Raw genomic sequence first — 57,671 nt, forward strand, 5'->3', positions numbered from 1 at the left:
AAAGGATTCCAACCAGCTGTGAGTTTAAATAATGGCTTAGCTACATCAAATACAAATAATACAAACTCTTTTGTTGAGAACTATAGTTTCTGGTTGACAGGACATAATGGTCAAGATACAACTTTCACAGATGTATATACAGCACAAAATATATCAATTACTAATTGTCTTAAAATAATGGATAGGGTTTGGCATGTACAAGAATCAGGTACAATTGGAAATGTAACGATTACTATTCCACAATTATCTGCAAGTACCGCAACATCTACCTATTTAGTAGTAGGAAACACAGACGCATTTGGAACAGGAACTACTGAAATCTTAATGGTATCTGATGGTAGCGGAAATCTTACTGCGCAACATAATTTTACAACAGGTCAATATTTCTCTTTTGTAGTTCCATATGCAACTATAGATACATCAACTATTAAAGATTCTATTTGTGCTAATACATCTATCACATTTAATAATCAAACATTAACTGGTTCTGGAATTTATTTAGATACATTGACATCAATAAGAACAGGTTGTGATAGTATCGTGAAATTAATACTTACTGTTTTGCCTTTAGATTCTCACACAATAGTAAGATCAATTTGCAAAGGTGATAGCATTAGAATTGGTACAAAAGTTTATAAAATATCAGGTACTTATACAGATACATTAAAAAATGCAAATAGATTTGGCTGCGATAGTATCATTAAACTTAATCTGACTGTAAATGATATTGACACAGGTAATGTAATAACATCAATATGCAAAGGACAATCTTATACATTCAATGGACAATCAATAAAAGGTTCTGGTATTTATTTAGATACGATTACATCATTAGTAACAAGTTGTGATAGTATAATAAAATTAATATTAACAGTAAATGATATTGACACAGGTAATGTAATAGCTACAATATGTCAAGGTCAGTCTTATACATTCAATGGACAATCAATAACAGGTTCAGGAATTTATTTAGATACTATTACATCATTAGTAACAAGTTGTGATAGCATAATAAGATTAACATTAACAGTAAATAATATTGACACAGGTAATGTAATAGCTACAATATGTCAAGGACAATCTTATACATTCAATGGACAATCATTAACAACTGATGGTATTTACTTAGATACGATAACATCATTAGTAACAAGTTGTGATAGTATAATAAGATTAACATTAACAGTAAATGATATTGACACAGGTAATATAACAGCTGCAATATGTCAAGGACAGTCTTATACATTCAATGGACAGAGTTTAACAGTTTCTAATACTTACTTAGATACAATAACATCATTGGTAACAAGCTGTGATAGTATAGTAAGATTAACATTAACAGTAAACACAATTGATACAAGCAATATTTCAGCATCAATTTGCACAGGCAAAACATATACATTTAATGGACAAGCATTAGCAGTTTCAGGTACATACTTAGATACATTAACATCAACAGTAACTTCTTGTGACAGCATTATAAGATTATATTTAACAGTAGATGATGCAATAACTATAAATGATAGTAAATCAATTTGTATTGGTGATAGTGTAAAATCATGTTCAGGAAGAGTTTATAAAATATCAGGTACTTACTTAGATACTTGTAAATCAGCTGACGGTTGTGATAGTATAACTACATTAGTATTAAAAGTAAATGATATTGACACAGGCAATGTAATAGCATCAATATGCAAAGGACAATCTTATACATTCAATGGACAATCGTTAACGGGTTCTGGAATTTATTTAGATACGATTACATCATTAGTAACAAGTTGTGATAGTATAATAAAATTAATATTAACAGTAAATGATATTGACACAGGTAATGTAATAGCTACAATATGTCAAGGTCAGTCTTATACATTCAATGGACAATCATTAATAGGTTCTGGTATTTATTTAGATACAATAACATCATTAGTAACAAGTTGTGATAGCATAGTAAGATTAACATTAACAGTAAATGATATTGATACAGGTAATATAACAGCTGCAATATGTCAAGGACAGTCTTATACATTCAATGGACAGAGTTTAACAGTTTCTAATACTTACTTAGATACAATAACATCATTAGTAACAAGCTGTGATAGTATTGTGAGATTAACATTAACAGTAAACACAATTGATACAAGCAATATTTCAGCATCAATTTGCACAGGCAAAACATATACATTTAATGGACAAGCATTAGCAGTTTCAGGTACATACTTAGATACGATTACATCATTAGTAACAAGCTGTGATAGTATTGTGAGATTATTCTTAACTGTAAACACAATTGATACAAGCAATATTTCAGCATCAATTTGCACAGGCCAAACATATACATTCAATGGACAAGCATTAGCAGCTTCAGGTACATACTTAGATACATTAACATCAACAGTAACTTCTTGTGACAGTATTGTAAGATTATACTTAACAGTAGATGATGCAATAACTATCAATGCTAGTAAATCAATATGTATTGGTGATAGTGTAAAATCATGTTCAGGAAGAGTTTATAAAATATCAGGTACTTACTTAGATACTTGTAAATCAGCAGAAGGTTGTGATAGTATAACTACATTAGTATTAACAGTACATGATATTGACACAGGTAATGTAATAGCTGCAATATGTCAAGGACAGTCTTATACATTCAATGGACAATCATTAACAGGTTCAGGTATTTACTTAGATACGATTACATCATTAGTAACTTCTTGTGATAGCATCATAAGATTAACATTAACAGTAAATGATATTGACACAGGTAATATAACAGCATCAATATGTCAAGGACAGTCTTATACATTTAATGGACAATCGTTAACAGGTTCTGGTATTTATTTAGATACGATTACATCATTAGTAACTTCTTGTGATAGCATCATTAGATTAACATTAACTGTAAATACAATAGACACAGGCAGAGTATCAGCGTCAATATGTCAAGGACAGTCTTATACATTTAATGGACAATCATTAACAGGTTCAGGTATCTATTTAGATACGATTACATCATTAGTAACAAGTTGTGATAGTATTATAAGATTAACATTAACAGTAAATGATGTTGACACAGGTAATATAACAGCATCAATATGTCAAGGACAGTCTTATACATTCAATGGACAGAGTTTAACAGTTTCTAATACTTACTTAGATACGATTACATCATTAGTAACAAGTTGTGATAGCATAGTAAGATTAACATTAACAGTAAATGATATTGACACAGGTAATGTAATAGCTACAATATGTCAAGGTCAGTCTTATACATTCAATGGACAATCAATAACAGGTTCTGGTATTTATTTAGATACGATAACATCATTAGTAACAAGTTGTGATAGTATAATAAGATTAACATTAACAGTAAATGATATTGATACAGGTAATATAACAGCTGCAATATGTCAAGGTCAGTCTTATACATTCAATGGACAGAGTTTAACAGTTTCTAATACTTACTTAGATACAATAACATCATTAGTAACAAGCTGTGATAGTATTGTGAGATTAACATTAACAGTAAACACAATTGATACAAGCAATATTTCAGCATCAATTTGCACAGGCAAAACATATACATTCAATGGACAAGCATTAGCAGTTTCAGGTACATACTTAGATACATTAACATCAACAGTAACTTCTTGTGACAGCATTATAAGATTATACTTAACAGTAGATGATGCAATAACTATAAATGTTAGTAAATCAATTTGTATTGGTGATAGTGTAAAATCATGTTCAGGAAGAGTTTATAAAATATCAGGTACATACTTAGATACTTGTAAATCAGCTGACGGTTGTGATAGTATAACTACATTAGTATTAAAAGTGAATGATATTGACACAGGTAATGTAATAGCATCAATATGCAAAGGACAATCTTATACATTCAATGGACAATCGTTAACAGGTTCTGGTATTTACTTAGATACGATTACATCATTAGTAACAAGTTGTGATAGTATTGTAAGATTAACATTAACAGTAAATGATATTGACACAGGTAATGTAATAGCTACAATATGTCAAGGTCAGTCTTATACATTCAATGGACAATCGTTAACAATTGAAGGTACTTACTTAGATACGATTACATCAACAGTAACAAGTTGTGATAGCATAGTAAGATTAACATTAACAGTAAATGATATTGACACAGGTAATGTAATAGCTACAATATGTCAAGGTCAGTCTTATACATTCAATGGACAATCAATAACAGGTTCTGGTATTTATTTAGATACGATAACATCATTAGTAACAAGTTGTGATAGTATAATAAGATTAACATTAACAGTAAATGATATTGATACAGGTAATATAACAAACGCAATATGTCAAGGTCAGTCTTATACATTCAATGGACAGAGTTTAACAGTTTCTAATACTTACTTAGATACAATAACATCATTAGTAACAAGCTGTGATAGTATTGTGAGATTAACATTAACAGTAAACACAATTGATACAAGCAATATTTCAGCATCAATTTGCACAGGCAAAACATATACATTCAATGGACAAGCATTAGCAGTTTCAGGTACATACTTAGATACATTAACATCAACAGTAACTTCTTGTGACAGCATTATAAGATTATACTTAACAGTAGATGATGTTATTAGAAGAACAATAAATACAACAATATGTTATGGCGATAGTATTATATCATGTTCAGGAAGAGTGTATAAAACAGCTGGTACATATACAGATACATGTATGACATTAGGTGGTTGTGATAGTATAACCACAACAATTATTGTATTAGAAATTTGCAGCAAAGATACTGTGCCAGTTCTTCCAGTATGCGATACTTGCACTGAAACCATTTGTTTAGATACAATATTTGATATAACAAATGGTGTATGGACATTATGTGATGGAACTCAAAATGCAACAACAGGATTCGGTTCATATAGTATTGATAATACAACTGGGTGTATTACATATACAGCATCAGGAACAATAGGTAGAGATACATTATGTATAGTAGTATGTAATGCAACTCAAACAGTATGCGATACACAAACAGTAGTTGTGAAAATTACACCAACAACAGTGATAATTACAGATACGATTCCAATTGGAGCAACTGATAGTATTTGTATCCCATTAGAAACAGGAATGAATCCAGATGATATTATTATATATGAATGTGCAGAAGCATTAGATAATATATCATTGTCATACTATACAATAAATAATGGTTGTGTAATGATAACTTATGTAGGCGAAAATATAGGTTCTGATGAGTTCTGTGTTGTGGTATGTGATAAAATACTTGATGTTTGCGATACTACGAAAGTTATAATTGTAGTAGAACCAAAAGATACAGTTACAGTATTGCCAGTATGTGATACATGTACCGAAACATTATGCTTAGATACAATATTTGATATAACAAATGGTGTATGGACATTATGTGATGGAACTCAAAATGCAACAACAGGATTCGGTTCATATAGTATTGATAATACAACTGGGTGTATTACATATACAGCATCAGGAACAATAGGTAGAGATACATTATGTATAGTAGTATGTAATGCAACTCAAACAGTATGCGATACACAAACAGTAGTTGTAAAAATTACACCAAGTATAGAAGTTATATCAGATACCATAAAAATTGGAGCAACAGATAGTATTTGTGTGCCAATAGAAACGGGAATGAATCCAGATAATATTACTTTGTTAGAATGTAATGGAGAATTAGATAATATATCAATACCATTTAATTCAGTAAATGTACACGATGGCTGTGTAATGGTAACATATATAGGTACTAGTATTGGTTCTGATGAATTCTGTGTTGTAGTATGTGATTCAATTCTTGATATATGTGATACAACTAGAGTAATAATTGTAGTGATACCAGATGATACATTACCAGTATTCCCAGTTTGTGACACATGCACAGAAACATTATGTTTAGATACAATCTATAATATTACAAATGGATATTGGACATTATGCGATGGAAGCCAATCAGCAACATCTGGATTAGGTTCTTACAATATTGATAGTACAACAGGTTGTATTACTTATACAGCAAATGGAATCATTGGTAGAGATACAATATGTATTATAGTTTGCGATTCAACAAAAACAGTATGTGATACAGTTCCAATAATAATTGATGTGGTATGTAGTCAATCAAATGAAATTAATATAGATACTACTATCTGTTCAAACAAACCAATAGTAATAAATGGTCAAACAATTTCAATTTCGGGTACATATACAATACACTATACTGCACATAATACTTGTGATAGTACTGTCATATTAAGAGTAACAGCAGTAGATTGTAATTGTATAATTGCAAAAGGATTTTCTCCAAATGGCGATGGTATTAATGACAATTATGATGTTGATTGTTTGATAAAAGAATCTATTGATGGCAAAATAAACTTCAGTGTGTACAATCGTTGGGGAATTGAGGTTTACAGAAACGACACATATGATGGAAGTTTTAATGGAAACTATAAAGGAGAACCTTTGCCAGATGGTACTTACTATTTTGTATTAGAATATACCAACAAATTAAATGAAGAAATTAAAGTAGCAAGTTATTTAACTATTCAAAGGTAATAAATTAAAGAATTAACAATAATTAATATGAAAAATATATATAATATATTCCTTACAGTTTTGCTATGCATTTTTATAATAAAAGCAAATGCACAACAAGAGCCACAGTACACTCAGTTTATGTATAATAAACTGCCAATTAATGCAGGTTATACTGGAACAAGAGAAGTACTAAGTATTAGAGCATTATACAGAGACCAATGGACTGGCTTTGATGGAGCTCCGAAAACAGTAAGTCTTGGAATTAACAGTCCATTCAAAAAGGAAAGTTCATCTATGGGTTTCTATATGGTACATGATAGATTAGGTGTTACCAATCAGACTTGGTTTGATGTAACTTATGCTTACAAAATAAAATTATCTAAAGACCAAAAATGGAAATTGAGTATTGGTATTAATGCAGGATTATTACTATATAAAAGTGCATTGACCGAAGTTCCAATTAAAAATCAATCTGATATAGTTTTCCAAAATAATGTATCAAAAGTAATGCCTGATGTAGGTGCTGGTTTATATTTATATCATACAAATTTTTATTTTGGAGTAAGTGTTCCAAATTTCATCAAATACAGTTTATTTAATAAAGATGTAGAACAAGAAATTCAAAATAACTATTCTGATAAAATTGCAACTGCACAGAGAACGCCTCACTTGTTTATTATGACTGGTGGTGTTATTCCTGCAGGCAAGATTTTACACATTAGACCACAAATATTGGGTAAATATATTACATCTACGAAACAAAAAATTCCTTTTGAGTTAGACTTAAATTTAAGTTTAATGTTTTTACAAAGATTAAATATTGGTGCAACTTACAGAACAACATTTAAGAATAGATCTGAAGGTTCTGTACTACAGGCAAATGATAGCTTTGCTGCATTGTTGGAAGTTTGGGCAACTAAACAATTAATGATTGGATATTCTTATGATTATAGTCTATCTAAATTGCAAAACTATAATAAAGGAAGTCATGAAGTCATCTTAGGGTATGACTTTGCTTTCAAAAAGGATAAACTAAATACACCAAGATTTTTTTAAGAGATAAAATAATTATTGCATGAATAACTATAAAAACATTTACGTATTAATAATCTTAATGATATTTTCATTATCAACTAATGCGCAACTAATTGATGGAGGAGGAGTCCAGCCAACAACATTTGGTGGACTAAAAAAGGCAGACCAAGCATATAATAATCTAAATTATGCTGATGCAATTCCAATGTATCAACAATACCTCAAAAAAAATAATGTAGATGCTGATGCCTATGCAAAATTAGGAGATTGTTATAGACTAACATTAGACTATGCCAATGCCGCTAATGCTTATGCAAATGCAACAAAGTATAATACTACAAATGCAGATTATATTTTAAAATACGCACAAATGTTACAAGCTACAGGCAATTACGAGAAAGCATTAATACAGTATAATAACTATACAACAATAAAAGGAAACGGAGATCAAATTGTAAACAATCAAATTAATGCATTAGGTCACATAAATGACTATTACTCTAAAAATAGATTTAGTGTAAATAATCTTTCATTCAATTCACCACAGTACGATTTTGCTCCAGTATTTTATAAAGAAGGTTTAGTGTATACTTCATCAAGAAATGCAACAAAACCAATAAGAAACACAAGCTCATGGACAGGCACCGCATTCTTTGATTTATTTTACATAAAAGGAAAAAATCAGAAGTTTGATAAAAAAATAGAAGTATTTTTTAAAGATAAAAATACAAAACTACATGATGGAGTAATTTCATTCTTACCAAACCAAGAACAATTCTACTATACAAGAAATAATTTTTTAGATGGTAAAGTAAAAACAGCTAAAAAATTAAAACCAACACAAAATATGTACTTAACAGATATCGAAGGCAAAAACGAAACGCCATTTGAATATAATAGTGATGATTATAATATTGGTCAACCATCATTAACATCAGATGGAAATACAATGTATTTTGTAAGTGATATGCCTGGTGGTTTTGGTGGAAAAGATTTATACGTATCAATAAATGAAAATGGCAAATGGTCTGCTCCAAAAAATTTAGGCGATAAAATTAATACAGCAGGAGATGAGATGTTTCCATTTATTCATCAAGATAATAAATCATTTTACTTTGCAAGCAACGGACATGGTGGCTTAGGTGGATTAGATATCTATAGAACTACAATAGGCGAAAATGGTAGTATTTCTAAAGTAAGAAATATGGAAGCTCCAATAAATAGTTCATATGATGATTTTGGCTTAGTATATGGAAAAGACAAACAACAAGGATATTTTACTTCTAATAGAAAAGGTGGAAAAGGATTAGATGATATCTATTCTATGAAAGATGCTGGAGTTTATTACGAAGGACTTGTTGTAGATGCAGATACTAAGCAACCAATTTGTGCAAGCAGAATACAATTAGTTACTGAAGAAGTTGCAATAGACAGCCAAACAACAGATTGTAATGGAGATTTTTTATTTGATGTAACAACATCAGGAAAACATTGTTTACATGCATCAGCAGAAGGATATCAGACAAATACAACAACTTGCAAAACATTAGATGGTATGCAAATTGGAGAAACAATGTATGATACAATATACCTAAAAAAAGCAAAACCAGTAGCAATCACTGTTCAAGCTAAAAATTCAGAATCAAATCAAAATATACCAAATGCAAAAGTATTAGTGTACAATACATGCGAACAAAAGTTAGATTCAATGTATACAAATAATAAAGGCGAAATCTGTTTTAATGTAAAATGTGAGTGCGAATACAACCTAACAGTAAGTGCAGATAATTACACTTCAAATCAAATAACATATTCACCAAAAAATGATTGTGGAAGTTTAAAATCATGTGGCGAAATCAACGGAAAAGTAATTGCAGTACAATTAACACCAATTAAAAAAGAAACAATCAAAGTTGAAGATATATTCGATAATATAAGTGAAGATGGCTATATAGAACTAAAAGGAATATATTATGACCTAAACAAATGGAATATCAGAAAAGAAAGTGAAGTAGAATTAAATAAACTACTAACATTCTTAAATGGCAATCCAGAAGCAATTGTAGAAATTGCATCACATACAGATTCTAGAGGTTCTAATACATACAACCAAACACTTAGTCAGAAAAGAGCGCAAAGCGTTGTTAATTGGTTAATAGAACATAATATAAACAAAGACAGATTATATCCAAAAGGATATGGTGAAACTAAACTAAAAAACAAATGCGCTGATAAAGTTGTATGTACAGAAGAAGAACATCAACTCAATAGACGCACAGAATTCAAAGTAATAAGCAATTATAAAGTACTTGAATCCAAACCATAGATATAAAAAAATAAACACACAAATTTTGTCATATACTAAGAAATGGGGTTCTAAAAAATGTCTAGTTAAGTTAAAGTTGAAGAACTGGTGCCCAATTGGGCACCTTTTTTTATGGGGTATAATAGCAAAAAATAGTTGGTAAAATGGCTTAAAGCGTCAATTTTTATTGGTGTTTAGGGTATGGTTATTGAAAATGATTTCAATTTAATTTATTTTACTTAAAAAATGGCTAAAAAAAGTGCTGGTCGTGTGGTTCTAGCAATGTCATAAAATGGGGTTTTCAAAAAGGTAAACAACGTTTTAAATGTAAAGATTGTGGTCTATTATTTATCAGACAAAATAAATCTGTTAGTTTATCTAACAAGTTTATTTGGTTTAAAAAATGGATTTTACAAAGACAAACAATTACTGATTTAGCAATAGAAAGTAATTATAGTGTTCGGAGTTTAAAAAGCTTATTTGATACTTATCTGCAAAAGCACCAACGCATAAATTCTATCCATCTGAACAACTTAATTTACTAATTGATGGCACTTATTTTTCTAATAATATTTGCTTGATTATTTATCGAGATGATACCATAAAACTCACACAACTGTATAGGATTACTGATGGTGAATATTTTGAAGAAATCAAAGAAGATTTACAAAATATCTTATCTCTTGGTATTAGTATAGATAGTATTACATGTGACGGTCACAAATTGATACTAAAAGCAATTAAGGTAGTTTGCAAACAGGTTTATTTACAACGCTGTACAGTTCATATACAGAGAGAATGCAGAGCTTGGCTAACTACTCAACCTAAACATATTGCAGGTGTAGAGCTACTAGCTATTGTGCATCAATTACACACCATTATTACACATGAGCAATCTCATGATTGGATAAAACAAGTGCTAGACTGGCATTTTAAAATACAGCTCATTTATTAATGAAAAATCATACAGCATTACCACAAATAGATATTGGTATAAACATAAAATGGTTCGTAAAGCATTTGTTCATATTAGAAACGCAATTCCTAACTTATTTACGTATCTATTTAATCCAAGAATACCAAAATCAACTAACGGCTTAGAGGCATTCTTCGGGCATCTCAAAAGTCATGTTTTAATGCATCGTGGATTGACCAAGGAACATAGAACCAATTTCATTAAATGGTATTTATACTTTAAAAATCAGAAATGAGTTTTTTTAGCCATAGAACAATTTGGTAATAAAAAATAAGGCAGTCTTAAAGACTGCCCATTACCATATTTGTATCAACCATATTGCTGGTAGGTTGCTCTCCAGCAGAGCCTACTTCCTCTTTTGGTTGACAGTAGAATATTAAGCATTATTTTTAACAAAATCAACAACTATTTTTTGCACCATTACCTTTTATGGCTATTGGAGAAAAAGTGTGTTAAATATTATATATTCTATTAACAATATCTGAATATTTATTTTCAATTATTTTTCTTTTCAATTTCATGGTTGGTGTTAATTCTCCTGTTTCAACTGACCATTCATGAGGAATTAATTCAAATTTTTTAATTTGTTCCCATTTCCCAAAGTTTATATTTATTCTATCAATTTCTTGTTGAATAAGTTCCCATGTTTTGTTGTGTTGAATCAATTCGGAAACAGAATTATATGAAATAGAATTTATTTTTGCCCAATTTTCTAATTGTATAAAAGATGGAACAATTAATGCTGCAATATATTTTTTATCGTCACCTCCAACAACCATAATTTGTTCAATAAATGGACTTTCTTTCATTTTATTTTCAATTACCTGTGGTGCAATATATTTACCACCAGCAGTTTTAAACAGTTCTTTCTTTCTATCCGTAATTTTCAAAAACTGCTTTCCATTTCTTGAAATCCATTGTCCAATATCACCTGTATGAAACCAACCATCAGCACTAATAACTTCAGCAGTTAAATCTGGTCTGTTGTAATAGCCTTTCATTATGTTATCACCTTTGGCTAATATTTCGCCATCATCTGCAAGTTGTATTTCTATATTTGGAATAGGTAATCCAACTGTACCTATGCATCTTTCCTGCTCATCAATTCTATTTGAACACAATACTGGGCTTGTTTCTGTTAATCCATATCCTTCAATAATTTGAATTCCAGCTGCTGTAAAAAGCTGTATCAACCTTGGTTGCATAGCTGCTGCTCCAGTAATGATAAATTCAATTTCATTACCTAAAGCTTCTTTCCACTTTTTAAAAACTAATTTTCTTGCAATATCTAGTCGCAATGTATATCCAAATGACTTATTTCCACCTACATCATATTTCAATCCAAGAGCTATTGACCAATCAAATAGCTGTTTTTTAATTCCAGACAATTCATTTCCTTTAGCTATAATCTTTTCATATACTTTTTCTAATAGTCTTGGCACTGTTGTAAAACAAAATGGTTTTACTTCTTTTAAGTTATCTGCTATTGTTTCTAAATTTTCGGCATAATGGATGTGCATTCCAAATACTCAATATGCATAAAATACCATTCTTTCGAATGAATGACAAAGCGGTAGAAAACTAAGTGTTTTTTTTCCTTCATGAAATGGCGTTACTTCTTTTACACTTAATACATTACTTACAATATTTTTATGTGTAAGCATTACTCCTTTTGGATTGCCAGTTGTACCTGAGGTATAAATTATTGTGGCAATATCATCAATATTTACTTTTGCTTTTCTATTATCAATTTCTTGTATGTCTACTTCATTTGGTAATAAATCAAATAATCTTTGCTGTTGTTCTATGGTATCAAAAGATATTATTCTATTTAGTAAACTTGTGTCATTAAGAATAGGAAAAACTTTCTGATAGATTGAAAAATTGCCAACAAATGCAATTTTAATTGAAGCATCATTAAATATAAAATGATAATCTTTTGATGATATATTTGGATACATTGGTACAACTATTATTCCTAGTTGTATTGCAGCAAAGTCTACAATATTCCATTCAACTCTATTTTCAGAAATAATTGCAATTTTATCATCTTTCTGTAGTCCTTCTTCTATTAGAATTTGGCTAACTTTATTGGCTAATTGCTGTATTTCATTATAGCTGTAATGTCTCCAATTATTTATACCATTTATATATTCCTTATTAGAAATAAAAAAATGGTCTGGATTCTTTTCAACTTGTATAGTTAAAAGTTCATGTAGCTTTCTTGTATTCATCTTATTTTATTTAATAAGTTTACTAATGGCTTTAAATTCATCTGTTCCTGCTTCATTTAATAGCATAAACAAAATCATTTCTGTTGATGTAATGTAAACGCCAGATTGCAACATTCGTTTTATTGCTAATACCTTATTTTCATTAGTTCTAGATGAGATTGCATCAGCAACTACGTGTACAGTAAAACCCATTTCAATAGCTTCTATACAAGAATTTAATACACAAATATGTGCCTCAATTCCACAAATAATTAAATCTTTTATTTTATTCTTCTTAAGTATTTCTAGAAGATTTTTATTCTGCATACAGCTAAATGTATTTTTTTCTACAATAGGGAAGTAGGACGAAAAATATAAATCGTTACATGTTCTACCAAGACCTTTTGGATATTGCTCTGTAATTATTGTTGTTAGAGAAAGTATCTCAGAACTCATTAATAATAAATTTGCATTCTTTAAAACTTCTGAAACATTTTGTACAATAGGAACTAACTTTTCCTGAAAATCTATCACAATAAGTGCTGTATGTTCTTTCTTTGGAATTCCAATCTTATTCATAATTCTATTTTTTTTACATTGATAATGATCCTTTTCTAAAATCTGTTCTGCCTATTATTGCATTAATAATATATGGTATTCCTTGATTACTCATTTGTAATGCTTCATCAACTGATTGACTAAATTCATTTATATTTTCTACTTTTTTTCCAGCAGCACCAAATGATTTCCCTATCATTTCATAGTTCGAATGCGCTAGTCCAATAGCACAGTCACTTTTAAGAAAATCTACCTGATCTCGTGCAATTTGCGACCAACAAGCATCATTACCAATTACTGAAATCACTGGCAAATTATGTCTTACAAATGTATCATACTCCATTAAGCTATAGCCAGCACTACCATCACCATAGATAATCCATATATCTTTTTCTGGAAAAACTAATTTTGCACCCAGTGCAAAACCAGCACCAACTCCAAGTGTGCCAAATACACCTGGATCTAACCAAGACAAAGGTGCTCTGGGCTTCAATGTATATGCAGATGTTGCTACAAAATCACCACCATCAGCAATTAAAATCGTATTGTCATTCAGTTTTGAATCTAATACTTTAAAAAGTTTCAAAGAATTTATTCCATTAACTTCTTCCATAGATTGCTGCTCAATATTCTCTTCTCTATCTACATCTCTATTTTTCAACTCACTAATCCATGTTGAATACTTTCCACTATAATTAGAAGCTAAATCTATTAGAAATTCTTGTGGATCAGCCAAAATACCAATTGTTGGTTTTTTATTTTTATATAAATCTTCTTTACTTCTATTGATAGAAATAAATGCTCTATTTCCAATATGATTGCCATAGTCTAATCTAAAATCATTGGGTACACCTGCTAGAATAATTAAATCTGAGTTTTTAATAGCTTCTTTTCTTTTATGTCGCATTTGGAGAAAATTATCTTTACCTAATAATCCTCTTGCCATTCCACTCAAATACACAGGAATACCAAGATTTTTAACAGCATCAGCAAGTTCTGATACTTTTTTTGGTTGTATCACAGCACCACTTCCTATTATCAATAGTGGTTTTTGGGCTGATTCAATTTTCTTTAATGCATTGTTGATATCACTAGCTTGATGCAGACTGATTTTATTTTTTTCAATCGTATTATTAAAATTTATATCATCCTTACCTTCAAAAATTTTCTTTGCATGTCTATTAATGTACCATTGAATAACACGTTCTTCTAAATTGCGTGGTGGTACTTCTTTACTTTTTGCACCATACCATTCTCTTACCAATTCTTCAGGATATAAAGTATCAATAGGACATTCAACAAAAACAGGACCAGGTACACCTTCTTGTGCAATTCTAAATGCTTTTTCTAAAACAGGTACAATATCTTTTACTTTTGAAATACTTACTGCCCATTTTACATTTGGTTTCATTAAGCTCATTTGGTCAATATCTTGCAATGAACCTCTTCCTTTTAAAATTGTTGCAGCAGCACCACCTAGTAGTATTAATGGAGATTGTGCCAACATTGCATTTTTTACAGCTGTAATTGTATTCGTTAATCCAGGACCAGCTGTAACTGCAGCTACACCAGGTACTCCTGATAATCTAGAAACTGCATCAGCAGCAAATACAGCATTTGCTTCATGTCTAGTATCTATTACTCTTATTCCAATTTTTTCGGCACCTACAAAAATTGGTGATATATGACCACCACATAACGTAAACAAAAATTTTACACCTTGTTTTTGTAATACCTTTGCTATAATTTCTCCACCATTCATAATTTTGAACATTTTTTTGTTATAAATAATGTACAAGTTAATTAATAAAATAATTTAGGACAAATTTATCTTAAATTATTTTCACATACCTTAGAAAATATTATCTTGGTAAAAAGAAAAATGAATAATTTATAAGTAACCACATCCAAACAAGAAAGAAAACAATAAATAACCATTGTAAACTTGATTTCCAAACCAACATCATGACAATAGAGAAATAGTATTAGAAAAATATTATTAAGCGTAAAGAAAATTTTGCTGTTTGAAGTTCTGCTTAGAAGAAGCAGAACAAGTTTTAAAACTTTTAGCGAAGACGAATATTTTTAGCGTCATTTTTCGTAAGCCTTGATTTTTCTTTGTTACTTTCTTTGTATCAAGACAAAGAAAGTAAATACACAAACTTATAAAGAAACCACAAAACACATATCCATTAATATAAATTAACAATAATAGAATGTAATATTTAGATATTTTAACAAACAACTATTAAATATCTATATTAATTTAGTTCTAATTAAAAAAATAATCATGAACAACTTTATTGTAAATCAAATCCCAGCGGCTACACTGCAAGCCATTAAACAAGCAGTAGCCAATCAAATTGCAGCTGCCAACCAATATAAAGTTGGACTCTCAGACGCAGAAAAAAGTGGTTTGCGTACCATGGCATTTGGCAGAGAAGGCTTTGCACGTACTGTAAACAAAATTGCACAAACACATGTAAACAGTTTAGCCAGAGAACTAAACCCAACTGATTTAGATGCTAAACTAAACTACGATGCAGCTTTGGAAGACATTCGCCAGCAAACCATGGCACTCTTAGAGCTAATTACAGAAACCCAATTAGCCAACAGTGCAGACATCATGAGTTTGGTAGACAAGATGGTTGCCAATTTGCAAACCAGCCGTACAGGCAATGCCTCTTTAGACTTGGCAATGAACGAAGTAGATGAGTGGAACAAACGCTTTGCACATAAAACCAACAATACACCACCAGTTTCTTAATATCGTATTGATAATCATTATGATATTAAATTAAAATAGAAGCTATGTTAGAAAAAGGGTAGGAGTTCCTAATAAAAAGACAGGAACTCCTACTTATTTTATAGGAATACCTACATAATAGATAGGAACACCTACCAAACCTATACGAACACCTGTAAAAATGACAGCTTCTCCTATCTATAACGTAGGAGCTCCTACCAAAAACATAGGAAGACCTACTAAATACATAGGAGAGTCTGCAAAAATGACAGATTCTCCTATAGAAAAACTAAGATAACATACCTATAAGCAAGGAGCACCTACACTTGGGCAAAGCAACCCTGTCAGTTTTGCAGAGTTGCCTATAGTTTAGCAAGGCGAGGCTACAATTTTATACAATAGTATTGAACCCTTTTAAAATACGCAAAAACATATTTAACATACAATATTGATAATAAGAAGCTTATAAATAAAAAATATTTTTAACCAAAAAATATACGCAATTAGGATTATTATGTATATTTATATTAGATTTGAAAAATTACAAACTTCATTTACAGTTCGTAACTTCGCAAATCCGCCGCACGTTATCGGCAACCTTATAAACACGACCCAATTACACAATTAGATATTAGTAATTATGAGCGACACTTTAGATAATGACTCTACAAAAAAACAACTAGGATTTGAATATCAAAAGTTAGTTGCATTGGAATATTGTTTAAACGCTAAAAGCGGAGAACATGTCTACATTGAATGTTTGGGAGATGTCCAATACGGAAGTGAATCTATTGAAGTTAAGCATCATGAAGGAGATTCGAACCTTACCAGCAACTCTAGGGATGTTTGGAAAACAATAAAAAATCTTGTCATTGAATATGACAAATTAAAGTCGAATGATAGATTTATTCTTCACACTACTCAACATGTGCCGAGTGATAGTATTTTTCACAACTGGAATCAACTCACAAAAGCTATAAAGTATAATGAACTCTATGATCACCCTATTTCAGCTACTTCTAAACCATTTAAAGATGAAATTTTCGACACTAAAAATATATCCAAGCCAAAGTTGTTGGAAATTTTAGATAAATTCATTATTAATAGTGGTGAGCCTAAAGTTGATGAAAAATTAGCTCAGTTAAAAGAACATCCAACTTTTAAAATTATTCCTGAGAATTTAAGAAGTCCCGCTATTGGAGTTCTGCATCAGTGGATTATTGAAAGGGCTATAGACAATGCCGATAAATGGGAAATTAATATTACCGATTTCAATTCAGATTTGCGATTCAGTCTATCAAAGTTTACCAAAGATTATATTCCCTTTCCATCCATTAAAGAACCTGAACGAGATGATGCAAATTTGACTAAAGGTTATAAATTTATTGAAAAGTTAAATGCTATTTCCTTGAAACAAGATGTATTGCATCAAGCATTTCAAGATTATGTAAGATCGGAAGAAGCTTATAAAGAGATTTTAAAAATAAACCCAGCATTAGAAGAGAAATTAAGCTCTTATGAAAAGGAGCTAGAAACTGATATTACTATGGAAAAAAGTGCTACTTCATATAGTTTATCAAAAGCTTCATTTTCCGATAATTCTCATATTTCAAAATCAAGAGATGTATATTTTAGATGTATTTTGAAACAGCATAATCAAATTGCTGGTATTAGAGATACAGAGAAATTTTTCCGTGATGGTAGAATTCAAAATATTAACGAAACCACTGATTTTGAATGGTTATATAAAGAAACAGACATATGAATATAGCTCGAACTGAAAAGATTCTTTTAATCCGCTATTTACATCAAAATTATTGCTGATGGCATTGGCTGGCGCAAAAAATAATCAGTTGAAAATGGAACTAATTTATTACATTCTTCCACTGATTTATAACGATAGAATAAAGGATAAACTTGTGAGAAGTAATGCAAATAGTACATTTAATACATTTCTAAATTCTGAAGTTAAAATGGAACTAATCGTTATCGAAACTCTGTTAGCAAATTATAGAATAAAGACCAAAGAAGCTTTGATTACATTATCAAATATATATAATGTTGAAATTTCAGATTATGTAATTCTAAAGGAGGAACGGAAAATAACTTATTCAGAAGAGAAAAATCCTATACTAAAAGATTATTGTAAAGCAGCATTTAATTTAGGATCAATTCTATCAAAAGAAGATTACAAAACTATATTTCTAAATTTATAAAATTATGCAAGCATCAATATCAAATATATTTCTTTTTAATAACAATGAAGAATCACGAACACTAAAATTTGATGACGGACTTAATATAATATCAGGTGATTCTAAAACTGGCAAAAGTGCAATAATAGAAATTATTGATTATTGTTTATTTGCTAGTAGATCCACAATACCAGAGGGTATTATTACAAAATGGACGGAGCTATTTTGCATTATATTTAAAGTAAAAGATAAATATTTGATTATAGGTAGAAGAAAAAAAAGCAATCAAATGTATTTCAGTGTTGAAATCAATTCGGAATTCCTTATCAACTTTTCTAAAGAATATTTCAGTGATAAGAAACTGATTGATTTAGATGGAGCTAAAAGAGAATTTGAAAAACACATAGGTATTTCTGTTTTAGATAAAAGGACTGATGAAGAAGAGGATAAAAGAAAATCAGGAGGAAAGGTGACAATGCGAAGTTTTGTAACATTCTTATTTCAACATCAAAATCTGATTGCTAACAAACATAGCCTTTTTTATAGGTTTGATGATCCTTACAAAAGGAAATATACTATTGATGATTATCCTGTTCTGATGGGATGGGGAAATGCTGAATTTTTTGATTTACAGAGAAGTTTAGAAAGTAAGCAAAAAGAATTAAGTCAAAAGAAAAAGCTTGATGAGAAGTTAAAAATTAGTAATGAACAATTAAGAGATGATCTTAATAGAGTTTTATCATTTTACTATACTTTTTTAGGCAAAGAGTTATCTGATGATATTACTCTATCTGATCTTGAAAAACTTGTCATAGATTTACCTAACTCTAATGCTAATTCAGTTGGTGATCAAAACCTTAATGAAGAACTTAGGAAAATAGATAACTTAATATTTGAGAAAAAGAAAGAATTAGATACAGTCCAAAATTTATTATCTACAATTAAATCTAATAATGACATATCTAAAAATTATTCTGAGAATGTTAATCGATTAAAATCATTAGCATCAATCGAGACAAATTTTAGTGAAATTCATTGCCCACTTTGTGATCAAGAAGTTAAAGCGATAAAAGAAAAAATTGCGGTCATCAAAGAATCTAATGAAATATTGGAAGACGAATTTGAAAAAATCGGCACGTACTTAAATGACACTTCAACTCAAAACGCCTCACTTCGAAAAGAACGAGATAATCTAAAGAAAGAATTGAAAGAACTTAGTATTAAAGCTGAAAATCTAAATAAACAGATAATATCAGAATTCAATACGAAAAATGAATATGAAAAAGGCTTACTATTAAAAGGTAGAACGGAAGCCAATGCTCAAAATCTTATTGAAAGAAATAAGCTTATGTCAAGTAGCAAAAGTGATTATTCAGAATTAGAAGCTGAAATTGAAGTTCTCAAAGATAAACTTTCTGGTTTCAATCTAAAAGAAGAATTACAAAAGGCACAAATAATTTTAAGTGATAAAATGAGTTCTATCTGTGAACTACTTGATTTTGAGGAAGAGTTCAAACCGGGTAAGATACTTTTTGATTTGGAAAAATTTAGCCTGAAGTACAATGTAAAAGATAAAGAGAACATTCTACTATCTGAGATGGGTAGTGGTTCGAACTGGTTAGCAATACATTTATCTACATTTATAGGATTTTTATATCTACATAGTATAACTCCTACATCTAAAATACCTTCAATTCTAGTCTTGGATCAACCAAGTCAGGTTTATTTCCCAAAAGTATACAAGCAATTAGATGAAGAAGTCGAAAATGAACAAAAGAAAGTTGATGATAATATTCTTCAAGTCAAGAATATATTTAAAGTAATTTCTGATGAAATTGCTAACATTGATAACGAGTGTGGTTACAAGCCACAAGTGATTGTTTTGGAACACGCTGATGAAGATGAGTTCTCACAATTTATAAAATATCGATGGAGCAAAGATGGAAGAAAGTTGATTTAGAAATTAAGGCAGCCAGTAACAGTGGTGGCAGTTGCACAACGTGGTTTTTTGGGCGGTAGTTTTACATAACTTATATATCATTAGGGTTAGCGCAATTAAAAGTTGAGCTAAGAAATAGTTTACTTATACTTTATATAATCATATAATATTTATTTTTAGCGTCATTTTTCGTAAGCCTTGATTTTTGTTACTTTATTTATCAATAAAAAAAGTAAGTATCAAGACAAAGAAGGTAAATGCACATATTTCATCAAGTAAAGAAGTAAATACAGCTATTGTTTCAACGGAAAATAAAATAAAAAAGCCTTACATTACTGTAAGGCTTTACATTTGGTTAGTCGGGATGGCTGGATTCGAACCAACGACCTCCTGGTCCCAAACCAGGCATTCTAACCGGACTGAACTACATCCCGATTATATTTATTATACTGCGGTGAGAGAGGGATTCGAACCCTCGGTACAGTTTCCCATACGTCAGTTTAGCAAACTGGTGGTTTAAGCCACTCACCCATCTCACCTCAGATTTTTCTTCAGAACTTTCGGAGTGCAAAGATAGTATATATAAAAGAACTGTGCAAATATAATTGCATTTTTTTAAAAAATTTATCATTAGTGTCCGATAAAGATAAAAAAAGAGAGCCATAATTTTGGGATTATGGCTCAAAATATATAGTTTGTTTTTGCACAACTTACTATATGAATAAAAGTACGCATAATTTTGGTAATTCGGTTCTCTCACAGCTGATTTCTTTAATTCCTAATTCTACTATTGATACAGCTGTTAACAAGCATAACAGTGATAGATATATCAAACGATTTACAACACTAGAACATTTAGTAACGATGTTGTTTTGTGTTGGCTCCAACAGTACTTCGCTTCGTGAGGTTTGTACTAATTTATTAGGTTTAGAAGGCAAACTCAAACATATTAAACTCAAACAACCACCTAAAAAGAGTACGCTTGGTGATGCTAACAAACGTAGAAATGCTGTTGTGTTTGAACAAATCTATTATGACTTGTTGGCTTTTTATAAATCAACTTTATCGGACAGCCGATTTAGAGAAAGTTATGGTAAGAGCTGTCCATTATCGATTCTACTACTATTTTCTTGTTTAAAGACATCTTAAAATGTGTTGGGCGTAAACCGATAAATGGCAAAAATAAAGGTGGTATTAAAGTGCATCTGCAAATTAGAGCAGATTATAATTTGCCTACTTTAGTAAAATTTACAGATGCTACTGTTCATGATAGTAACTTTATCCAGCATATTTCTTTTGACTCCAACACCATCTATTGCTTTGACAGAGGTTATGTTGATTATCTACTCTTTGAGAGATTTAATCAAACACAAATACCATTTGTAACCCGTATTAAAGACAATGCAACGTTTAGTTCTAAAGAAGAATTTAGTTTGGATAACTGCACAGATGATGCTGTTTTGAAAGATGAAAAAATAGAATTAGACATTAGAGAAAATGGCACAATAACAAGACAATTGCCACTTCGTAGAATTGCCTATTGGAGCGAACAGCATAACAAATGCTACGAATTTATTACCAATATCTACGATCTAAAACCAGAACAAATTGCTACAATATACAAGCAACGATGGCAAATTGAGTTATTGCACAAACAACTCAAACAAAATTTTCCACTTAATTATTTTTAGGTGATAATGAAAATGCAATTATTATACAGATTTGGTGTACGCTTATTTACAATTTACTTATCACCGTTATTCAAAGAAAAGTAGAAAAACGAAAATGGGCATTTGCAAATCTTTGTTCACTAATCAGAACACATTTATTTAACTACATCAACCTAAAATCATTCCTCAAAAATCCACAAAAACACTACATCGTTGCTACACAAAATCAAATACAATTATTTTCAGGATAACCTGCTTTTGTTTTATTGTAATTTTATCACACATTTATATTGATAATCAATATCAAAAAAATTATTCCGTATTTTTATCGGACACTAATGAAAATTTATATCATTATAGAAATTAATAATTATTAAACATTCAAAAAATACATAACAAGCCTTAACATCCTTGCTTTTTGTATTTTAGCACTCAATTACATATTATTTTTATTCAACATGATTTTTAAGAAAGAAGTATTTAATGCATTAGCCTACAAAGAATTCAAATACTATGTTGTAGCACGTTTCTTAATTACTGTAGCCATTTCTTTTCAGTCAGTAATTATTGGATGGAAAATATACATTTTAACAAATAGCAAATTACTACTTGGATTTATTGGACTTACAGAAGCAATTCCTGCAATTGGTGTAGCATTGTATGGTGGCTATATTGCAGACAAATATGATAAGCAAAAACTATACATGTATTGTTTATCATTTTTTGCCTTACTCAGTGGTATGTTAATCTTCATAACACATGATTACTTTTTGCATCTAGCAGGATTGAGAAATACTGTTATTGCCATCTATATAATTATATTTCTAACAGGCATTGCTCGTGGTTTAGCTGGTCCTGCATCATTCTCACTTTCGACATTTCTTATACCTAAACACCTATATCAAAATGGTGCTACTTGGAGTAGCAGTGCATGGCAATTGGGTGCTGTTATTGGCCCAGCATTTGCAGGAATATTATTTGGTTTTTTAGGCATTACAAAAACATTTACTATACAATTAATTCTAATTATTTTTTCTGTTTTCTTAATTTATAATATAAAACCTAAGTCGCCTGTACAAACAACAGTAGCAGAAAGTGTTTGGAAAAGTATACAAGTAGGGTTGAAGTTTGTCTTTCAAAACAAGATTATTCTTTCCTGTATTTCCTTAGATTTATTTGCTGTATTATTTGGTGGTGCAGTAGCTTTGTTACCTGTATATGCTAATGATATTTTGCATGTTGGGCCACAAGGTTTAGGCGCACTAAGAGCCATGCCAGCAGTAGGTGCTATATTTACAATGCTATTCGTTGCATTTTCGCCAATACATAAAAATGCTGGTTATAAATTATTATTTTCGGTAGCTGGTTTTGGCTTATGTATTATTCTATTTGGTATTAGTACAAACTTCTACTTGTCTTTATGTTGTTTAATGATAGGTGGTGCATTAGATGGTGTAAGTGTAATAATTAGACATACCATTATTCAATTAAAAACACCAGCTGAAATGCGTGGTAGAGTATCCGCAGTAAATTCTATGTTTATTGGTTCTTCTAACGAAATTGGTGAGTTTGAAAGTGGTGTTACTGCAAGATTGTTTGGTACTGTACCAGCAGTTGTATTTGGTGGCGCAATGACTATTTTAGTTGTAATAGTAACCTATTTCTACGCACCGTCAATAAGAAAATTGGAGCTAAAAACTGATGAAGATTAAACAATGACAACATTTAGCCAACAAGATATTTTAATAGAATGTGTTCCAAATTTTTCAGAAGGAAGAAATAAAGCTACTATTGATGCAATAGCAAAAGCTATAGCAGAAGTAAAAGATGTAAAACTATTACACATTGACATTGGTTATGATGCCAATAGAACAGTTTTTACTTTTGTAGGCAAACCAGAAGCTGTGGTAGATGCGGCATTTAAGGCAATACATGTTGCATTTCATTTAATTGATATGCAGCAACATCATGGTGCGCATCCAAGAATGGGTGCTTGTGATGTATGTCCACTTATTCCATTGCAAAATATTAGCATGGAAGATACTAAGTCATATTCATATATATTAGCAGAAAAAGTAGGCAGTTTGGGTGTGCCTGTTTATATGTACGAAGCATCTGCCAAGGTAGCTGATAGAAGCAACTTAGCATACATTAGGAGCGGAGAGTATGAGGCTATTGAAGACAAAAAACAATTAGCTATTTGGCAACCAGATTTTGGTAGTTTTTTACATAGCAAGCATTTTGGTATGATAGCAATTGGTGCTAGAAAATTTTTATTAGCCTACAATGTAAATTTGCAAACTACTGATATTGAAATTGGAAAAAAAATTGCTGCAATTTTTAGAGCTGATAGAAAGACCAACGAGAAACTTCAATATTCTAAAGCTATTGCATGGTATATGGAAGCATATAATTGTGTGCAAATATATACTAACATTACTGATTGTGAGCAATCATCTATTTTTTATGTTTTTTAATATATCAAGTATTTATCAAATAAATTTGGTGTAGATACAAATGGCAGTGAGTTAATTGGTTTAATTCCTAAGCAAGCATTACTACGCAACAAAAATTTGAATGAAGTTGATGATTTGAATCTTGCAGTTGCATACCTTGGCTTAGATGCACTTCATCCATTTTTGCTACAAAAAAGAATATTAGAATATTTATTATGACGATTGTCATTGTTGTTTATTGTAATTTTATATACATTTACAGAAACAACAAAATTTAATGAATACTATAATTTTTCCAACAGATTTTTCTGAAACAGCAGACAATGCGCTACAAACAGCAAAGAATGTAGCCAAAAATACAAATGCAACCATACATTTGTGTCATTTTTATACATTGGTGCTAAATAATTATACAGCACCAGAATCTATGATTCCATTAGAATTGTTGGATGACATTAAAGTATCTGCAGTAAATGAAATAAATAAAATGAAAGAAGCTTTAGTACTTGAAGGCTTTAAGGTAGAAAGCACGGTAAATGGTGGCGATTTGGTGTTAGAAATTTTAGATTTAGCAGAAAATACTCATGCAGATTTAATTGTGATGGGTACAACTGGTGCAAACAATTTCATTAATAAACTAATTGGTAGCAATGCATTGAGTATTATGCAAAAAAGTAAATGTCCTGTAATATTAGTACCAAATAATTATAAAAATAAAACTAGCATAGATAAGATTGTATTTGCAGATCATTTTGATGTAGATAATTCACAAATCATTCAAGAGATTGCAAATTTTGCTGATAAGATGCAAGTTTCTGCAGTAGATGTACTTAGTGTGAATACTGATTACAATTTCAATGTTATAAATGATACTCAAACTATAGATAGTTTAGTAAACACATTAGGCGAAAATAAGGTAAAACTCAACTTTGTTGAAGCGGCAAATTTTGTTGATGGTTTTAAACAATATGCAGAAAACCACCAAGTAGATTTACTGATAATGAGTACAAGAAAGAAAACACTTTTGCAAAGATTGTTTACAGATAGCCAAACAAAACTAATGGCAGAACACGGGCAAACACCATTAATGATATACCATATCTAAGTGTTTGCGTTAGTTCATAATGATATCTTATTTACATTCTGTTGCTTAGCTTTCTAAGATATCTTTAAGTATTTGATTTCTAATTTTTAAAAAATTAGTCATATATTTTTTTAGAACTAATACGTCAAATATTTTACCTAAAATACCAAATGGTACTTCATAATAAAATTCGTCTGTCATTATTGTATGTCCATTTTTACTTTCAAATGTATGAATATGACGCATGCTTTTAAATGCACCTTTCAACATAATGTCTTCAAAAAAATATGGTGGATTCATTTTTGTAATTTCTACTGTAAGTCTTTGTCTTATTCCAAAATGTTTTGCCTCCCAAGTAATTTTATCTCCTAATTGACAAAGTCCTGATGTTCTACCTGCAATTGCAGTTTCATTAGTTCTTTTTGCTGTTAGTTTATGTGCATCAACATCACGTGATAAATCAAAGCATCTATTAATATCTGCATTAAATTTTGTTTGTAGATTAATAATTGTCATTTTATTATTCTGTATTTTGTTTAGTAAGTAAATATCGATATCTAAAAATTGTATTCAATACTATCTTTTTACTTTTTTGAGTGCATCGATATACTTTTTCTTCACACCATTGTCTTCTTCGTTTTCTAATAGTATTTCAATTTTTGGCAATAGTGTTTTATTGTGTTCAGTATTTAACTTTAGGATTTCAGCTAATGCATAAGCTGTTGCCCAACGTACAACAGTACCTTTGTGTTCAGCATTTGATAAAAGATTATTAATAGCCTTATCAAGTTTTGTAGGAAACAATTTAGCTGTATTTCCAATTACTTTTGCACTTTCCCATTTTACTCTTGGTTCTTCATCATTTAGTGTATTTATTACAAAACTCTGTAAACTTTCGTTGGCAATACTTGGAAATTTTTTAGTAGCATATTCTAATGCTTCTATACATGTTGCTTTGTCTGTAGCTTTTTGTTGCTCAGCAAATAGCAATAAGGTTTCAATATTCAAATCATCTTTTAATAGACAATCACCAATTATTGAAACCTTAGCTTTTGTTTTTAATGTCTTATCTTGAAATACTTGTTCTATTGTCATGTATAATTTACAATCAGAAATAATATTACTAATTTCTATGAATTAATATTTTCAATAGTACAATTGTAAATGTGTATTTATTCGTTGTTGTTAGAAATCATTTTATGTACGATTCCTGCTAAAACAGCTCCAACAATTGGTGCAACTATAAATAACCACAATTGCTCTAATGCCCAACCACCAGCAAATATTGCTTGACTTATACTTCTTGCAGGATTTACAGATGTATTTGTAACTGGAATACTGATTAAATGTATTAGCGTTAATCCTAATCCGATAGCTAAGCCAGCAAATCCTTTAGGTGCATTTTCATGTATTACGCCAAGAATAATAATTAAGAACATAAATGTCATTACTACTTCTGTTACAAAAGCTGCTAACATATTGTATCCACCTGGAGAATGTTCGCCATAACCATTTGCTGCAAATCCACCTAATTCAAAACCAGCTTTTCCACTTGCTATAATATACAAAATAGCAGCACCAGTAATTGCTCCTAATATTTGTGCAACAATATATGGAATCAACTCTTTTTTGTCGAAGCGACCACCAATCCAAAGTCCTATAGATACAGCAGGATTAAGATGGCAACCAGAAACATGACCAATTGCATAAGCCATTGTTAATACAGTAAGTCCAAATGCCATTGCTACACCAACAAAGCCAATGCCTAACTCTGGATATGCTGCTGCTAATACTGCACTACCACATCCACCAAGTACTAACCATAATGTTCCAATAAATTCTGACGCTAATTTTTTCATTTTTTAATTTTTAGAGATTATAATAATTTGTTTAGTTTTAAAATAGTAAATAAATAGATTTTATACTTTCATGTATATACTTATTTAATTAGGTAATGAAAATACTATTTTTTTTTGAATATCTCAATTAAAAGTTATACATATTATAATATGTTATTTTTTTACAATGTATCTTTTTGGTATATTGTTTGCAAAAATAGAAGCGAATCAAAACAAAAATACAAATGTTATATACTTAATCAAAAATTAAAATTTAAAACTATAGCCTAATCGAATAACTTGTGTTTCATAATAGTCTGAACTTGTATAGTTAAAACCATTTCCATTAATTTGTTTTTTAATTACCATCGTATTAAACAAATCATTAGCATTAAAAAATAGTTCACCTTTTCCTTTTTGGATAGATTTTTTTAGACCTAAATCGAATGAAAATCTTTGCCCAATTTTTCCTTGTGGTATAATATCTGGTGCTAAATACACAGCAGTTGCTTGCAATTCAAAGTTTTTTGGTAAATGAAAATTATTATTCAATTTAATACTACCTGAGAAAATAGTTTGTTTGACCATTGAAAAAGTATGTGGTGTTGGATATAAATTTTCTACTGTAAATGCATTAATTTGATTGTAATATATATTTGCATTGAGATTTAAAGTATACCATTTTGTTATATTTTGATTGAATATGACTTCCAAGCCTGTGTTGTGACTTTTTCCAGCATTCTGAAATATGGCATATATTAAAGTACTGTTGGGTACAATCGTAGAAATTCTTGTAATAGTTGCAGTTGCAAAACGATAATATAATGCTGAATAAAAATAGCCTTTATTCCAATTTGTCTTATAGCCTAACTCAAATGAATTGGTGAACTGTGGACGCAATGCTGGGTTACCAACTTTAATAATTTCAGCATCATCGTATTTTGGAAAAATTCTAATATCTACTTCGTTTGGTCTATCTACTCTTCGATTATAGAAAAGCGACAGTTTGTTGTGGTCATTAATTTTATATGCCAATCTGAAATTTGGAAAAGGTTGAATATAATCATAGCCATCACTTTTGTAAGTATTGTGATTTGGGTTTACCTTGTAATTGATGTTCACATATTCTAATCTCAATCCTAATTCTGCTTCCCATTTTTTATTTTCTACTACATAATTTCCATAAAGTGCAGGAATCAATTCTTTGTAATTTGCCCAGCCACCAGCATTTGTATCTAATACTGAATTTACACCAGGAATAAAATTCATGTTTGTAGGAATTGTTCTATATCTAAATTTTATACCAGTTTCTATATGCCCAAACTTTAATGGTTTTATATAATCTACATTAAAATCATATACTTGTTCGTCTGATAATAGTTTGAATGCATCTGTGCCTTTTGAAGTTGGTAAATAGTTATCGTAAAAATATTTTTCATCTTCTCTGTGAAAAGTATAGTTAAAACCTGCGTTAAGTAAATGTCCAGCTTGTTTGAATTTGTGTTGATATGCCACAGTAGACATTGCTGTTGTTTTTAATTCATCTTCTAAAAATTTCCAAAGTCGCAATCTTTCAGATAAATCTGCATTAAAAAAAGGTTGGTCGCCTCTGTCAATTATTTTCTCACTTCCAAATAAACCAGAAACAGTCAAAGTATTATGTTCATTGATATACCAATCAATGCCTGCTTTTGACGTAAAGAAATTTGTGTTTCTATTTCTTTTTAGTTGTTGTTTGATAATAGTTCCATCGTCATAAGTTCTATCTACAAATTCATTTTTATTGAGTGTTTGTGTATATAAATTATCTGCTTGAAAAAATGCATTTATTTTTCCTTTTCTATAATTAAAAGAAATGGAAGGATTGACTTTTGGTGTAAAAGTATATTGTGGCCTTATTGTAGGTAAGTTATCATGACGAACCCACAATGCGCCAGCACCAATAGTGAGTCCAACTTTGCCATTAAAACCATCTTGTTTGTTTTTTTTCATTATAATATTGATAATTCCAGCATTGCCATTTGCATCGTATTTGGAAGATGGATTGTTGATGATTTCTATTTTTTCGATAGATGATGCCGGAATGTTATCTAATCCAGTTTGGTTGCCAAAGCCTGTCATTGCTGTTTGTTTACCATCAATGAGTATTGTTACTTTATCATTTCCACGTAGTTGAACTTTATTGTCTTGTACTGTAATACCTGGCAAATTTTGCATGGTTTGCAAAACAGAACCTCCATTCTGACTAATATTATCTTCAACGGAATACGTTTTTTTATCCATTTTGCTACTCACGTCATCTGCTTTTGCTGTTATCAAAACTTCATTTAGTAACTGTGCATCTTCTTCTATTTCAATCGTTGCTATATCTAAAAACTTTGAAAGATTACCAACAAATAATGGTTTTTCTTTTGTAATGTATCCAAGAAAAGAAAATTCTATAATATAATTATCTGGTTTAATGTCTGTGAGTATAAAACTTCCATTGTCATCTGTTACTGTTCCTGTTACAAACGCACTATCTTTTTCAGTTTTTAAAACAACATTTACATAAGACATGAGTGATTTGTCTTTTTTATCTTTTACTATTCCAGAAATTGTTGTTAGTGGTGTTTGTGCAGACGAAATAACAATCATCATAAATAGGAAATAACTTAGTGCTATATTTTTTATGTACGTCATAATATTTGTTATTTTATTATATTTCCGTTTGAGTCAAAAATTAAATCTTTGTCATTTACTTCTGCTTCATAAGTGACAGTGCCTTTGTTGTCTATAATTTTTGCAGCTTCTTTAATTTTTTGATCTGCATAGTTTTTAGCAACATAATTTTTTACTTCAACAGGAAGTTCATTGGTTTTGATTTCAATTTCTGTTTCAAGAATATTTCCTACTGAGTCTATGAGAAGTGAATATTCAGTTTTATCAAATTCAAAAGATGCTTCATAGTTGCTGTTTTCTTTTTCCCATTTTAGCTCTTCTGCATTTTGGTAATTTTTTTGCAGTGTTAGTTTAACTACAGCTGGAATTTCGATGTTTTATTTTGTGTGTGTGTTTGAACACGATACTGCATATGTGGCAGCCAATACAATTAATAATGTTTTCATTTTTGTAAATTTTATACTACAAAGTTGAACATCGATTTAGAAGAAATTTAGAATTTTATTACGAACGAATGAAAATTATTTTCAAAAGTGTATTGGATATTCCAATTGTAGCGATGGCAAATTTCTTTAGTTATGGCTAAACCTAAACCACTATTGGTATTCTCGGAAGATGAAACTATAAATCTGTCAAAAATTTTAGTATTATCTAATGCTGATTTTCCTATATTGGAAATTGATAATTTCCTATCACAAAATTCTATATTAATTTTTCCATTTTCAACATTATGTACAATTGCATTGATTAATAAATTATTGATTAAAATTTCAAGTAAAGTTTTGTTGCATGTGAGCGAAAATTTTTCTTTGAGGTTTTTACCAACTGAAATTTGTTTGGCTTCAATATAATCTGAAAGCATTTCAATCGACTCATTTATCATTTCTGTTAATTCAATATTTTCTTTATCAGAAAATTGATTGTTTTCTATTTTGGCTAAAAGCAATAAATTTTTGTTGATTCGCGTTACTCTTGACAGTGGCAATTCAATTGCATTAATTATTTCAGCTTGTTCATTGCTTAGTTGTTCGTTTTGCAACAATACATCTATTTTTGATTTTAGAACTGCCAAAGGAGTTTGTAATTCGTGCGATGCATTTTCTATAAATGTTTTTTGTTGTGTATATACAGAAATATTTTTATCTATTAAGTTTCGCAAAGATTGATTTAAGTCTTCAAATTCTTCAATATCAGTTTTGTCAAATGAAATGGTTTGTTGCGTAGTTAAATCAAATGATTTTAGTTTTTCAAGTGTATTTCTAAATGGTTGCCAAATTTGTTTTGCTATTCGCCTGTTTAGAAAAATAAATCCAATAACCAATGCTATAAAAAATAAAAGTGTTACAAAAGCAATTGCAAGCATTGTCTCATCAGTTTCTTCAACATTACTTTCAACTTGCAAATGGTATATTTTGTTATTAATTATTATATAAGATGAAAGAACTCTAAATCGATTGATTTCATTATAGGCTACATACTCATTTTGTTTGCTAATCGTATAAGTGCTGTCAGATTTTGGAGATGTTATATTGCTTGGTGTTAATGTTGTATTTGGTTGCAATTTATTCCAATTTTTAAGCAAACTATTTAATTCAATTTCTTCAATTGTATTTTTATTAAAATTATTTAGTATCTGTTTTTTTATAATTAAATTATGCTCGTCTAACTCTTGTAGCCAAATAAAATCTATTACTAAATAATAAACAGGAATACTACACATTAAAATAATTAGCGCATAAATTGAAAATGCTTTGAATGGTTTGTTTAATAATTTACTCATATTTCCCATTTATATCCAGTTCCATAAATTGTTTTGATATAGTTGTCGTATCAAGCTTCAGTTAATTTCTTTTTAAAATTCTTTACATGTGCATAAATAAAATCGTGGTTGTCAAACATGTCTGCAATATCACCAGATAGATGTTCAGCCAAAGCACTTTTTGAGATAACACGATTTTTATTTCCAATAAAAAATAGCAATAAATCAATTTCTTTTTTTGTTAGATTAATTTCTGTTTCATTTACTTGTACTGTTTTGCCCAACAAATCAATTGTTATTTCATTTTGTTGGATAATATTGGAACTATTAAATTGTTTTCTGCGTATGATAGAATGTATTCTTGCAGACAATTCAGAAAGATGAAATGGTTTTGTCAAATAATCATCAGCGCCAATTTGCAATCCTTTTACTTTATCATCAATTGCGTTTTTTGCTGAAATAATAATTACACCATCTTGTTTGTTTTGATTTTTTATTATTTCAAGAATTTTCAAACCATTGCCATCTGGCAACATGATATCTAAAAGAATACAATCATAGGTATAAAGTGCTATTTTTTCAATGGCTTGATTATATGTAGATGCAAACTCACACAAATGATTTTCTTTAGATAAATAATTGGCAATGTCTTTTGCAAGTTCTTTTTCATCTTCTACAATCAAAATTTTCATTCACAAATTTACATTTGAATTTTGAAGAAATTTAGAATTCTAAATATTATTGTTTATTGCAAGTGCAATATATTGAAGAGAGAAAACTATTTTAGTAATAAAAATGCTAAAATAATGCTACCCATGATTATTCTATAGTAGCCAAAAAACTTAAAACCATATTTTTTGATGATTTCTATAAAGAATTTTATAGCTAATAATGCTACAATAAATGCGACTATATTTCCTAAGATAAAAATGAATGTATTGCTTGAAGATGAAAATATCATCTCATAGCCTTTTTGCTCAATTCCATTGTAGTTCCAATCTTTTAAGATTAAAGAATAACAAGTCACTGCAAACATGGTTGGTACTGCTAAAAAGAATGAAAATTCTGCTGCTAAATCTCTTGTTAGCTTTTGTTGCATACCACCAATTATTGAAGCAGCCGAACGACTTACGCCAGGCATCATTGCTAAACATTGCCAAAAACCAATAGTGAATGCTTTTTTTATGGTAATGTCTTCTTCCTTTTTTATTGTTGGATTTTGAAAATATTTATCTACAAACAACAATACGATACCACCAAGTATTAAAACGATGGCAATTGGAATAGGTTTTTCTAAAACTGCTTCTATTTTTTCGTCAAATAATTTTCCTAGTACTAATGCTGGAATGATAGCTATAGCCAACTTAATATAAAAATCTAATGATTTGAAATTTAAAAACTTTTTCCAATACAATACCACTACCGAAAGTATAGCGCCAAATTGTATAGATACTTGAAACATTTTTACAAATTCATTTTCTTCAATACCGAAAAATGTACTCATAAAAATCATATGTGCAGTAGATGATACTGGCAAAAACTCTGTGATGCCTTCTACAATAGCAATAAAAACAGCATGTATTGTTTCCATTATGCTGTTGTAATTGTTTGACTAGGTTTTTTTAGTATTCCAATTCCTATAATTGCAAATCCTATTAATATTGTAATAGGTGCAAGTGTAATTCTTCTAAATGAATAGATTTCTGCTTCGTTAAATACTTTTGGATCAGTATTGCCACCACTCATTAGTATAAAACCTAATACTATAAGTACTGCGCCTATACTAAATAGAATATAGTTCAAGTTGTCAAATAAAAGTGTTTGATTTTGACTTTTTGGTAAACTGAAACCTGAACCACTACTTTTCTTTGTAGATTGATTTATTTGTTTTACTTCTTTTGGTTCAGCTACTTTTGGTGCTTGTTTTACTTGTGGTTTATTTTTTGCCATTTTTTATTTTTTTATACTAAATCATCAAGATTTAAGTTCAAGTATTTTCTAACTGCAAAATAAGTGCTAATTGTTGAAATAGACAAGCTTATTAGAATTAAACTTTGCAGCCAATATTACAAAAAATATTATATCATTTTGAGAAAGTACCAAACTGTACTTATAAATTCCGTAACTTAAGAGAATTGCCAAAAATATTATGCTAATAAAAACACTTACCAAACCTGCTTTTATTGCATTAAAAATATATGGCTTTATGATAAACCATTCTGTACTACCTATCAGTTGCATAGTTCTTATTGCAAATCTTTGGCTATACATTTTTAATCTTATGGTTGTATCAATTACAGAAAATGCGATAATTAATAATATTATTGAAAGTATACTAATTGTAACAAAAGCTGGTTTTACAGTAGTACTCACAAAATTGCTAATAGGTTCTGAGTATGACATTTCTTTGATGCCACCAATCATCATGAAATCAGATTTTAATTCTTTTAATGTTTTAGAGTCTAAAAATTCAGGTTTCAGATTTACTACATATGCATTGTACAATGGATTGTAACCTAAAATTTGAGTAAAATTCTGTCCTAATTCTTTCTCATACATTTTTGCTTTTCTCTTTACTTCTATAAGCTACTTTGCTGATGTATTCTTTCTGGCGTAAGTCAGTCGTTACTTGATTAATTTGGTTTGCAGAAAGTGTATCATGTAGAATCAATTCAATATCAATATTCTGTTTAAGTTTATTAATTGTATTTTTTGCTAAATATAAAATACTTGCAAACAAACCAACTATAAATAAGTTCAATGCAATTGTTAGCACAGCATATTTATAAGTTGCTTGATATTTTTTGATTGGTTTATATGACTGCTCTTCGCTCATATAGTGTACGAAAATAGCAAATATATTTTACTTAAAATAATGATTTAGGAAATATTAGGAAATTTTGAGTCTCTGATGCCTAAGAATAATTTTTCAATCAACTGATAATTTATATAAGACAATACATAAACAGCTACAAAATAGATTGTACCAAAAATTAAACTTTGTGTAATTGTATTAGGTACTATTTTTTGGTGAAAGAATAGATAATATATAAACAAATGAATTAAATACATAGAATATGAAATCTTACTTGTTATAGCAAAAAATATATTGCCAATTTTTATATTTTTTATTGAGTAGAAGTATGGGAAACACATTGCAAACAATACAGCAGAAATAGGAGAGAAGCCATAATTTATAAAGTTTTTAATATACATATTATTTCTATACAATTCATAGTTGTTTTCAAAAATTAGGTAAAAAATATTTATAAAAAATAGTAACAAAATACACGAAATAATAAATAATACATTTTTGTATTTAAAAAAATATGCTTTATAATAATGATACAACCATGATGTAATTGCACCAATGCAAAGACTATCAAATCTAAAAATTACAATTTTCCGTATATCTTCATCAAAGTCAGTTGTAGTATTTTGCACAAAAATTAGCTTTAACACAACTATTGCAACAAGTATTGCAATTGATGAAAATAAAAATGCAGACTTTACATTATGCTTTAAAAGATTTATAAATGTAATAAGTACTAATGGCGAAATTAGATAGTACCATTCTTCAACAGCCAAGCTCCATGCTTCTCTAAAAAATGAAGGATGTGGTGTATATATATTTTGCAAAAAAAATAAATATCGCCTGTCAAAAGTATATTTTTTGATAATGACACAAAATATCAGAATATTCAAAAACAAAATCCAATAGTAATTTGGCAATGTTCGCAACCATCTTCTAATCCAAAATTTTCTAAAAAGAATATCAAAGCTTAATTTCTCTTTGCTTAATATATCTAACAAAATCTTAGAAATTAAAAATCCACTTAAAACAAAAAACAACTCAATAGCTAAAAAAGATAAAACACCACTAATTGCCAAAAATTTTCCTACAAATATTCCTAAAAATGGAATATAAATTAATGGATTAAACAAAGTTGATGCATGTGCAAATACAACCATTAAAATTGCCAAACTTCTCAAAATATCTAAGCCTAAAATTCTGTTGGATAAGTCTTTCAATATTTTTTTTCGCTAATTTAATGCTAAAATGTATATTCGCAACATGAAAAATGCACCATTTGGAATTGAATTATATTTACAACCTACATTTTTTATAGATAGTAATCATCCAGATGTAATTGAATATACTAAAAAAATTATACAAGACGAAACAAATCCTACACAACAAGCAATACTATTGTATAATGCTGTGAGAGACGATTTTAAATACAATCCATACAATATAAATCTAAAACACGAAGAATTAAAAGCAAGTACACTATTAAATAGAGCAAGTAAAAGTGGCTATTGTACAGAAAAAGCATGCCTTTTAGCAGCATGTCTTCGTGTTGTCAATATACCAAGTAGAATGTGTTTTTTCGATGTAAAGAACCATATTGGTGTAGATAAATTTATAGATATCATTAAAACAGATGTACTTACATTTCATGCATGTACAGATATCTATTTGGAAGAAAAATGGGTAAAAGCAACACCAGCTTTTAATAAAGAATTATGCAACAAGCAAGGTGTTCCTGTGTTAGAATTTGATGGAAAAACAGACTCAATTTTTCAACAATTTGATGAACATGGCAATAAATTTATGGAATATCTACAAGATTTTGGTTCATTTCACGATATACCACATGATATGTTTGTAGCACAACTGAAAAAACATTATGGACATTTCTTTCAGAATGAAGAAAGTTTCAGAGCCATGTTTAAGGCATAAAGCCTTGTTAATATAAATTTAATATACAATTTTATATTGATTATCAGCAATTTACATAAATTATTAGATACAAATACAAGTGCATATATATAATTTTAGCGTAAAATACTATCTTCGCACACTCAAAAAATACAATTTACGCAAATAATGAGAAATTTAAGTTATAAAACAAGAACAGTAGTACCAAAAGATGTTGATAGAACATGGTATTTGGTAGATGCAGAAAATAAAACCTTAGGTAGATTATCTTCTGAAATTGCAAAAATTTTACAAGGAAAAAACAAAGCATCTTACACACCAAATATTGACAATGGTGACTATGTGGTTATCATCAATGCAGAAAAAGTTGCGCTTTCTGGAAATAAATTAAATGCAAAAGTGTACATCAGACACACAGGATATCCTGGTGGACAAAGATTTATGACACCTAAAGAAGCATTGGTAAAAAAACCTGAGTTTATTTTAGAGAATGCAATTAAGCACATGCTTCCAAGAACAAGATTAGGAAGAGCAATGTATAAAAAATTATTTGTATATGCTGGAACTGCACATCCACATGCTGCACAGAACCCTAAACAGTTAAATATAAACATATAATAAATGGCAAGTACAACAACAACAAACGGCTTAGGCAGAAGAAAAACTGCAGTAGCAAGAGTGTATTTAAAGTCTGGTAATGGTGCTGTTACCATCAATGGCAAACCAGCTGACCAATATATTTCATTAAAATATCTATTAGATAGAGCTGTGAAACCACTTATCGTTTGCAAAGACAAGAAGGAAAATTTGATGTAAACATCAATGTAAAAGGTGGTGGAATTAAAGGACAAGCTGAGGCAATTTCTTTAGGTATTGCTCGTGCTTTAATCAAAATAGATGAAACTTTAAAACCTGCTTTAAAAGCTGAAAGTTTAACTACCAGAGATCCAAGAATGGTAGAGCGTAAGAAATTTGGTAAGAAAAAAGCACGTAAAAGCTTTCAATTTAGCAAACGTTAATATTATATTTTATATTATAAAAAAGATACAAGAATGTCTACAATATCTCAACAAGAATTATTAGATGCTGGAGTTCACTTCGGACATTTAAAGAAAAAATGGAATCCAAAAATGTTACCATATATTTTTATGGAACGTAAAGGTATTCACATCATAGACTTGAATAAAACTCAAGAAAAATTAGAAGAAGCAGGTGCAGTAATGAAATCTATTTCTAAATCTGGAAGAAAAATTTTGTTTGTTGCTACAAAAAAACAAGCAAAAGAAATCGTTTCAGAAGCAGCAAAAACGATTAATATGCCATTTGTTACTGAAAGATGGTTAGGTGGTATGCTAACAAACTTCACTACTATCAGAAAATCTATCAAGAAAAAACAAAGCATAGAGAAAATGTTAGGTGATGGTGCATTAAACAACATCACTAAGAAAGAAAAATTAATGCTTAGCCGTCAACAACAAAAATTAGACAAAGTATTAGGTGGTATTGAAAACTTACCAAGAATACCAGCTGCATTATTTTTAGTAGATATATCTCATGAGCATTTAGCTTTAGCTGAAGCAAAAAAATTAGGCTTAAAAACTATTGGTATTGTTGATACAAATTCAGATCCAAATTTAGTAGACTTCGCAATTCCTGCAAATGATGATGCTACAAAATCTATACAAATAATTGTGAACTACATTGTAGAACAAGTAAAAGATGGATTAGCGGAGCGTAAAAAAGATAAAGAAGAAACAGAATCTAAATCTGAGCAAGCAATCTCAAACGAATAAGAAATTATTCAACAAACAAATTATTAAATAATTCATAAAATTATTATATGTCAGTAAATATATCGGCAGCAGAAGTAAATAAATTAAGACAAGAAACTGGAGCAGGATTGATGGATTGCAAAAAAGCACTAGTAGAAACTAATGGCGATTTTGAAGCAGCAATTGACTACTTAAGAAAAAAAGGTGCTAAAATAGCTGCAAATAGAGCAGAAAGAGAAGCAAATGAAGGTGTTGTTATTGCATTAACTAGCAATGATGGTACATTTGGTATTGCAGTAAACTTATGTTCTGAAACAGACTTTGTTGCAAAAAATGAAGACTTTATCAACTTAGCAAAAAATATTGCACAAATAGCTTTAGACAATCAAATCACTAATATAGACGATTTACATAATTGTATGATTGATGGTGTTACTATCAAAGATAAATTATTAGATACCGTTGCTAAAATTGGTGAAAAAATTGAAGTTAAGAAATTTGAATTCATTAAAGGAAATGGAGTTGTTCCATATATCCACATGGGTTACAGAATGGGTGTTTTAGTTGAATTAAACAAAGCACTTAATGATTCAAATATAGTGATTGGAAAAGATGTTGCTATGCAAATAGTCGCAATGAATCCAATTGCAGTAGATGGTACTGGCGTTTCTGAAGAAGTAAAAGCAAGAGAAAAAGCAGTAGCAAGAGAAAAAGCAATTGAAGCAGGAAAACCAGAAAACATTGTAGACAAAATTGCTGAAAATGCTGTAAATACAATGATTAAAGAATCTACATTGTTGAACATGCCGTTTGTGAAAGACACAAGTAAAACAGTTGAACAGTATGTGAAATCTGAAGATAAAGAACTACAAGTGTTATCCTTTAAACGTGTAACATTATCATAAATTCAAAAAGAGAACTATTTTAGTTCTCTTTTTTTTTGTCTATCTTTATATTATGAAAAAATTATACTATATCTTTTTATTAATGTTAATGCTATCATTAACTTTTTCATCTTGTGGAAAAAAAGAAGATTGTGCCAATTGCAAGGCATACATTGCTGTAGACCAAACAGTACTTTTAGTTTGGACAATTGATTCGTTACAAAAATATGTTCCGGATGCAAAAAGTTCTGATTGGTGCAAATTATTAGAAAATTTTAATGGCCAAGAATTAAGTGTTCCAAACCTACCAATTACAGGCACACTCAACAAATCTTGCGAATAAAAACATCAAATTATTATATGTCAGACATAAAAAAGAAAAGAATCTTATTAAAACTTAGTGGTGAAGCCTTGATGGGCGACCAAAATTTTGGAATTCAAGCACAAACATTAGATAGCTTTGCTGATGAAATTGCAGAAGTGTTATCGCATGGCTATGAAGTAGGAATTGTGATTGGTGGTGGCAATATTTTTAGAGGCTTACAAGCTGGAAATATTGGCATTGAACGTTCGCAAGGTGACTACATGGGTATGTTGGCAACTGTTATAAATGGAATGGCATTACAAGGTGCTTTAGAATCCAAAGGTGTATACACCAGATTAATGTCTGCACTAAATATACAACAAGTTTGCGAGCAATATATAAGACGCCGAGCAATAAGACATCTTGAGAAAAAAAGATGTATTATAATGGCAGCAGGAACAGGAAATCCATTTTTTACAACTGATACAGCAGCTGCACTTAGAGCAAACGAAATTGAAGCTGATCTAATCTTAAAAGGTACTAGTGTAGATGGTGTTTATGATGCTGACCCTAAAAAAGTACCTGATGCAAAAAAATATGATACTATTTCTTTTGATGAAGTATTGATAAAAAATTTAAGAATAATGGACCAAACGGCATTTGCATTATGCAGAGAAAATAAGATGCCTATCATTGTTTTTAATATCAAAGAAAAAGGAAATATTCTTAGAATTCTTCAAGGAGAAAAAATAGGCACTTTAATTTCCTAAATTAGATATCTTCTAAAAATTTCATACCATAAAATGGCAATTAATATGCCATAGATATATCCTATTAGGATATCTAATGGATAATGTACGCCAACATAAATTTGTGCAAAACCAACTAGTATTGGCCATAATATTATAAGTATGGTGTATAGTTTATTTTTGAATAATGGAATTTGTAATAAACCAAATGAAATAAAAGCGTGATTGGCTGCATGTGAAGATGGAAAACTCCATTTTCCACCACAAGAATCCAATAATAATCTTACTTGTAAAAAATCATTGTAGCATGGACGTACACGATGAAAAAATGGTTTTAAAAATTGATGTGTACTAAAATCTACAATTGCAAAGCCAATTACAAAATATAATACATAAAGTATAAATTTATTTTTAAATTTATTATACATTAAAACAAACAGAAAAATATATACTGGAACCCAAGTGAATTTATTTCTGAGAATTGGCATCAGAAAATCAAAAAAACTATTGGCAATTGTTTGATTGATAAATTTGAATAAAGAATCATCAAAACTGTATATCAATATTGCTATTTTGTATACAATAGCTTCAAGCATTAATATTGAATTTCAAATTGATTGCGTTCAGTATTTAATTTCCAAAATTGCTCTGCTATTTGTGGTGCATTGTATTTTTCATCGCTATCTTGTACAAAGCCGCAAACTGTAACTGTGCCTACATAAATGTTTTTTGGCTTTAGTGTAATGTGCAATGATTCTGCTAAACTTCTTAAACCTGCTTTGCCAATTGATAGTGAGCCATATTCTGGATCTGGATGTAATGCCAAACCACCACCTGTCAATAAAATTGTGCCGACATTATTTTTTTCCATATCTGGAAGCACTAAATGTATAGCTGTGAGTGCTGCTGCAACGTTGGTTTTAAAATCTTTGGTTATGCTATCTGCTGTTTCTTCAGCAATATTTACTTGTTTATTTTTCGATGCATTGTACAGCAAAGTATCAATAAAACCTATATTTTCCCAAATTTGTTCAAACACATCTTTCATAGAATCACTATCTTTTGCATCAGCAACATAGTATTGTACACTAATATCTTTTTGTTGTAATTCATCAGAAATTTCTTGTAGTTTTTCTTTACTTCTTGCTATTAATATTACATGATAACCTTCTGAACCAAATTTTTCTGCGACTGATTTACTAATTCCTTTTCCTGAACCTATGATTACAATATTTTTACTCATAATATGTTTATTTTTTTAATAACAATATATATCTATCAGATAATTTAGAATTATATTTATTCAATTTATAATCTCCAAATTCTTGTACAATGGTAAATCCAGCTTGATTTGCAAATTGATGAAAATGATGTGGCATCAACGCTTGTACTTCTTCTCTATAAATATAAATATTTTTTTCTTTTTCTACCTTAATGTGTTTAATAATTTTTCCATTTTCTACAACTCTTCTGATGTAAAAATCTATATTATCTATTTCTTTTTTTTCTCGTGGTACTAAGTTTTTAATTACTTTTTCTGTGTTCATAAAATCTATTAAAAAGTAGCCACTGTCTTGCAACATTTTATATACACTATCAAAAACAGCTTCATTATCTTTTAATTGCTCAAAGTACCCGATACTTGTAAATAAATTTAAAACATATTTAAAATAATTTAATCTAAAAGGTTGTCGCATATCATGTACATAAAATTCTAAGTTGGGTAGTTTGTACATTGTATTGGCATACTCTATACTATTTTTTGACAAGTCTACACCAACTACATCATATCCTTTTTCTGCTAAATAGTGTGCGTGTCTGCCTTTGCCACATGCTAAATCTAATATTCTACCATAATCTATAGTTAATGTATTCGTTAGATTATCCATAAATGTATGTGCCTCATGGTGATCTCTATTTTTGTATAATGTATGATAAAATGGAGAGTCGAACCACGTTTCGAACCAAGGTTTTGCTGTTGTATCTTGCATAGATTAATTATTAAGTTTAAATATTTCTCCTAATTTAGGAATTTCAATTGTAGCAAATCCATCATTCAGTAAATTTGCTTTAAAGCGTTCTTGCCTTTTTGTTTCGCCGTGTACCAAAAATATTTTGTGTGCTTTTTTTTGATTACTTAAAAATTTTCTCATTTCGCCATCATCAGCATGTGCACTCATACTTCCTAATATTTCAATACTTGCATTTACTTTTTTTTCAATACCAAATATTTTCACAATCTCTGGCTTTTTTACCAACTTAGCACCAAGTGTTCCTTCTGCACAATATCCAACAATTAAAATTGTATTTTCTGTTTTTTCTATTTCATGAAAGATGTGGTGTTTTACTCGTCCTGCTTCTGCCATACCTGATGCACTGATAATGATGCATGGTTCATTTTGCTCATTAAGCATTTTAGATTGTTCTTTAGTTTTTACATATGTCAAACCATTCCAACCAAATGGATTATCATCTTTTAATAAGTGTTCCTCAATACCATCATCCATGCATTCTGGGTGCATTCTAAATATTTCTGTTGCATTAATTGCTAATGGACTATCTAAATAGACTGGAATTGCTGGCAATTTTCCATCTAAATACAACATATCTAATTTATACAATAATTCTTGTGTTCTGCCAATGCTAAATGCTGGAATAATTAATTTTCCTTTTTTTTCTATACATGTATTGGTAATTATACTTAGTATTTTTTCTATTTCTTGTGGTGATTCTAAATGTGTTTCGCCACCATAAGTTGATTCTGTTACAACAAAATCTGCTTCTGGCATAAATTCTGGATCACGAAGAATTGGTCTATTCCATCTTCCAATATCGCCCGAAAATGCAATTCTAGTTTTCTTATTATCTTCATCAATTTCTAATGTAATACTTGCACTTCCTAAAATATGTCCTGTGTCTTTAAAAATTGCTCTTACATCATTATCTACCCAAAACCATTTATCGTATTCAACAGTTCTAAATAATTTGAGTGCTTTTTTCACATCTTCTTCGGTGTATAATGGTTTTGCATTTTTTATGCCTCTTTTCTGTGCATATTTAGCATCATTTATTTGTATATGTGCGCTATCTAATAACATAATGGCACACAAATCTCTGGTGGCTGATGTGCAATATATTTTTCCATTAAATCCATCTTTTACAAGTTTTGGAATTCTGCCTGAATGGTCAATATGTGCATGAGATAAAATTAATGCATCAACATCTTCTGGTTTATAGTACCATTGGTTGTTGAAATTGAGCATTTCTTCTGTATTTCCTTGATATAGACCACAATCTAAGATATATTGTTTGCCATTGTTTAGTTTTATTAGATGATTGCTTCCTGTTACTGTTTGAGCTGCACCACAAAATTGTATTTCCATTTAGTAAAAATTATGATTTAAAATTATGAAATATAATTGCAATATTATAATTTGCAGCATCGTTAAACTACAAAAATAAATTATTATGTTTCAAGAATTATTAAACAATATACAAGAAAAAATACAAACGCAAATTCAAGATAAATTTGGCTTGAATGCAGACCAAACATCGCAAAGTACAACTGTGTTGGTTGAGAATTTTAAGAAATTCTTTTCTGAAGATTTGATGAGTGGCAATTTTTCAAATATAAAATCTTTGTTTGAAAATGGAATTCAAAATATAAAAGACAATCCTGGATTGCAAAATTTTCAAAATAATATTTTAACTGACTTGAAAGACAAAGTTGGTTTGAGTGAAGAAATGGCAAGTAAAGTAAAAGATTTTCAGATTACTGAATTGTTTTCTTCTATTCAAAATGAATTTGCTGGCGAAGATGGCAAACCTGATTTTTCTAAAATCATGTCTAAATTAGATTTAGGTTCTTTGCAAGAAAAAGCACAAGAATTATTAGGTGGAAAATTTGACTTAGGCAGTATTTTTGGAAAAAAATAATTGAGTAACAATTTTGTTGCTGAAATAGAATGCTGGTATAGCCATAAGCATGTCTACTATTTGTATTCGCATAACTAGATAAGTCATGAATACAAACATTATTAATAGAAATATTAATTTGTTATCGTATTTTTTGGTAAAAATGCCTACGACAAAACTTATTTGTGTAACAAAAAGCATCATGAAGGCAATGTATGCATAGTAGACATTGCTACGCAAAATGGTTGCAATTTTATAGGTAAGATGATTTGGATTGAGTACTTGCAAATCTACATGTTGCTCATACATTACATACTGAAAATGATTTAGTGTGAAGATTGCATGGTTGTGAATTTTATGATAAGCAGCAGAAACTAAAATAAAGATTACAAAGTATCGCACAAATTCTATCATTAACTTTTCATCTTCATTTTTGAAAAACATAGGTATTAATGCAATAAAAATTAGCACGCCACTTTTTGAATGCATACATGAATATGTTTCTACTGTAATGTGTTGAATAAAAAACAGTATTAATAATAAACACTTGAGTATTAGATTAAATTTATTACTAATAAACAAATATATTATTAATAATAATATACTAATATCTATCACTAAAGAAAAATATGGATGACCAATTAAAAATTGTGGAATCTTAGTAAGTAGAAAAAACCAAAAAGTATAATCTAATTCTGGTGCTTTCATTGGCTGATATGCGATTGAATATAAATACCTTCCAGAAAACAAACGTATAATATATAGAAAAAAGAAAATTAGCAAGACACTTTTTTCATAGCTAATACTTATATATTTATTTTTATTATTCATTTTGAATAGTGTAGTATGTTAGCGTATCAATAGGTTGATATATATTGTCTTTAAATTTTAATTTAATTTCTTTAAATTCTAAAATTTTAAATGAGTTACTAATGTTTGCTTTTACATAATTTTTGAACCAAATTTTATATGCATATTCATAATCTGATTTATCATTTAAAATACGTCCTTGTGTATAATTATAAATTACATCATTTTTGAAAAATCTAGTTCTACTATCTACAACACTTTTCATTGGATCTTGAAAATTTTGTGATACTTGCCAATTGTACATTTTATTTGTTTTAAAAATAATTTCTTCTTTCCAAATTGGTAATTGTGTATGGTTGTATATTTTTCCATCTAGTGCAATAACAAAAACACTTGTTTCGTTTGGTGGCAAATATGGTCTTGAATACATATCCCAAACAAACCATGGAAATGAATGTATGCGTTTTTGATTAAAATATATTTGAAAAAAAATAAAAGCAACAACAAATACAAATAAAATTTTATTAGAACTAAACAATCTATATAAATAGAAATTATTCATCTAAAATAATGTTACTTTAATAAAATGTACTGCGATAAACACCACTAAAATTATTTTCAAACCACTGGTAAGCAAAAAACCTATAAATGAACCAATACCAGATTTTATGGCAACTTGCATATCTTCGCCTGCAATCAACTCTCCAATGATTGCACCCAACAATGGACAAATAACTATTGAAATTCCGCCAAATGGTGATAAAAATATGCCAACCAAAATACCAACAAAACTACCACGAATGCCAGCTTTGGTGCCACCAAACTTTTTGGTTCCCCAAATTGGAATGAAATTATCAATTATTAAAACAAATACAATTACAACAGCATACACTATCAACATCCAAACTGGAATTTCTTGTTTTAAGCCTAAAACATAATGTGCTAAAAGCAATGAAATATAGGCAATTGGTGGTCCAGGAAGTGGTGGCAATACACAACTTGCTAATCCAATAATGATTAAAATAATACCTATGGTTACTACAATTGCTAATTCCATTAATTTAATTCTTGTATATTTTTTTGAGATAATTCTTTTCCATCAACCAATACTTTCCAGCCAGTGCTTTTTGCCATATAATAGATTAATTCCAGATGCTCAAATCTTTGCTCGTTGGCTTGTTGAATAATATTTGTTTGTTTCGATTTGTCTAAAATTAATTGCTTCGCTTTATCTTGTAATGCTGTGAGTGTTTTTTCATCAAATGAATTAAACACACCATTTTGCATATCATAGTATGACACAGTATGGTCTATTGCTAAAATTTCTGCACTAGGCATATTTTTAATTATAATTTCTTTTTCGTTTTCTTTAATTTCTATTTTTAATTTATTCAAATCTATACCAACTAATACTTTTGCATCTACTTTTATAATTGCTTTTTTTCTAAAGCCAGGAAAATCTATATAATCATAATCTTGATAGGTGAGTAGCTCAGAAAAATTGGCTTCTACGCTTACCATTTTCATTACCTTTTCTATTTTATTGACCATTACACTACTATCAATACTTTCAACAGGCGTGCTAGTTTTCCATTTGAAATAAAAAAATACTGACAAAAAAATCAGCAATATTATTGATATAGAAATTACCTTACTTTTCATCCTCAAGATTAATTAAGTAAAGATAAAAGTATTTGAGATTATTTTGTTATAAATAATAAAATATGAACTAAAAAAGCTCGAAGTAAAATACTTCGAGCAAGAATAGATTTAAGATTATTGTGGTAAAATTCATTTTCAATTATTCATTGGGAATAGTTATATGATGATAGCCTCTAAAATCGACACCAGCTTCATCTTTTGTTTCTACTAATAGACAAGCAGTTGCAAAGTCACGCCATTTTGGAACAGAAATTCCAATTGCATCTGCATCGACAGAAACAAATCCTAAATTATTATCAATTACACTATATGAATAAGCGTGATTAAATAGTACATTTCTAAGTTCTATCTCTGGATTATTTATATATGAGAATGTATATGAATATACATAATTTGGATAAATAGAGAATGTAGAATATCTTATAGTTTGTGTGGCAGACTTATTTTTTACATAAAACAAAGGTGCACTTGATGTTTTATACATTTCTGCATATCTGTTTGTAACTATTATAGATACACTTGGTTTGTAATTTGTAGTGCATTTACTTAATATTGGCTCATTATTAGAATTTCTTTTAAAATTAAGCAAAATTGTATTTTTACTATCAACTACAATTGTAATACTACTATCACCTGAAATTTTGAACCCTTCGCTATTATTTGCAAAATTTACATCATTTTTCACATCTTGATAATGTGCATACAAGACAGAGCCATGATACTTAAAATAAATTAATCCAAAACCATTTCCTGCATTTTCAATTGCAATGTAGTAATCTTTGATTTCATCAGCAAATGTTGTTGTTGTGTCTTCTTTTTTGCATGATATGGCTAAGAGTGTCATTAGCGTTATCATAATTAATGTTATTTTTTTCATGTTGTTGATTTGTATTAATGATAAAAAATATAATAAATTACATTTCTGTGAAAGTTCCTGTGAATCTAGATTTATAATATTGATCAGCATATTGTGTAATTAATTTATTATCTATTAAGATTAGTAATTCTTCATCTTTTAAAGAAGAATCTATTGAATTAGGTAATATTGCATAACTTGCAATATTAAATAGATTAGTATATGTTGTTAATCTTTTTGTTTGACCTATAATAAATCCTGCTTCATAATTAGCAATGTTATTATTAAATGCATAGAAGTAATTATTGTATTTTATAACTCCTAAATAATTATAATATTTCCCCGAAAATGTTTTGCCAAGTAATTGATTTGTTGCTGGAATTTTTATTAGCCTACATTTACCTGTTTCAACACTACTACCATCAGAAAATGAAATTTTATTAGAATCCAAGACTACTGTATACTCGTTATTAATTAATAGTGTATTCTTACCTACTATTTCATAAGTTGTAATTGACGTATCTAAGCCACCTGATTCAAATTCATAGAAATTTAATTTATTATTTGGTAAGAATTCAACAAGTGTATGTTTTAATCCATCTAAATCATCAATATATAAAATATAATCAAATGGGTTGTTGATGTCAAACTCATCTGAAGTTATGGTGTTTTTTTCTTTTTTGCATGACATAACTATGCATGTCATTAGCACAAATAATATTAATGTTATATTTTTCATGTTATTGTTTTTTATAGTAAATTTTTAAACTCCACAATTAGCAAAAGCATTAGCAACCAAAAACAAAAAGAGGTTAGTCTAATACTTATCTAAAAAATTCTACGTTTATTTATTTAAATTGATATATAGTTTAAATATTATGTTTAATATCGAATAGCAACATCATGTAGGTTTCTTAATGCAACATTAGGAAGAGCATCTTTTGTTTGTACTAATAATGATATTTTGTTATTATTTTTCCAATATGGAACAGAAATGCCAAATATTAATTCATTGCTTGATGCAAATCCTAAATTATTGCCAATGACATTAAATGTATAAGATATAAAATTACCATTTGAGATTATTTCAAATTTTGGTTCTTCAATATTTATAAATGAATAATCTCTAATATTAAAATTATATCCTATTCTATCTTCTAAAGATGTATTTTTTATATAAAAAAATGGTGCTTTAGATACACTATACATTTCTGTATAATAATATCCGAAAAAATTTAGACCGACTCCATTATTTCTAATATATGAACAATTTTTAAAAGATATTTCATTGTCAACATTTCTATTAAAATTAAGTGTTATACTTTTTCTTTCACTAACTACAACAGTAATACTGCTATCACCTAAGATTTTAAAATTATCACTATTTTCTATGTAGCTAATATTTGTATTTATATCCTGAAAATATACATATAGATTTGAGCCTTGAGTTTTAAAATATAGTATTCCAAAACCATTTAATGGATCTTCTATTGCAAAGTAATTATCTTTAATTTCTTCAACAAGAGGAGTTATTGTAATCTTTTTGATATCTTCTTTTTTACATGATATAGCTAAGAGTGTCATTAGCGTTATCATTATAAGTGTTGCTTTTTTCATGTTGTTATTTTTAATGATATAAAGTTTTAAAATTTTATATAGTAGTACAAATACTAATCGACGAACAACTGAAATAATCGATAAACGACAGATTTTTAGAAGTGAAAGATGACTTTTAGATATTTTTTTTATGGAAGCCAATATTGCAGTTTAGTAAACAAAAGATTTGTCCAATCTCCGCCACAATGTGTACTACATGAATTATCTGTATAACCACCACTTTTAGCTTTTATTGCAGATACAGCTGGAATTTTATTGTATAATGCTAAACCATTAAAATCACCTTCATTATTTCCACTACAATTTACAGCGTAAATAGGAATATGAAAATTTTGTGCATTCCATTCTCCAGATGCACCACAAGCTGCCAATACACCTTGACAAAAATCTAAAGAATTATCAATTGAGATTGCAGTAAGCAACATAAAACTTGCATAAGAGTAACCACCAACAACAGATTTAGTTTTGGCAACATTATATTTACCAGCAATGGCTTCTATACATTTTGCAAAATCTTTTGCTATAGTGACAGCACTTGCATTCCAATCGGAATTCCCAGGTGTTTTACTATATTGAACAACAGCAGCTAAATAGCCATTGTCGGCTGCTTTTTTACATAATTCATTTTCTGTAGAACCATCTAAGCTACCTACACTTGGATTATTTTCGTCGTTGCCACTACCTAATACAAGGATACCTTTATAAGTACTTGTGGTAGGCACATATATTCTGTAGGTAATTCCATTAGTAGTTTCTACTGTACTTCCAGAAATACTTTGATAATTATTACTTTTATTTTCTTTTTTGCATGATATGGCTAAGAGTGTCATTAGCGTTATCATGATTAATTTTATTTTTTTCATGTTGTTGATTGTTTTATTAGAAATTAATATCAGCACTATTAATTGTTGTATTGTCATTGGTATCATCATCTAAATCCAACAACTTAATATTGCTATTAATTAGTATTTTATTTCCATTAACTACTATTTTATAGTTGCTATTAACTGGTTTTGATAGCAAAATATAATCTGTACCTATTAAAACTTTTCCTGAAGGAACATTTGAAATAGTAGCTATTGAATTTTTTATAACCGTAAATTCTCCACCAGCTTCTGCTTCTTCTTTGCTATGAAATACAAACTGCAGTAATTTATAAGGCGATTTTTGCTCGCAAAGAATAGAATAATTTCCATTTGAAAATGTTTGTACTGAGGTATTACCATTATAAGTAACATCATCAATAGTATATATACCTGTTTTTCCAGTATTACCGTTATTGTCTTTTTTGCAACTTATTGCAAAAATGGTGCATATAAATAATGCGATTAGAGTTATTTTTTTTATTGTTTTCATAATTAAAAATATTTAGGTTAAAAATTATTCATAACGTTCACCTTGATAATAGCCATGTAGAACTTTATTGTCTTTATATCCTGTATAAAAATAACTTTCCATTTTCCAATGTGTATTATTTATATTATTAATAAGTACTTCTAAACTACCAACAAAAAAAGATGAATTTGGATTAGTTCCGGCTGCATTATTTGCATATGCAAAAATGTTGCTTTCAGCTAATGTATAATCAATTTTAGCTCTATTAAATTCAGAACTATTACTACCTATTTTGCTTGCATATATATTATATTTTTCAATTGGATATGGGTACCCAAATTTAAAATAAGCAGTATCATAAGCTGGCGTATAATTTTCGTTGTAATAGTTGCCCCAAAATACCGTGTTTCTAAATGAGTTGGTATCGCTAAAAGACATTAACGAATATTGACTAATCGCTGGTGTACTTAATGTATCTCCATAAAAATATGTATTTGCATAATAACCAAATAATTTCATATAAAGCACATGATTATTATTGTCGAACTTAATAGTTAAATAATCATCATGTTGATAATTATCAAGATTACGAAGTGTAATCTCATTAGATGATGTAATCTCATAACTACATAATTTTTTTATTATCTCACTCTCACCATAATTTGAATTTTTATTTGGATAAGCAATTGTGTATAGCGTTGCCACTTTAGAGATAGTATTACTAACAACAGAATCTTTAAACTCTATAAACAAAAAATCAAGGTCAATTATGGCACGATTTGAAATTCCAGGCATACCAAAAAAATAAGTAAATGTAGTATCAACAGTAAGTTTATGTTTTATATATAAACATTTTCTATTTAAATTATTTACATCTACAGTTGGTGCTGTAAGTGCATTTGGTCCTGCAGAAACAGCTTCATTTTTTTTACAGCTGGTAGTTATTATTATAACTAATAATAAAAGTGCTGTTGATAATTTTAAGATTTTTTTCATGTTGTTATTTTTATTAGGATAAAGTTTTAAAATTTTATATTGTAGTATAAACACTAATCGACGAACAACTGAAATAATCGACGAACAGCATGTTTTGAGATGTAAAAAATGAGATTTAGGAATAATAGAGGCAATTTTTATATACATAAAAAACTCGGAGTAGATACTCCGAGTTAAAACCTGCTTTATGATTTTTGATATCTATTTAAAATTATAAATAAAATTCAACTGCTTCGTGGTAGCCAGATTCAAAGTGAGGATCGTTTATATCTGAAATAAACAATAAGGTTGGTATATCATTACCTTTCCAAGTAGGCACAGATGCACCAAAAATGCGAGGATATGTATTCTTAATTAGTCCAAGATTATAATTTAATATATTAAAACTCATATCATTACTCACTACACCATCGTATTCCCAATGCCAAACATTACCAGCATCATAATCAAAATAAATATAAATATCTTCCGAATTAGAATTTGTATAAGTGTAATACTTACCGACTGAAGTTCCTTGTTTGCGATAAAATATTGGTGCATCTAAAATTTTAAACATTTCTACGTGTTTATATGGATTAGCAGTGCTTGAAACAGATTTTATTTTTATATTATTTTGATTGTCTTTTTCAAAAACTATGCTACTATACAACCCAATAAGTCCATTGTAAAAATTTAAAGTGTTATTTGAGTATGTAAATTTTGTATCAATACTACTATCTCCAACATATGTAAGTGAATTACTTTTATTCATAGATTTGAACGATTCAATTTTTCCATACGCAATAACTGGATAAATGACACTGAGTGCTTCAGCACCACCAGACAGTACTATATAATAGTCTTTTAATTCGTTAATTTCAATTGGTTTCGAATTTTCTTCTTTTTTACATGCTATCGTCAAGAATGTCATTAAAGATAGCATAATTATTATTACTTTTTTCATGTTGTTATTCTTATTATTGTAAAGTTTTAAAATTTTAGATTATAGTACAAGCACTAATCGACAAATTATTTATATTTTTATTTCAATATTTATAATATACATATGAATAAGACGTATAATCCCAATAAATTAAATTATTTTGAATTGGATCAATGTAAAAGATAATTTTTCGACCATCTTTATTATAGTATCCACCATTGCCTAATAATTTTGTAAATGTATATTCATTCGTAACTTGTCCCCATAAATCATTATATAAAGTATTTCGTAAATATTTTTCAATAATTTTATTTCCTGAAACTATAATTTGGTAATCTTTAACTATGTTTGTATTTGTTGATGTGCCATCAAATTTCCATATCATACGCTGCCCTTTTGGATATGTCTTGTTTTCTAATTGTTGCAACTTAATAAGCTTTCCGTCTTTTAGATCCACATCAATACCTGCAAGTGTATTTTTTGTTAACCCATCTTCTACATCAATATATCCAATATTTGCTAATATTATTCGATTACCTTTAGTTTCATATTCAGTTGTAATTTGTGCCTCAAGTGTGTATATATTTGCTTTCCCATTAGTAGCAAACTCAATAATATAAGGTGGTGTTTTATTAACATCATAACCCCAAAATGTTTCACCAACGACTATATATTCTGAGATATTAATATCATTATTTTTTAGAGATATATTATCCCCATCTTTTTTACATGCTATCGCCAAAAATGTCATTAGCACTATCATAATTAATGTTACTTTTTTCATGTTGTTATTTTTATTAGGATAAAGTTTTATAATTCTAGATTGTATTACAAACGCTAATCGACGAACAACTGAAATAATCGACGAACAGCATGTTTTGAGATGTAAGAGATGAGATTTAGGAATAATAGAGGCAATTTTTATATACATAAAAAAACTCGGAGTAGGTACTCCGAGCAAAACAAAACAACTATGAAAAAGCATATATTATTTATTATATAAATAATATATTAATTTCTAAATGCTATTTTTTTAGTTTCAGGCAATGCCACATTAATACCATACCCACCACCATTTAATATATTATAACCCCATGTATTTGTTGATGTTGCATTTGGTATTGTTATACCATCGCCATAGCCATTATTATTTAAGGTAATATTCATTCTGTTTGGTGCAGTTCCAGTATGGTCTGTTGTACCATCATTATACCAAGACCATGCTAAATATCCAATACTTTTATTATTTGCTTTGCTTAATAAATCAGCATAGCCAGTTGTAGAGCTACCATCTGGCAATATATTTCCCATCTCACCAATACAAATGGTAAGCCACTATTTACTATTGCATTTAATCTATTTATTGGATCTATACTTGGTTGATTGCTTTGCCAGTCCCATTTCCAATAGTAAGTATGAATACCAAATAACAAGTTATGTTGAGGATCAAAATCAATTAAATATTTTCCATTACTTACACTTTGTCCATATGATGATGAAGTAAATATTTCTTCTCTATCTGCATAGCCATAAGCATCTATCATCAATGGAACATTAATGCCTTTGTTCCTTATAGCTGTAATAGCAGACTTATATGTATTGATAAATAAATTTATATCATTTTGTGAGTAGTTATTTTGATTGGTATTCCAATTTTGTCCCCATTCATTTGCAATATTTATGACTATATGTTTCTGATGTTTTTTAATAACAGCAATAATATCTGCTCTTGTCCAAAAATTAGTTATAATATTTTTGAATTGTGTTGAATCAGCCTTTCCAGTTAAATCATGTAACATGATGATAGGCAAAATACCTTTGTTTACATAGGTTGTAATAGCTCTATCTAAATCATTTGCAGTGTAGTAAGTTGTACCTGTTTGAGGTTCTGGACTTCCAGCAATATGTGTCCACCAAGCTAAACGAACAACATTAGCTTTTGTTGATGCTACAGCAGTGGCTACCTGTTCAATATCGTTATCCCAACCTTCTTTAAATGCTGGCACATTAACACCACGAAGCATGACACTATTGCCATTGCTATCAGTAAGAAATCTGCCTTTTACTCTTAGTACAGAATCTACAATTGGAGTTGGTGTTGGAATTCCACCATCAGGAATACAAGCTTGTGTTGAAACTAGTAAAACCATTACTGTAATAATTATTACTAAATGAATTATTTTTTTCATAATATAATATTTTTGAATAAATTTAATTACTTAAATAGTCAATGGCAAGTATTAATCGACGAACGACTAAAATAATCGACGAATGACAGAAAATAACAATCAATTTTATTATATTTGGTAAAACAAACTATGGACACGACTATAAATGATAAAATAAATTGTATTGTCGTAGATGATAATTTTATTGATAGAAAAACTACATGTGCTTATTTAAAACAATATAATTTCATAAATATTGTTGGTGAATTTGAGTCTTCAATTGATGCATTACCAAAAATTAAAGAATTACAACCATTTGGTGTTTTCTTAGATATTGATATGCCAGAAATGAATGGATTAGAACTAAGGAAGCATCTAACAATAGTTCCAGCATGTATATTTATTACAAGCTACCCAGAATATGCCTTAGAAAGTTTTGAAGTAGATGCTTTAGATTTTATGGTTAAGCCAATAAATAAAGATAGATTTGACAAAGCAATGCATAAGTTATTAGAATATTATACGATTAAACAAAAAGCAGATTTACTAACGCACACTTTGGGCAATGAAAATATTATTATTAAGCAAGGTTCAGAACAGATAAAACTTCAACTGCACCAAATTATATATTTGGAAGCCATGAAAGATTATACAGCAGTTGTAACTAATGAAAAAAAATATATGGTATTAGAAGTATTAGGTAATTTAATCAGAGAAAAAGCATTTGAAAGTTTTATACGCATCCACCGAAGTTTTGCGATACAAAAACATTATGTATCTAAAATCAACAACACTGAAATAGAATTGGTAAATGCAAACACATTACCTATTGGCAGAAGTTATAAAGAAACTATTAGAGAATTATTCAATTAATAATTTATACAATAATTACAAATCTAAACTAATTCGATAAGTATAAAAATCGATTTCCGGTTCTACTTTTTTAAATCCAATTTGCTCATATAAACGCTGCGCTATAAAATTATCTACGGCAGTAGAAAGTTCTACAAACTTTGCACCATTTTGTAATGCAAAGTCCATTGCATGCCTTATTAGTTTTTCTCCAATACCCATTTTCCTATATTCTACTTCAACATATAAATCGTTAAGAATCCAATTTTTAATTACTCTGGCTGATGAATATTTAGGATAAAGTTGTGTAAATCCAATCGCTTGATTTGTTGAGTCATCAATAGCAACAAATATGACAGATTCATTATTATCTAGTCTATCTTGGATAAATTTTCTAGCAATATCAATGTCTGATGTTTGTTTATAGAACACTCTATATTTATTAAATAAATCAAAAACTAAATTACCTTGAGTATTATCTATTTTAATTATTGTCATGTTTTATTCTATCTTTTCTTTTTGTGCATTTTTTCCATTTGCAGAAATTTGACCGCCTATTGTTAATGTACCAGGATTCCCACCTTGTTCAACAATATAAGAAATAACATTATCGCCAAAAGTTTGTACATTACCATTTATAGTAATACTTTTTGCCTCGCCACCATTTTTTATACTTAATGCATATGCAGGTAAATCAAAATAGACACCTTTTACTAATGAACTACCAATAGAACCATGAGTAGTTACATTTCCATGTACTGTTAATGTACCAATTGGTTTACTTATTTGAATACCAACAGAACCATCTCCAAATGTTTCTATAGATTGAAAAGAAATATTATCTACTGTACCATCATATTGATTATAACCTCTAGCACCTAAACCGTATGTTTGCAAAGGTGCATTTACTGTAAAGTTTTTTACAATTCCAAAGTTTACAAAACCCACACCACTTGGTCCATAAGAAATTACAGGTGCATTGCTTGTCCAATTATCTACACTTCCCCAAACATCTAAAACCATATCATTCACACCATAAGTAATTACTTCGCCATCTGTTATTACTTCTTTAGCATGTGCCCCGTACAGCACAAACACACCTGCAGTTATGTAATCTGCCACGCCAAGAGGAATCTTTCCATTAGAATAAACAGCTTTGGTATGTAATGTTGAAATTTCAGTTCTTCCACCATGGTCGCCAAAACCAGAAACGAAAACACCGCAACCAGAAACAGGAGCATTTTTTCTACCAATGCTTAAATTTTTTATTGATACAGAAACAAGGCTATTTATATCTGGATTTATATTGTATATAGTCAATGCACCTTGAAGAACATTTACACCATATTTTTGAGGTTGTTCTAAATAATGTCTCACATCAGCAGAATGAATATCTACATTATCAATTACAATATTTGTTTTTTCAACGCCAACTCTTGTAATAATAGATACTTGTCCTTTCACTAATAAATCTTGAAATAAAAAAGTACCCAAATCCGATTTCACTGTTGTATTAAAAATAGCTTTATGATTTGTTGGAGTATCAATATTTAGATTTTTAATCGAATTGTTTGCACTTACACCAATTCCATCAGAATGCTGAAATGAAAGTAAAGGCAGTTCATTATTTTCTTGAGCTTGCCCACTTATATTTACGCCTTCAGGCAATAATATTGGATAATTACACAATATACTTCTTGTAATTGTAATAGTTTTTTCTCCATTCTGAATAGCAGCAACAAGGTTATTAAAAGTTTTTATTTCCATAATTTAATTATTTATTATTATATATTTTTTATACATAAATTAATATCAGTATATTTATCCAAAAATACACAAGAGATTCTTAAATGTCAATAAAATTCAAAGATAAAATAAAAAAAGGCACTCTTAGAGTGCCTTTGAGGTCGGTGGCGGATTCGAACCGCCGTACGAGCTTTTGCAGAGCTCTGCCTAGCCTCTCGGCCAACCGACCATTTTGCTAAATGGAATGCAAATATACATCTTTTTTTATTCCTACAAAAAATATTTTTACATTTCTATTATTACAATTGCATTATTAATATTTCCAACAATTGGTGGATGC

At 29.2% G+C, this 57,671-nt stretch carries 54 protein-coding genes, 3 tRNA genes and 4 pseudogenes (2 of these 61 only partly in view); 22 read left to right on the plus strand and 39 right to left on the minus strand.

Going from position 1 to position 57,671, the window contains the following annotated elements; translation table 11 throughout:
- From IPK18_13690 to IPK18_13705, 4 genes and pseudogenes are all read left to right on the plus strand, one after another.
- Positions 1 to 6,603, plus strand: partial view of a gliding motility-associated C-terminal domain-containing protein gene (locus tag IPK18_13690; GenBank protein ID QQR97860.1) — the 3' portion only. It extends 1,905 nt beyond the left edge of the window; the window shows 6,603 of its 8,508 coding nt (coding positions 1,906-8,508); its start codon lies off the left edge, out of view; its stop codon occupies positions 6,601 to 6,603.
- A gap of 27 nt (positions 6,604 to 6,630) precedes the next feature.
- Positions 6,631 to 7,641, plus strand: coding sequence for a type IX secretion system membrane protein PorP/SprF (locus tag IPK18_13695; protein ID QQR97861.1), 1,011 nt, complete (start codon positions 6,631 to 6,633; stop codon positions 7,639 to 7,641).
- Positions 7,642 to 7,660: 19 nt separating this feature from the next.
- Complete coding sequence (locus IPK18_13700) at positions 7,661 to 9,946, plus strand: OmpA family protein (GenBank protein ID QQR97862.1); 2,286 nt, start codon at positions 7,661 to 7,663, stop codon at positions 9,944 to 9,946.
- Between the two features lie 266 nt (positions 9,947 to 10,212).
- Positions 10,213 to 11,136: pseudogene (locus tag IPK18_13705) on the plus strand (transposase).
- Positions 11,137 to 11,353: 217 nt separating this feature from the next.
- On the opposite strand, the pseudogene IPK18_13710 reads toward IPK18_13705, so the two are convergent.
- The 3 genes and pseudogenes from IPK18_13710 to IPK18_13720 all read right to left on the minus strand — a co-directional run bounded on the left by IPK18_13710 (position 11,354) and on the right by IPK18_13720 (position 15,434).
- Positions 11,354 to 13,135 (minus strand): annotated as a pseudogene (locus tag IPK18_13710) (long-chain fatty acid--CoA ligase).
- A 6-nt stretch (positions 13,136 to 13,141) separates the two neighbouring features.
- Positions 13,142 to 13,693: a hydrolase gene (locus IPK18_13715; protein QQR97863.1), complete on the minus strand. Its 552-nt coding sequence runs from the start codon at positions 13,691 to 13,693 to the stop codon at positions 13,142 to 13,144.
- Between the two features lie 13 nt (positions 13,694 to 13,706).
- Entirely contained in the window at positions 13,707 to 15,434 is a 1,728-nt protein-coding gene (locus tag IPK18_13720) for a thiamine pyrophosphate-binding protein (GenBank protein ID QQR99361.1), read from the minus strand.
- A gap of 528 nt (positions 15,435 to 15,962) precedes the next feature.
- Between IPK18_13720 and IPK18_13725 the strand changes: the two genes are divergently transcribed.
- The 4 genes from IPK18_13725 (at position 15,963) to IPK18_13740 (ending at position 20,573) form a co-directional block, all read left to right on the plus strand.
- Entirely contained in the window at positions 15,963 to 16,439 is a 477-nt protein-coding gene (locus tag IPK18_13725) for a hypothetical protein (GenBank protein QQR97864.1), read from the plus strand.
- Between the two features lie 619 nt (positions 16,440 to 17,058).
- A complete protein-coding gene (locus tag IPK18_13730; GenBank protein ID QQR97865.1) occupies positions 17,059 to 18,183 on the plus strand; it encodes a hypothetical protein in 1,125 nt (374 codons plus the stop codon).
- A 58-nt stretch (positions 18,184 to 18,241) separates the two neighbouring features.
- Complete coding sequence (locus tag IPK18_13735; protein QQR97866.1) at positions 18,242 to 18,634, plus strand: hypothetical protein; 393 nt, start codon at positions 18,242 to 18,244, stop codon at positions 18,632 to 18,634.
- A gap of 4 nt (positions 18,635 to 18,638) precedes the next feature.
- Positions 18,639 to 20,573 carry a DUF3732 domain-containing protein gene (locus IPK18_13740; GenBank protein ID QQR97867.1) on the plus strand — a complete coding sequence of 645 codons (1,935 nt, stop codon included), beginning with the start codon at positions 18,639 to 18,641 and terminating at the stop codon, positions 20,571 to 20,573.
- A gap of 338 nt (positions 20,574 to 20,911) precedes the next feature.
- Here IPK18_13740 and IPK18_13745 read toward each other — a convergent pair.
- Positions 20,912 to 20,986, minus strand: a tRNA-Pro gene (locus IPK18_13745).
- Between the two features lie 18 nt (positions 20,987 to 21,004).
- Positions 21,005 to 21,091: transfer RNA gene (locus tag IPK18_13750), tRNA-Ser, on the minus strand.
- Positions 21,092 to 21,269: 178 nt separating this feature from the next.
- Between IPK18_13750 and IPK18_13755 the strand changes: the two are divergent.
- The 5 genes and pseudogenes from IPK18_13755 (at position 21,270) to IPK18_13775 (ending at position 25,783) form a co-directional block, all read left to right on the plus strand.
- Positions 21,270 to 22,473: pseudogene (locus IPK18_13755) on the plus strand (IS4 family transposase).
- A gap of 207 nt (positions 22,474 to 22,680) precedes the next feature.
- The gene (locus tag IPK18_13760; protein ID QQR97868.1) at positions 22,681 to 23,934 is read left to right on the plus strand and encodes an MFS transporter; all 1,254 of its coding nucleotides are present in this window, start codon (positions 22,681 to 22,683) and stop codon (positions 23,932 to 23,934) included.
- 3 nt (positions 23,935 to 23,937) lie between these two features.
- Positions 23,938 to 24,699, plus strand: a complete 762-nt coding sequence (ftcD, locus tag IPK18_13765; protein QQR97869.1) for a glutamate formimidoyltransferase — start codon at positions 23,938 to 23,940, stop codon at positions 24,697 to 24,699.
- 3 nt (positions 24,700 to 24,702) lie between these two features.
- Complete coding sequence (locus tag IPK18_13770; GenBank protein QQR99362.1) at positions 24,703 to 24,897, plus strand: hypothetical protein; 195 nt, start codon at positions 24,703 to 24,705, stop codon at positions 24,895 to 24,897.
- 58 nt (positions 24,898 to 24,955) lie between these two features.
- Entirely contained in the window at positions 24,956 to 25,783 is an 828-nt protein-coding gene (locus tag IPK18_13775) for a universal stress protein (GenBank protein QQR97870.1), read from the plus strand.
- Between the two features lie 45 nt (positions 25,784 to 25,828).
- Here the strand turns inward: IPK18_13775 and IPK18_13780 are convergent, their stop codons facing one another.
- From IPK18_13780 to IPK18_13835, 12 genes are all read right to left on the minus strand, one after another.
- On the minus strand, positions 25,829 to 26,278 hold the full coding sequence (locus IPK18_13780; protein QQR97871.1) for an SRPBCC family protein: 450 nt from the start codon (positions 26,276 to 26,278) through the stop codon (positions 25,829 to 25,831).
- Positions 26,279 to 26,338: 60 nt separating this feature from the next.
- Positions 26,339 to 26,857, minus strand: coding sequence for a HEAT repeat domain-containing protein (locus tag IPK18_13785; GenBank protein QQR97872.1), 519 nt, complete (start codon positions 26,855 to 26,857; stop codon positions 26,339 to 26,341).
- A gap of 77 nt (positions 26,858 to 26,934) precedes the next feature.
- Positions 26,935 to 27,621: an aquaporin Z gene (gene aqpZ, locus IPK18_13790; protein QQR97873.1), complete on the minus strand. Its 687-nt coding sequence runs from the start codon at positions 27,619 to 27,621 to the stop codon at positions 26,935 to 26,937.
- A gap of 246 nt (positions 27,622 to 27,867) precedes the next feature.
- Positions 27,868 to 30,282 (minus strand): TonB-dependent receptor, encoded by a 2,415-nt coding sequence (locus IPK18_13795; GenBank protein ID QQR97874.1) that lies wholly within the window; start codon positions 30,280 to 30,282, stop codon positions 27,868 to 27,870.
- 8 nt (positions 30,283 to 30,290) lie between these two features.
- Complete coding sequence (locus tag IPK18_13800) at positions 30,291 to 30,635, minus strand: PepSY-like domain-containing protein (GenBank protein ID QQR99363.1); 345 nt, start codon at positions 30,633 to 30,635, stop codon at positions 30,291 to 30,293.
- Positions 30,636 to 30,754: 119 nt separating this feature from the next.
- On the minus strand, positions 30,755 to 32,041 hold the full coding sequence (locus tag IPK18_13805; protein ID QQR97875.1) for a HAMP domain-containing histidine kinase: 1,287 nt from the start codon (positions 32,039 to 32,041) through the stop codon (positions 30,755 to 30,757).
- A gap of 50 nt (positions 32,042 to 32,091) precedes the next feature.
- Positions 32,092 to 32,712, minus strand: a complete 621-nt coding sequence (locus IPK18_13810) for a response regulator transcription factor (GenBank protein ID QQR97876.1) — start codon at positions 32,710 to 32,712, stop codon at positions 32,092 to 32,094.
- 86 nt (positions 32,713 to 32,798) lie between these two features.
- Positions 32,799 to 33,611, minus strand: coding sequence for an undecaprenyl-diphosphate phosphatase (locus IPK18_13815; GenBank protein QQR97877.1), 813 nt, complete (start codon positions 33,609 to 33,611; stop codon positions 32,799 to 32,801).
- The gene (locus tag IPK18_13820) at positions 33,611 to 33,970 is read right to left on the minus strand and encodes a DUF3098 domain-containing protein (GenBank protein QQR97878.1); all 360 of its coding nucleotides are present in this window, start codon (positions 33,968 to 33,970) and stop codon (positions 33,611 to 33,613) included. The genes IPK18_13815 and IPK18_13820 overlap by 1 nt, the downstream gene beginning before the upstream one ends.
- A gap of 66 nt (positions 33,971 to 34,036) precedes the next feature.
- The gene (locus IPK18_13825) at positions 34,037 to 34,579 is read right to left on the minus strand and encodes a hypothetical protein (GenBank protein ID QQR97879.1); all 543 of its coding nucleotides are present in this window, start codon (positions 34,577 to 34,579) and stop codon (positions 34,037 to 34,039) included.
- Positions 34,572 to 34,856 (minus strand): hypothetical protein, encoded by a 285-nt coding sequence (locus IPK18_13830; GenBank protein ID QQR97880.1) that lies wholly within the window; start codon positions 34,854 to 34,856, stop codon positions 34,572 to 34,574. Before IPK18_13830 ends, IPK18_13825 begins: the two co-directional genes overlap by 8 nt.
- Before the next feature lie 44 nt (positions 34,857 to 34,900).
- Positions 34,901 to 36,052, minus strand: a complete 1,152-nt coding sequence (locus tag IPK18_13835) for an acyltransferase (GenBank protein QQR97881.1) — start codon at positions 36,050 to 36,052, stop codon at positions 34,901 to 34,903.
- Between the two features lie 43 nt (positions 36,053 to 36,095).
- Between IPK18_13835 and IPK18_13840 the strand changes: the two genes are divergently transcribed.
- The 7 genes and pseudogenes from IPK18_13840 to IPK18_13870 all read left to right on the plus strand — a co-directional run bounded on the left by IPK18_13840 (position 36,096) and on the right by IPK18_13870 (position 40,473).
- Positions 36,096 to 36,764, plus strand: a complete 669-nt coding sequence (locus IPK18_13840) for a transglutaminase domain-containing protein (protein ID QQR97882.1) — start codon at positions 36,096 to 36,098, stop codon at positions 36,762 to 36,764.
- Positions 36,765 to 36,911: 147 nt separating this feature from the next.
- The gene (gene rplM / locus IPK18_13845; protein ID QQR97883.1) at positions 36,912 to 37,361 is read left to right on the plus strand and encodes a 50S ribosomal protein L13; all 450 of its coding nucleotides are present in this window, start codon (positions 36,912 to 36,914) and stop codon (positions 37,359 to 37,361) included.
- 3 nt (positions 37,362 to 37,364) lie between these two features.
- Positions 37,365 to 37,762: pseudogene (gene rpsI, locus IPK18_13850) on the plus strand (30S ribosomal protein S9).
- Between the two features lie 33 nt (positions 37,763 to 37,795).
- Positions 37,796 to 38,536 (plus strand): 30S ribosomal protein S2, encoded by a 741-nt coding sequence (gene rpsB / locus IPK18_13855; GenBank protein QQR97884.1) that lies wholly within the window; start codon positions 37,796 to 37,798, stop codon positions 38,534 to 38,536.
- 47 nt (positions 38,537 to 38,583) lie between these two features.
- On the plus strand, positions 38,584 to 39,420 hold the full coding sequence (locus IPK18_13860) for an elongation factor Ts (GenBank protein ID QQR97885.1): 837 nt from the start codon (positions 38,584 to 38,586) through the stop codon (positions 39,418 to 39,420).
- A 52-nt stretch (positions 39,421 to 39,472) separates the two neighbouring features.
- Entirely contained in the window at positions 39,473 to 39,742 is a 270-nt protein-coding gene (locus IPK18_13865; GenBank protein ID QQR97886.1) for a hypothetical protein, read from the plus strand.
- A 17-nt stretch (positions 39,743 to 39,759) separates the two neighbouring features.
- The gene (locus IPK18_13870; GenBank protein ID QQR97887.1) at positions 39,760 to 40,473 is read left to right on the plus strand and encodes a UMP kinase; all 714 of its coding nucleotides are present in this window, start codon (positions 39,760 to 39,762) and stop codon (positions 40,471 to 40,473) included.
- On the opposite strand, the gene IPK18_13875 is transcribed toward IPK18_13870, so the two are convergent.
- The 4 genes from IPK18_13875 to IPK18_13890 are packed head-to-tail and all read right to left on the minus strand — an operon-like array spanning position 40,470 to position 43,835.
- A complete protein-coding gene (locus IPK18_13875) occupies positions 40,470 to 41,048 on the minus strand; it encodes a phosphatase PAP2 family protein (protein ID QQR97888.1) in 579 nt (192 codons plus the stop codon). The two genes, IPK18_13870 and IPK18_13875, sit on opposite strands and share 4 nt — an antisense overlap.
- Complete coding sequence (locus IPK18_13880; GenBank protein ID QQR97889.1) at positions 41,048 to 41,695, minus strand: SDR family NAD(P)-dependent oxidoreductase; 648 nt, start codon at positions 41,693 to 41,695, stop codon at positions 41,048 to 41,050. The genes IPK18_13875 and IPK18_13880 overlap by 1 nt, the downstream gene beginning before the upstream one ends.
- A gap of 7 nt (positions 41,696 to 41,702) precedes the next feature.
- Complete coding sequence (locus IPK18_13885) at positions 41,703 to 42,443, minus strand: class I SAM-dependent methyltransferase (GenBank protein QQR97890.1); 741 nt, start codon at positions 42,441 to 42,443, stop codon at positions 41,703 to 41,705.
- Between the two features lie 3 nt (positions 42,444 to 42,446).
- Positions 42,447 to 43,835, minus strand: coding sequence for an MBL fold metallo-hydrolase (locus IPK18_13890; GenBank protein ID QQR97891.1), 1,389 nt, complete (start codon positions 43,833 to 43,835; stop codon positions 42,447 to 42,449).
- Between the two features lie 85 nt (positions 43,836 to 43,920).
- Here IPK18_13890 and IPK18_13895 point away from each other — a divergent pair, with 85 nt between their 5' ends.
- Positions 43,921 to 44,388 (plus strand): hypothetical protein, encoded by a 468-nt coding sequence (locus tag IPK18_13895; protein QQR97892.1) that lies wholly within the window; start codon positions 43,921 to 43,923, stop codon positions 44,386 to 44,388.
- On the opposite strand, the gene IPK18_13900 is transcribed toward IPK18_13895, so the two are convergent.
- The 14 genes from IPK18_13900 to IPK18_13965 form a co-directional block, all read right to left on the minus strand.
- Entirely contained in the window at positions 44,362 to 45,075 is a 714-nt protein-coding gene (locus IPK18_13900) for a hypothetical protein (protein QQR97893.1), read from the minus strand. The genes IPK18_13895 and IPK18_13900 overlap by 27 nt on opposite strands.
- A gap of 115 nt (positions 45,076 to 45,190) precedes the next feature.
- Complete coding sequence (locus IPK18_13905) at positions 45,191 to 45,739, minus strand: hypothetical protein (protein ID QQR97894.1); 549 nt, start codon at positions 45,737 to 45,739, stop codon at positions 45,191 to 45,193.
- Positions 45,740 to 46,234 (minus strand): DUF456 domain-containing protein, encoded by a 495-nt coding sequence (locus tag IPK18_13910; GenBank protein QQR97895.1) that lies wholly within the window; start codon positions 46,232 to 46,234, stop codon positions 45,740 to 45,742.
- A complete protein-coding gene (locus IPK18_13915; GenBank protein ID QQR97896.1) occupies positions 46,234 to 46,794 on the minus strand; it encodes a DUF4230 domain-containing protein in 561 nt (186 codons plus the stop codon). The genes IPK18_13910 and IPK18_13915 overlap by 1 nt, the downstream gene beginning before the upstream one ends.
- Positions 46,795 to 46,978: 184 nt before the next feature.
- Positions 46,979 to 47,716 (minus strand): hypothetical protein, encoded by a 738-nt coding sequence (locus IPK18_13920; GenBank protein QQR97897.1) that lies wholly within the window; start codon positions 47,714 to 47,716, stop codon positions 46,979 to 46,981.
- A 37-nt stretch (positions 47,717 to 47,753) separates the two neighbouring features.
- Positions 47,754 to 48,434: a hypothetical protein gene (locus IPK18_13925; protein QQR97898.1), complete on the minus strand. Its 681-nt coding sequence runs from the start codon at positions 48,432 to 48,434 to the stop codon at positions 47,754 to 47,756.
- A 143-nt stretch (positions 48,435 to 48,577) separates the two neighbouring features.
- Positions 48,578 to 49,312, minus strand: coding sequence for a hypothetical protein (locus tag IPK18_13930; protein ID QQR97899.1), 735 nt, complete (start codon positions 49,310 to 49,312; stop codon positions 48,578 to 48,580).
- 128 nt (positions 49,313 to 49,440) lie between these two features.
- Entirely contained in the window at positions 49,441 to 50,175 is a 735-nt protein-coding gene (locus IPK18_13935) for a hypothetical protein (GenBank protein QQR97900.1), read from the minus strand.
- Between the two features lie 16 nt (positions 50,176 to 50,191).
- Positions 50,192 to 50,668: a hypothetical protein gene (locus IPK18_13940; protein QQR97901.1), complete on the minus strand. Its 477-nt coding sequence runs from the start codon at positions 50,666 to 50,668 to the stop codon at positions 50,192 to 50,194.
- Between the two features lie 24 nt (positions 50,669 to 50,692).
- Positions 50,693 to 51,643 carry a hypothetical protein gene (locus IPK18_13945; protein QQR97902.1) on the minus strand — a complete coding sequence of 317 codons (951 nt, stop codon included), beginning with the start codon at positions 51,641 to 51,643 and terminating at the stop codon, positions 50,693 to 50,695.
- Positions 51,644 to 51,854: 211 nt separating this feature from the next.
- Positions 51,855 to 52,586 carry a hypothetical protein gene (locus IPK18_13950; protein QQR97903.1) on the minus strand — a complete coding sequence of 244 codons (732 nt, stop codon included), beginning with the start codon at positions 52,584 to 52,586 and terminating at the stop codon, positions 51,855 to 51,857.
- Between the two features lie 82 nt (positions 52,587 to 52,668).
- Positions 52,669 to 53,349: a hypothetical protein gene (locus IPK18_13955; GenBank protein QQR97904.1), complete on the minus strand. Its 681-nt coding sequence runs from the start codon at positions 53,347 to 53,349 to the stop codon at positions 52,669 to 52,671.
- 227 nt (positions 53,350 to 53,576) lie between these two features.
- Entirely contained in the window at positions 53,577 to 53,876 is a 300-nt protein-coding gene (locus IPK18_13960; protein ID QQR97905.1) for a hypothetical protein, read from the minus strand.
- On the minus strand, positions 53,822 to 54,754 hold the full coding sequence (locus IPK18_13965; protein ID QQR97906.1) for a cellulase family glycosylhydrolase: 933 nt from the start codon (positions 54,752 to 54,754) through the stop codon (positions 53,822 to 53,824). Before IPK18_13965 ends, IPK18_13960 begins: the two co-directional genes overlap by 55 nt.
- A 129-nt stretch (positions 54,755 to 54,883) precedes the next feature.
- Between IPK18_13965 and IPK18_13970 the strand changes: the two genes are divergently transcribed.
- Positions 54,884 to 55,606: a response regulator transcription factor gene (locus tag IPK18_13970; GenBank protein QQR97907.1), complete on the plus strand. Its 723-nt coding sequence runs from the start codon at positions 54,884 to 54,886 to the stop codon at positions 55,604 to 55,606.
- 15 nt (positions 55,607 to 55,621) lie between these two features.
- Here the strand turns inward: IPK18_13970 and IPK18_13975 are convergent, their stop codons facing one another.
- From IPK18_13975 to folB, 4 genes are all read right to left on the minus strand, one after another.
- Positions 55,622 to 56,083 carry a GNAT family N-acetyltransferase gene (locus IPK18_13975; GenBank protein QQR97908.1) on the minus strand — a complete coding sequence of 154 codons (462 nt, stop codon included), beginning with the start codon at positions 56,081 to 56,083 and terminating at the stop codon, positions 55,622 to 55,624.
- A gap of 3 nt (positions 56,084 to 56,086) precedes the next feature.
- Positions 56,087 to 57,352 (minus strand): hypothetical protein, encoded by a 1,266-nt coding sequence (locus tag IPK18_13980; GenBank protein QQR97909.1) that lies wholly within the window; start codon positions 57,350 to 57,352, stop codon positions 56,087 to 56,089.
- Between the two features lie 137 nt (positions 57,353 to 57,489).
- Positions 57,490 to 57,560: transfer RNA gene (locus tag IPK18_13985), tRNA-Cys, on the minus strand.
- A 56-nt stretch (positions 57,561 to 57,616) separates the two neighbouring features.
- Positions 57,617 to 57,671 carry the 3' portion of a dihydroneopterin aldolase gene (gene folB, locus IPK18_13990; GenBank protein QQR97910.1) on the minus strand. The gene runs 302 nt beyond the window's last position, so 55 of the gene's 357 nt are visible here — the last part of the coding sequence; its start codon lies off the right edge, out of view — the gene reads right to left on this strand; the stop codon is at positions 57,617 to 57,619.

Source organism: Sphingobacteriales bacterium, assembly GCA_016699615.1.
In the GTDB taxonomy this organism is placed as follows: Bacteria; Bacteroidota; Bacteroidia; order Chitinophagales; family JADIYW01; genus JADJSS01.

Excerpts from the sequence above, each read along its gene's own strand:
- IPK18_13695 (QQR97861.1), top strand. The coding sequence starts at position 6,631 with ATGAAAAATATATATAATATATTCCTTACAGTTTTGCTATGCATTTTT.
- IPK18_13700 (QQR97862.1), top strand. The coding sequence starts at position 7,661 with ATGAATAACTATAAAAACATTTACGTATTAATAATCTTAATGATATTT.
- IPK18_13715 (QQR97863.1), bottom strand. The coding sequence starts at position 13,693 with ATGAATAAGATTGGAATTCCAAAGAAAGAACATACAGCACTTATTGTG.
- IPK18_13720 (QQR99361.1), bottom strand. The coding sequence starts at position 15,434 with ATGAATGGTGGAGAAATTATAGCAAAGGTATTACAAAAACAAGGTGTA.
- IPK18_13725 (QQR97864.1), top strand. The coding sequence starts at position 15,963 with ATGAACAACTTTATTGTAAATCAAATCCCAGCGGCTACACTGCAAGCC.
- IPK18_13730 (QQR97865.1), top strand. The coding sequence starts at position 17,059 with ATGAGCGACACTTTAGATAATGACTCTACAAAAAAACAACTAGGATTT.
- IPK18_13735 (QQR97866.1), top strand. The coding sequence starts at position 18,242 with ATGGCATTGGCTGGCGCAAAAAATAATCAGTTGAAAATGGAACTAATT.
- IPK18_13740 (QQR97867.1), top strand. The coding sequence starts at position 18,639 with ATGCAAGCATCAATATCAAATATATTTCTTTTTAATAACAATGAAGAA.
- IPK18_13760 (QQR97868.1), top strand. The coding sequence starts at position 22,681 with ATGATTTTTAAGAAAGAAGTATTTAATGCATTAGCCTACAAAGAATTC.
- ftcD (QQR97869.1), top strand. The coding sequence starts at position 23,938 with ATGACAACATTTAGCCAACAAGATATTTTAATAGAATGTGTTCCAAAT.
- IPK18_13775 (QQR97870.1), top strand. The coding sequence starts at position 24,956 with ATGAATACTATAATTTTTCCAACAGATTTTTCTGAAACAGCAGACAAT.
- IPK18_13780 (QQR97871.1), bottom strand. The coding sequence starts at position 26,278 with ATGACAATTATTAATCTACAAACAAAATTTAATGCAGATATTAATAGA.
- IPK18_13785 (QQR97872.1), bottom strand. The coding sequence starts at position 26,857 with ATGACAATAGAACAAGTATTTCAAGATAAGACATTAAAAACAAAAGCT.
- aqpZ (QQR97873.1), bottom strand. The coding sequence starts at position 27,621 with ATGAAAAAATTAGCGTCAGAATTTATTGGAACATTATGGTTAGTACTT.
- IPK18_13795 (QQR97874.1), bottom strand. The coding sequence starts at position 30,282 with ATGACGTACATAAAAAATATAGCACTAAGTTATTTCCTATTTATGATG.
- IPK18_13805 (QQR97875.1), bottom strand. The coding sequence starts at position 32,041 with ATGAGTAAATTATTAAACAAACCATTCAAAGCATTTTCAATTTATGCG.
- IPK18_13810 (QQR97876.1), bottom strand. The coding sequence starts at position 32,712 with ATGAAAATTTTGATTGTAGAAGATGAAAAAGAACTTGCAAAAGACATT.
- IPK18_13815 (QQR97877.1), bottom strand. The coding sequence starts at position 33,611 with ATGGAAACAATACATGCTGTTTTTATTGCTATTGTAGAAGGCATCACA.
- IPK18_13820 (QQR97878.1), bottom strand. The coding sequence starts at position 33,970 with ATGGCAAAAAATAAACCACAAGTAAAACAAGCACCAAAAGTAGCTGAA.
- IPK18_13825 (QQR97879.1), bottom strand. The coding sequence starts at position 34,579 with ATGTATGAGAAAGAATTAGGACAGAATTTTACTCAAATTTTAGGTTAC.
- IPK18_13830 (QQR97880.1), bottom strand. The coding sequence starts at position 34,856 with ATGAGCGAAGAGCAGTCATATAAACCAATCAAAAAATATCAAGCAACT.
- IPK18_13840 (QQR97882.1), top strand. The coding sequence starts at position 36,096 with ATGAAAAATGCACCATTTGGAATTGAATTATATTTACAACCTACATTT.
- rplM (QQR97883.1), top strand. The coding sequence starts at position 36,912 with ATGAGAAATTTAAGTTATAAAACAAGAACAGTAGTACCAAAAGATGTT.
- rpsB (QQR97884.1), top strand. The coding sequence starts at position 37,796 with ATGTCTACAATATCTCAACAAGAATTATTAGATGCTGGAGTTCACTTC.
- IPK18_13860 (QQR97885.1), top strand. The coding sequence starts at position 38,584 with ATGTCAGTAAATATATCGGCAGCAGAAGTAAATAAATTAAGACAAGAA.
- IPK18_13865 (QQR97886.1), top strand. The coding sequence starts at position 39,473 with ATGAAAAAATTATACTATATCTTTTTATTAATGTTAATGCTATCATTA.
- IPK18_13870 (QQR97887.1), top strand. The coding sequence starts at position 39,760 with ATGTCAGACATAAAAAAGAAAAGAATCTTATTAAAACTTAGTGGTGAA.
- IPK18_13875 (QQR97888.1), bottom strand. The coding sequence starts at position 41,048 with ATGCTTGAAGCTATTGTATACAAAATAGCAATATTGATATACAGTTTT.
- IPK18_13880 (QQR97889.1), bottom strand. The coding sequence starts at position 41,695 with ATGAGTAAAAATATTGTAATCATAGGTTCAGGAAAAGGAATTAGTAAA.
- IPK18_13885 (QQR97890.1), bottom strand. The coding sequence starts at position 42,443 with ATGCAAGATACAACAGCAAAACCTTGGTTCGAAACGTGGTTCGACTCT.
- IPK18_13890 (QQR97891.1), bottom strand. The coding sequence starts at position 43,835 with ATGGAAATACAATTTTGTGGTGCAGCTCAAACAGTAACAGGAAGCAAT.
- IPK18_13895 (QQR97892.1), top strand. The coding sequence starts at position 43,921 with ATGTTTCAAGAATTATTAAACAATATACAAGAAAAAATACAAACGCAA.
- IPK18_13900 (QQR97893.1), bottom strand. The coding sequence starts at position 45,075 with ATGAAAGCACCAGAATTAGATTATACTTTTTGGTTTTTTCTACTTACT.
- IPK18_13905 (QQR97894.1), bottom strand. The coding sequence starts at position 45,739 with ATGAATAATTTCTATTTATATAGATTGTTTAGTTCTAATAAAATTTTA.
- IPK18_13910 (QQR97895.1), bottom strand. The coding sequence starts at position 46,234 with ATGGAATTAGCAATTGTAGTAACCATAGGTATTATTTTAATCATTATT.
- IPK18_13920 (QQR97897.1), bottom strand. The coding sequence starts at position 47,716 with ATGAAAAAAATAACATTAATTATGATAACGCTAATGACACTCTTAGCC.
- IPK18_13925 (QQR97898.1), bottom strand. The coding sequence starts at position 48,434 with ATGAAAAATATAACATTAATATTATTTGTGCTAATGACATGCATAGTT.
- IPK18_13930 (QQR97899.1), bottom strand. The coding sequence starts at position 49,312 with ATGAAAAAAGCAACACTTATAATGATAACGCTAATGACACTCTTAGCT.
- IPK18_13935 (QQR97900.1), bottom strand. The coding sequence starts at position 50,175 with ATGAAAAAAATAAAATTAATCATGATAACGCTAATGACACTCTTAGCC.
- IPK18_13940 (QQR97901.1), bottom strand. The coding sequence starts at position 50,668 with ATGAAAACAATAAAAAAAATAACTCTAATCGCATTATTTATATGCACC.
- IPK18_13945 (QQR97902.1), bottom strand. The coding sequence starts at position 51,643 with ATGAAAAAAATCTTAAAATTATCAACAGCACTTTTATTATTAGTTATA.
- IPK18_13950 (QQR97903.1), bottom strand. The coding sequence starts at position 52,586 with ATGAAAAAAGTAATAATAATTATGCTATCTTTAATGACATTCTTGACG.
- IPK18_13955 (QQR97904.1), bottom strand. The coding sequence starts at position 53,349 with ATGAAAAAAGTAACATTAATTATGATAGTGCTAATGACATTTTTGGCG.
- IPK18_13960 (QQR97905.1), bottom strand. The coding sequence starts at position 53,876 with ATGGGAAATATATTGCCAGATGGTAGCTCTACAACTGGCTATGCTGAT.
- IPK18_13965 (QQR97906.1), bottom strand. The coding sequence starts at position 54,754 with ATGAAAAAAATAATTCATTTAGTAATAATTATTACAGTAATGGTTTTA.
- IPK18_13970 (QQR97907.1), top strand. The coding sequence starts at position 54,884 with ATGGACACGACTATAAATGATAAAATAAATTGTATTGTCGTAGATGAT.
- IPK18_13975 (QQR97908.1), bottom strand. The coding sequence starts at position 56,083 with ATGACAATAATTAAAATAGATAATACTCAAGGTAATTTAGTTTTTGAT.
- IPK18_13980 (QQR97909.1), bottom strand. The coding sequence starts at position 57,352 with ATGGAAATAAAAACTTTTAATAACCTTGTTGCTGCTATTCAGAATGGA.